Origin of the sequence: Salinigranum salinum (genome assembly GCF_009176545.1) — an archaeon.
GTDB classification, from domain to species: Archaea; Halobacteriota; Halobacteria; order Halobacteriales; family Haloferacaceae; genus Salinigranum; species Salinigranum salinum.
Genome location: NZ_VTOJ01000001.1, coordinates 450,366 through 506,288 on the forward strand (window position 1 = coordinate 450,366; position 55,923 = coordinate 506,288).

A 55,923-nucleotide genomic window follows, 5' to 3' on the forward strand; every position below is an offset into this window, starting at 1 on the left:
AGTCGCCGTCCGCCGTGGAGAGAGAACTATCTTGCCTTCTGTTCGCCCGGCCGCCCCGTCGCCGGTGGAGCCTTGCGTTCCGGGGACGTAGACGGGATCGGAGGTTCCGAGATTCCGAGATGATGCCACCCCTGCTCCGCCGTTGCCCCGAGTGCGGCCACGTCGGGCTCGCTCGCCGCTTTTCGGGTGTCGACGGAGAGTACGTCGCCTGCCCCGTCTGCGGCTTCCGGTTCGAGCCGGTCGACAAGCCGTGGCTCGCCTGAGCGTCGTGCGGCTACGTATGGTGCCGTTCGGACGAGAACGAAGTGTCGGGCGCGTTGCTACCGCCTCGAAAGCCCCCGCCGTCTCGGCTCCCGGGACTCGCTGCGCTCCTCGGCCTCCGGCCTGCGGTGCTTGCGTCGTCCGGGTTCGCCGAGACGGCGGCCCCTTCCAGTCCCACCCGAACTCCGTCGGGGCGGCGGTCGTCGTCTCCCCGGACCCGACCTCGCGGCCCCCGGCGTTTTTGCGTCCTCCCACCGAACACCGAACATGAACCTCACCGGGGCCTGGGACCGTGCCGGGGTCGACGACTTCCTGACGACGGCGATTCCGGTTCGGCTCTCGTGTCGCACCCCCGCGGGGCACCTCTGGATGCTCTCGCTGTGGTTCCTCTGGGAGGACGGCTCGCTGTGGTGTGCGACCGGTGCCGACGCCGACGTCGTGCGCTACCTCCGCGCCGACGACGAGGTGGCGTTCGAGGTGTCGACGAACGACCCCCCCTACCGCGGGGTGCGCGGGCGGGGCCACGCGACGATCGAACCCGACGACGAGAAGACGATGCTCCGCCGCCTCCTCACGCGCTACCTCGGCGGAACCGACTCCCCACTTGCGGAGCGCCTGCTCGACCCCGCCCGCGACGAGGTCCGGATCCAGGTCGACCCCGTGCGCCTCCACAGCTGGGACTACTCGAGGCGGATGAGCGACGCCTGAGACCGGGGACGAAACGCGGCACGACGCGACACGACGCGACACGACGCGACACGACGCGACACGATTCGGAGCACGACCGCACGATTCGGCTCACGGCGTGCCGTCGGCTCGGGTCACTGCTCGAGGCGGTTCCGGCGCGTCACCGACTCCGGAAGGAGTGCCAGCGCCGTCTCGGCCCAGTCGTCGTGGGCGAGTGTGAACTCCCCGTCGGGGTTCGCCTCGACGAGGCGCGCGACGCCGCGGGCGGCCATCTCCTGTGCCGACCTGTCCACCCGCTCGGGCGTCTCGGCAGTGAACGGGTAGGCGTCCGACAGTTCTCTGGGGAACGGGCCGAAGGGGGGGAGGACCCGCCAGACGTGGTCGTACGCGTCGGAGCCACCCTTCCCCTCGGTGAGGAGCACGCTCCCCTCGACGGGGAGCCGGTCCAGCCGGTCGTGGTGCCTGACGACTTCGGGCCGGCGGGCGCTCTCACTGGAGAGCGAGAAGAACGCGTCCTTCGAGACGTGGTCCGCTCGCTCCAGCTGGTCGGCGTGGTCCAGGAGAGTGCGGTAGCCGTCGACCATCGCCGGGTGGCCGCGGGCGCGCGCATCGACGAGTTCGAGGAGGTTGCCCCGTCTGATGGCCTGTTTCACCCGCCGGAGTTCGCCGTAGGAGACGTGGAGGTTGTGCTCGGCCAGGAGCCGCTCGCGCTTGGCGTCGTCGGTTTCACGCAGTTCCCCGGGTGCGTGGCTCGTACAGACCGGACACTCACACGGGAAGTAGTCCAGATCCGCGAGGTGTTCCGTGCCGCGGACGGTGAGGTAGCGGTCGTCGCGCGCGTACAGCGCGTACGCGGCGGAGTCGAACAGGTCACACCCCATCGCCGCCACGAGCGCGAACATCATCGGGTGGCCCGCTCCGAAGAGGTGGACCGGTGCGTCGGCCCCGAGCCCGCGCTTGGCGGCGGCGACGACGTCGATCATCTCGGCGTATCTGTACGCGTTCATCAGCGGGACGACCGCCCCGATCGGAAAGACGTCGAGATCGGTCCCGTACGCCGTCCGGGCCGCCCGCTCGCGGAGGTCGGAGTACGTCGACCCCTGGACGGGTGCGTTGAGGAGCATCTCGCCCGTGTCGACCGCCTCGGCGTCGGTGAGCGCCTTCTCGGTCGTGGCCAGGTCGCGCTCTGCCTGCTCGCGCGAGACGTCCGGCGGCGTCGGGATGTCGACGGGGGTGCCGACGTCCGAGCCGATGTCGCGCTGGAACGCGACGATTTCGGGGGTGGTGACGTCGATCTCGCCGTACTCGGCGAGCTGGAACGACCCCGAGTCGGTGACGATCGCGCCCGAGAAGTCGAGCATCGCGTGGAGGCCCTCGTCGAGGGCGCGCTCGCGGAGGGCAGGGGTGGAGCGGATGATGTACGAGTTGGTGATGAGCACCTGCGCGCCGAACTCCCGTTCGAGACGAGCGGGGGAGACCGTCTCGATGTTGGGGTTGATGACCGGCATGAGCGCCGGCGTCTCGACCGTGACGCCCGCCCTCGGGATCTCAAGCTCGCCGATCCGACCGGCGGCGTCGACGTGTCGGAGCTCGAAGTGGTCGCGCATCTGGTCTCTATGTCGGGTCCGACGGTGGTGGGCGTAAGGGTTGTGTTTAGCCGATTCCGTGGTGGCCGTGACGGGGCTGTCGAACACGGACCGTGCCCGTCCCGACGCCCGCGCGTCGGGTGTCGAACGTCCTGTCGGAGCGTCGTACGGCGGTGTTCTGGTCTCCCTTCGTGTGCAGTCCGACACCCGCCGTCGTGGGTCGTGACGGTCTGTCCGCTCTCGTTCTCGTCTCCTCTCGTTGCCGTCGTTCCGGCTCGTCGTCGATCTGGCTGGGTGACTGTGGAGCCAGCTGACGACTGTGGTGTCGACGGCTGACCGCGGTGCCGGTGGCCGCCCGACGTGTCCGCCGGCTGCTGTCCCCGCGGGAACCGGTGCGCAGCGCGTGGCCTCACCCTCCCCACCCGTTCGCTCGTTTCACTCGCTCACGTTCGCGCGCCGACCGCCGTCGTCGTGGCACCGCCCCCCCGCCGGTGTCGGACCGTCTGCGCGAGGGCCGAGGGTCGAGGCGTGAAAGAACGACCACGGGGGACCAGGCATCGTACTCGACCGAGAGGGTGTGGCGACGCCCCGCGTTCGGCCCGTGACGACGCCACGCGACGCTTCCTCACGTCGGCGGCTGCATTCCTCCGAAGCGGATCGCGACGTACAGCAGAGTGAAGAGCGTCGCGTTGTACGCGCCGTGGACGAGAGAGGGAACGACGAGGTTCTCCGTGTACTCGTACACCGCGCCGAACACCAGACTCGGGAAGAAGAGGATGACGATGGAGACGAGTCGGGCCCCCGTCCCGCCGGAGAGTGCGACGAAGTGGACGGCGGCGAAGATGGCGCTGGCGATGGCGATGCCGGGGACCGGCGAGAACGTCTCGCGCAGGCGGTTCTGGACGACCCCGCGGAAGAGCAGTTCCTCGCCGGGACCGATGATGAGGAACGACGCCGGGATCAGGAGCAAGAGAACCTCGGGGTTCTCCGCGCCGAGTTCGGCGGCCTGGTTCGAGCCGGCCTGCACCCCCGACAGGGAGACGGCGATCGCGCCGGAGATGGCGACGCCGATGGCGACGACGTAGGCGACGACCACCGCGCCGACGTCCTGGATCGAGGGGACGCGCACGCCGAGGTACGACGTCGGGAGGCCGCGGTAGCGCAGGTAGCCGAGCGCGACACCCCCGAAAGCGACGCCCTGCAACAGGACGAGCGAGGCGACGACGAACCCCAGTGGCGTGATCTGGATGCCGCTGGCCTGGACCGCGGTCAGCGACCCGAGCACGAGCCCGGTTCCGGTGGCGATTCCGAGGACTGCCACGACGACCGCGACGACGACGGAACGCAGCGGGGACGAGGACGACGGCGTCCGTTCGAGGGGCGCGGACATACCCCCAGTCGGGACCCCGGGGACAAAACGAAAACGGTTGCGGGTGGCCGCCGACCCGAGTGCGAAACAGTCATCAGGGCGAACTCGAATGCGCAGACGAGACGGACAGTCGTATGTCACGTCCGGTTCCCGCCCGCCGTCCGCCTCTCGCTCTCTCCGGTAGCCACGCCCGACTCCGCCACGGGGAATCGCTCGTCGGCGACGTCGGACCGGACGGTGTCGGCAGTGATGCCCGTGTCGGTGTCGGCCGTCACATCGGACGCCCATCACAGGGGGTCGCGATGCCGTGACCGGAACGTCGTCCCCCTTCGCAGTCGTTGCGTGTCTGCTCGTCGTCCTCGCCGGTGTCGGCGGCGTCGTCGGTGGTGCGAGCGACACGAGCGGCGGCCAGCCCGCGCGCGAGAACACGACGACGGTGACTGCGACGCCGACGCCGACGCCGACCGCCGGACCGACCGCGACGCCGACGGCAACCGCGACAGCGACTCCGGATTCGAAGCCGACACCGACGCCAACTCCGACATCGACACCAACGCCAACACCGACACCAGCGCCAACACCGACACCAGCGCCAACACCGACACCAGCGCCAACACCGACACCGACACCGACGCCAACGCCGACAGCCAGTCCCTCCCCGAAGCCCACCCCGTCGCCGACACCGGAGGCGACCCCGACCGGGACGCCATCGCCGACGGCGACTCCATCCGCCACACCATCGCCGACGCCGACACGCACGCCGACTGCCACGCCGACATCCACCCCGTCTTCCGGGACGACCGTCTCCGCGGACGGCGTCGTCACCACGGACGGGGAGGTTTCGCTCGCTCGCAACCGGACGAACGTCGACGCGCCGGGGCTCGCCATCCGCGGGGCGACCGTCACCGTCGACGGCGACGGGCGGCGGGTCAGGGGGTCGTGGACGGCCGTCGGGACGGGTGTCGTGGCGACGAACGGCTCGGTGGAGACGCTCGCCGTCCGGCGGCTCACGCTCGAGCAGTGGGCGACGGGGGTCGCGGTCGCGGACGCGGCCACGGTACGGCTGTCGGACAGCGACGTCGGCGCGACGGACCGGGGGCTGGTCACCCGGAACGTCTCGACCGCGACAGTCGTGGACACGCGGCTGGTCGGGGCGACCGCGGGGAGGTTCCACGGGGCCGACACGATCCGCCTCCGGAACGTCACGACCGGACGGCGGGGCGGACGGCTCGTGTTCGACCGGGGGAGCCGTGTCGAGGCGTCGAACGTCACCCTCGACGGACGGACACCGATCGGCTTCGCCGGGCGGAACGTCACTGTCGAGGGACGGACCGACCTCCCGCCGCTCCCCGCGGATCGGACGCGCGTCGGGCCGGCGGTGCGAGTGCGGTCCGCCGGCGAGAACGCCAGCCTGACCGTCACCCTCCCGACCGACACTCCGCCGGAGACGCCCGCCTCGACCGTCTCCGTCTGGCGGTACGACGGCAACTGGTCGGCGGTGCCGACGATCCGGACCGACGGGGACGAGGTCCGGGCGACGCTCCCGACGAACGCCACGTCGTCGACCGTCACGGTCCTCGGGACGGCCGACCCACGGCTCGTGACACCCCCGACGAAGGAGCCGATCACAGCCGCCGTCGGCAACGCGACGACGGTCCGCGTCGGCGTCCGCAACGTCGGCACCGAACCGTTCGCGGTCGCGAACGTCTCCGTCAAGGGTACGAACGCGAGCGCTTTCTCGGTCGTCGCCGACCCGCAGTCGCCCGGGAACGCGACGCGGGAGCCGAAAGGGAACGCGACACGGGAGCCGAAAGGGAACGCGACCAGCACGGCGACCGCCTCCCCCGGGGCAGCCACCACCGAAGAACCGGCCGAGACGACCGGAACGGCTGGAGCGAACGGGACAGCCGAGACGACCGGAACGGCCGACGCGACCGGACCGACCGAGACGGCATCGCCGACGGAGGGCGTCTCGGCCGCGTCGGTCGCCCCGGCGCCGACCTCCTCGAACGGGACGACGATTCCCCCGGGTTCGTCGCACGTCGTCAGCGTCACGTTCGATCCCGACTCGCCCGGACCCAAGCGTGCGAGGCTGGCGTTCGAGCGGGTCGAGACCGACGAGTGGGTCACCGTTCCGCTCGTCGGACGGGCGGCGAACGGGAGCGACCGGGACGGGTCGAACCACGGGAGTGTCGCCGACGTGGACGACGACGATTCGGACGCACCCGAGACCGACTGCGAAATCGACGACGGCGATCGTATCATCGAGCAGGAGAACGGTCGGCGTCTGTTCGACGACGGCGGCAACATCCGCTGCGTACTGAACCCCCGGCGGACGTCCGACCCGCGCTCGCCGACGTATCCGAAGGAGGGCGTGGTCGATTCGCCGTCGCCGTCGCCGTCGCCGTCGCCGTCACCGTCGCCGACGATGCCGACGACGACGTCCACGAACGGGAGCGAGACACCCTCGCCCACGACGGCGACGACGACCGCCGGAACGATCACGATCGGTCGCCCCGGGACCGGACCACCCCCCGACGGTAGTCCGGACGACGAACCTTCCGATGAACCGGTTCCGACACGGCTGACCGCCTCCGCGACAGCGCCGACCACGGACGGTCAGTCGGTCACAACGGGGAGGAAAACGGCTCCGACGACCGGTGGCTCCTCTATCACTACCCCGGGGTTCGGCGTCTTCACCGTCGTCGTCGCGTTCGCGGGCGTTGGGTTGGCGCTGCGCCGCCTGCGTCGGTGAGGGTCGGCCCGTCCTGGTTGTCGCTCGCCACTCGTCGCTCAGTTCCCGCGCAGTTCGTATCCGAACACGCCCAGGAGCGTCCGCCCGTCGCGGATCCGTCCGCCGAGCGCGTCGCCGAGGAGTGTCTCGTACGGCGTGGTCGAGACGCGGATGCTCTCGTTGAAGTCCAGTTCCTGTTCGCCGGTCGGCGTGCAGTCGCGAGCGACGAAGTAGTGGTGGACGGCGTTGGCGACGCCGTTGATCGGTTCGGCGCTGAACAGCGGCTCCACCGCCCCAGCCTCGTACCCCGTCTCCTCGGTGAGTTCTCGTCGCGCTGCGGCCGCGAGGTCGCCATCTTCGTCCTCGGTGGTGCCGGCGGGGAGTCCGCGACTCACCCGGCCGACCGCCTGTCGCCACTCCTCGATGACGACGACCTCGTCCGCGTTCCCGGTCGCGTCGCCTTCGATTCCGTCCTCTTCGGCCGCGGTTCTCTCGGCGAAGGGGAGGACGACCACCGCGGGCGGTTCGTCGACGTAGTGGTAGTCGGACTCGGTGCCGTCGGGGAGACGGACGTCGTCGCGGCGGACGTCGAAGCCGGGGCAGGAGTAGTCGATCGCCGACCCCAGCAACTCCCACGCGAGGTCGTCGGTGTCGTCCGTCTGGTCCATGTCCACACCGGGGCGCGACCGAGCAAAGGGCTGTTCATCTACGGGTGGCCGTCACACGGGGACCGGATCGCCCCGGACGGTCGACTTCCTCCTTCCACCGTCGGAGTCAGCCTGTCCGCCTCGCCACGACGAGTTCGCGGAGATAGACACCGCCGCCGGCGAGGCCGAGGACGACGGCGAGGAGCGTCGTGCCGACGTGGAGCTCCGACACCCAGAACGGGATCGGGAGGCTGGTCCGGACGAGCTGGAGCACGAACGACAGCACCGGGACCTCCCTCGCCTCGGACGTGTCGCCGGGGGAGCCGTACAGCGTCGCGCCGACGGTCTCCCCGGCGGGCAGACGCTCGGCTTCGTAGGGGATGAGCGGCGTCCGGTAGCTCCACACCGTCTCGCCGGACTCGTTCACCTCGACGATCCGCTGGTTCGCGGAGTCGGTGACGAGCGTGTTCCCGTTGGCGAGGCGGTCGGCGTCGCGGGGCCACGAGAAGGCGACGCCCTCGGCCCGGGTGAGTACCCACGCCTCCTCCCACCCCCCGTCGTCGGTCCGGTGGAGTTCGACGATCCGGTTGTTCTCCGAGTCGGCCACCAGGACCGCGCCGTCGCCGAGCCACTGGGGGTTGTGTTGGTGGTCCAGCAGGTCGGGGTCGCCGCAGCGGACGTCGCCGTCGCCGTCGGTGTCGGCGAGCTGGTCGAACTGCGTGCAGTCGCTGTCGTCGGAGGCGTCGGTGTCCTCGTTGATCACCTCGACGACGCCCGCCCCGCGTTCGATCACGAGGAGCTGGTTCGCGTTCCTGACGGAGACGAGGAAACGGTCCTCGCCGAGGTAGTCGACGTCGTTGATGTGGAGCCAGTCGACCCTCGTGGGGTCGTCGGGCGCGTCGTAGAAGCCGCTCGCGCGCCACTCCCAGGTCGTCTCGCCGTTCTCGTCGATCGTGTAGATCCGCTCGGCGTCCATGTCCGTGAGCACCAGCTCGCCCGAGGGGAGGGGCTCGACGTCGTGGACCTCGCTGTTCTTGCGGGTCCGGACGGGGAACGAGTGCTCGGAGACGACCTCGGGGTCGTCACCGGCGGGGTCGATGACGCGGTAGCCCGTGCGAGTGCAGGGCGACTCGTAGGGGCCACAGTCGGTGTAGCCGGAGTGCATGAACCCCGCGAGGACGCGATCGTCGTCGGTCATGGTGACGTCGAAGTACGAGTCCGCCGATCCCTCCTGCCACACCATCTCGGAGCCCGAGAGCAGGTAGACGCTCCCGTCCGCGTGGAGGCCCGTCCCGCCGCCCTGGGAGCCGACGAGCGTCTGTCGTGGTCCTTCGGTCTCGTCCCCGGTGTCGGCCGCGCCGATCGTCGGCGCGGTGACGGCGCTGACGGCGAACGGAACCACGAGGACGACCAGTGCCGCGAGGAGGAGGCGGTTCGCAGTCCGAGTCGAGCGGCTCATCTCGTACGACGCCGTCGCCGTATCCGGTTGTAAGCCTTCTCATCCCGGCCGACGGTCCCGCCGTGAGCCGTCTCCCAGTCGGACGTTCCAGATCATTCCCGATCCGGTCAGTTCGGGCCACTCCCTGATCCGGTTCGTCCGGATCACTCCCCGATCCGGTCAGTTCGGGCCGACGCTCGATCACCCTCGTCCGAATCGACGTGGGCCCGCACTCGAACACGTTTCAACTTGTGATAATCGGGCACCAACAGTATTGTGGGTGGTGAGTGTAGCGGTCGCATGGACGCGAGTCAGGACGACGAGAACCTCCTGCTGCGGTGGTACCGACAGTACATCGGGCCGCCGGAGGCGGAACGAACCGTGTACGGGGGGTTCGGGCTCTTCTTCGGCGGGATCGGGCTGGCACTCATCGGGATCGTGGTCTTCCTCGGGAGCGCCACGGTTCCGCCCGACGACCTCTTCCGGTACACGCTGCGCGAGATCGCCGGTGTCGCTGGCGCCGTCGGTCTCCCGGCGCTCCTCCTCGGTGCCACGGTACTCCTGCCGGTCGACCGACGCGCGGTGTACGCCGCCGCGGTCGGCGCGGTGGTCTGTCTGATCGGCGTCGGCCTCTTCTCGGCGGCGTACCCCTTCGTCTGGAACGTCACCGGCTCCGACCGGAGCGCGCAGGTGGTCGCCGTCTACGCCGTCGGCATCGTCACCGTCATCGGGGCGACCGGCGCCGCACTGGTCGGCCACCACATCGACCGCGCCTCGACGACCGAGCGGATCGTCGAACGCGAGGTCGTCTCGGGCGGTGCCGACGGCGAGACCGTGACGGACGAACAGGTCCGCCGGGACATCGACAGGGAGATGGCCGACTCGGACCTATCGTGGGGGGGCGTCTCGAAGATGAAGACGAAGCGGCTCCAGCTCAACACCGCCGACTTCGACGACATCGAGTCGAACGTCGCGGACGTCGAGGCGAAGACCGTCCGCAGCGAGGGCAAGAACGTCGACGACGCCGTCAGCGCGATGCAGGGAATGCGTGGCGGCGAGACGAAACAAGAGCGCAGCACACAGACCACCGACGACCAGACCGCCGCGCTCCAGGCGCTCAGGGAGAAACAGGCCGCCGGGGAGTTCACGACCGACGACGACGGCGTCGTCGACCGTCTGCGGAACATCTTCTCCTGAACGCGATCGGCACCGTGCCGCTACGCCTTCGACCGTCCCCGAGACGTTCCTCGACGGTGGACTACCATCCGACACACGGTGATTCGACGGTGACCTCCTTTATGACTACCTTTTATGCCCGTTATACACGGTACATGTGCTAGTGTTTTCATCACTGATACTCGGGCAGAACGATTTATCACCGATAATCGAATCGGTTGGAGCATGGCAAAGGGCCTCGACGTCGGCACGATGAACATCATCTCGGGTCAGCAGGACGACTCCGAGACCGTCTTCGTTCAGCAGCGGAACTCCTTCGTGGAGATCGAGTACAGTGACATGGCGGATCAGATGCTCTCGCGGAGCGACGTGCTCCACATCCGCAAGGGCGACCAGGTGTACGTCGTCGGTGACGACGCACTGAACTTCGCGAACATCTTCAACCGCGAGACGCGACGACCGATGAGCCAGGGCATCCTCTCGTCGGACGAGTCGTCGGCGATCCCGATGATCAAGCTCATCACCGAACAGGTCGTCGGCGAGCCGTCGCGGCCGGGAGAGCGGCTGTTCTTCTCGTCGCCCGCGGACCCCATCGACTCGAAGCTCAACACGCTGTACCACGAGAAGACGCTCGAGTCGATGCTCGGCGACATCGGCTACGACCCCGAACCGATCAACGAGGGGATGGCGGTCATCTACTCGGAACTCGCGGATCACAACTTCACCGGCCTCGGCGTCTCGTTCGGCGCGGGCATGACGAACGTCTGCCTGGCGTACTACGCGGTGCCCGTCATGAAGTTCTCCATCGCCCGCGGCGGCGACTGGATCGACGAACAGGCGGCCAACGCGACCGGCACGCCCGTCGACAAGGTCACGTCGATCAAGGAGGACGGCTTCGAGCTGGACTTCACGACCGACGTCGGCGGCGTCGAGGGCGCCCTCGCGATCTACTACGAGAACCTGCTGGACTACGTCATCCAGAACATCACGCGGGAGGTCGACGAGGAGGACGTCGAGGAGGGACTCGACGTCCCCGTCGTCGTCACCGGCGGCACCTCGTCCCCGGATGGGTTCGAGAAGCTGTTCGAGGACCACCTCGACGACGCACCGATCCCGTTCTCGATCAGCGACGTCCGGACGCCCGCGGAGCCGCTCTACAGCGTCGCCCGCGGCTCGCTCGTCGCCGCACGCTCCGAGGAAGAACAGGAACAGGAAGCGGTCGTCGCCGAAGACTGAGCGACGGTTCCCGATCGATTCTTTTCCCGTGTCCACGCGCCAGCCCCGAGCCGAGCGGCCGCGCTACGCCGATCCGTCGGAGCCGTCGCTCGCTCCTCCGGTCTCCGACGGCGGTTCCTCGTAGAACCGCCGGAGCGCGTCCGCCCACGATTCGGCACGCAGCCGCGAGGAACTGTCGGCTCGTTCACTCGAGTACACCGGGATCGTCAGCGTCTCGTCCCCGTCCGTCGTCCCGTAGAACCGTCGGAGCGCGTCCGACCACGACTCGACGCGTTCTCGTTTCCCCCGGTGTTCGGCCTCGATCCCGACGTGTCCGCACTCTTCACAGACGGGCGCCTCCCGGTCGCCGAGACGGTACGTCACGAGCGGCGATCCACATTCGGGGCAGTCCATGCCACCCGTTGGACGCACGACCACATATACTGTCGGCCCCGGTGTCCCGATCGCATCCGCGCCGTCGTCCCGCACCGTCCGACGGTCGACCGGCCGTCACTCCTCAAGGAACTGGAGCGCCTGTCGGAGGTGGTACCGAACTTCGGGATCTTCGGTCTCTCTGAGCGCGCGCTCGACGTGGCTGCCGATCGTGTCGGCCCGTCCGTTCGATTCGGCCGTCATCTCGCCGTAACGTTATGAGTGCAGTAACATAACGATGGCTGTCGGCACGGCCACCTGCCAAACGACTATGGTGTGTGTTTTCGTACCACGAATATGTCCGTCGCACGACACGGCACGGGGGTCGCTCCGGTCCTGGCCGCGCTGTCCTCACAGGTTCACCCCGTCTTCATGCTGCCGCCGCTGGCCGCCTCGGCGTTTGGGGCGGTGCTCGCCCAGCGCGTCACGAGCACCCTCGTCGCGGTCCACCTGTTCGTCGTCTTCTGTGCGCTGTACACGGCCCACGTGAAAGACGGCTACGTCGACTTTCACCGGCGGGGCGAGGACGACGACCATCCGCTCACCGCGCGCGGCTGTCGCCTCGCGCTCGGTCTCGCGACGGCCGGATTCGCCGTCGGCACGGTCGCGCTCGGCGTCCTCGTCGACGGCGTCGCGGCGCTGCTCTGTCTCCCCGGATGGCTCGTCGGCTATCTCCACGCGCCACAGCTCGACACCAATCCGGTGACGGCGACCGTCGGCTACCCGCTCGGGATCGGCTTCGCGCTCCTCGGCGGCCACTACGTCCAGGCGGAGACGTTCTCGGTGACCGTCATCGCGTTCGCCGCCGTCTTCGTCGTCATCCTCGCCGGCATCAAGATCGTCGACGACGCGACCGACTACGCGTACGACCGGACCATCGACAAGCGCACCGTCGCGGTCGTCCTCGGCCGGCGTCGTGCGCGTCGGACGGCGTACGGGGTGATGGCCGTCGGTCTCGCGGGCGTCGTCGCCCTCGTGGCCGGCGGCGTCTTTCCCCCGTCGTCGGTCGGTGCGGTCGTGGCGTTCGGCGTGATCGCTGCCGTCGCGCGCCGGACCGGCGAGGACGACCGCCTCGCCACGATGCTCCTGATCAGGGCGTCGTACGTCTTCCTGGCACTGCTCGTGATCGCCGTCTGGTTCCGCCCCCTCTCGTGATCCCGCTCATGATACCGCCCGTGACTGCGCTCTCGGGGACGATCCCGATCGCCGTGCCCGACATCGGCGTCCTCGGCCCGTACACGTATCTGGCGACCGAACTCCTCTGGGGAACCGTCGCACTCGTGTTGCTCTGGTACGCCGACGCGTTCCGCGCGGCCGCCCGGACGACGCTCGTCCTCTACCCCTTCGCGTACCTGTGGGACTGGTACACCCTGGAGGTCGGCGTGTTCGCCATCCCGCTCCGCACGGGTGTCGATCTGCTGGGTATCCCGATCGAGGAGCACCTGTTCATGCTCGTGGTGCCGGCGATGGTCGTCGGCACCCACGAGTCGCTCCGGCGGCTGGCTGGAGACGACGGCGAGGAGCCGTCGTGACGACGTGACCGGGACCGCGACCCAGTGGTCGGGCGTGCGAGCTTTCGGTCCGTACCGACAGCCCGGACGGTGATGCTTTCCTTCCACGGATCGCTACCTGTCGTATGGACCGGACAGCCGCAGTCAGGACCGTCGCTCGTGCCGAGCGGTTCGTCGACCCGCTCTCGCGCGTCGGCCTCGGCGTCGTCATCCTCCTCGCCGGCCTCCACAAACTGGTCGCGCCCGAGGCGTGGGCGGTGTACGTCGTTCCCCCGCTCGACCGCCTGCTCCCGATGACGCCCGTGGCGTTCATGCTGCTCAACGGGGTGCTGGAACCGCCGGTCGCCCTCGCGCTCCTCGTGGACCGATACACGACCGTCGCCGCCGCGTTCGTGACTGTCTCGCTGGTCGCAACCGTCTGCTACCTCGCGGTCGCCGCCGTGCTCACCGGCGGCGCGTTCGTCGACGTGCTCGTCCGGGACGTCGGTCTCGTCGCGCTCGCCGCGAGCGTCACGATCCGGGCGGCGGGGGTCGACGGGGAGTGATCCGCGTCTCCACGACCGACCCGCGACTCCCGGCGGAACCACACGGATTACAGTACGCCTGAACCTGCACGAAACTCAGCTCTCCGGACTTTCGCTGTCGTCCATCATGGACGAGACGATGAGTCGCTTGATTCCGCGCCGAAGGAGACCACTGGCTGCAGGTTGAGAGATATCCAGCTCGGCGGCGACCTCGCTGAGGGTCGCGTTCCGTGGTTCCTCGAAGTATCCCGCTTCGAACGCGACGAGGAGCGCTTCTCGTTGGCTCTCGGTCAGGCCAGCGTCCGTCTCTCCCAGACTAGCGTACTCGTTCACGCGCAGTAACTCGATCTCGATGTCGTTCTGTTCTGCGTAGTCCCAGAGATGAACCAGATCCGCTCGCTCGGACATCCACACCGTTATGATCCACGTGTCTCCTTCGTTTTCCATATCGAGTATAACACCGTTCGCGGTCGAAATGACTGGAGAGAGGATCTTCGCTTCGTCCGTATACTCGAAGCTGTAGATCGCCTTCCCGTCTCCAGTCTCGGTCACTCGTTCGAATTCGCCGATCGTGTGGTCGGTTCGTAACCCGCCTTCGAACCGGCGGAAGTCGGACGACTCTATATGGTAGAAGAACTTCCCCGATGTCGGATCGGTTCCTGCCTCTGACACCGACCTGACCCTCGAACTCCGGTCGTGAGCGACCGTCTTCGTGAGCACTATATCGGGATGCTCGATTCGGACGACCGCTTTGATATCGGCCATTGTGCTGTCGTGGCGTCGGTTTCAGTGTGTCAGATCTACGACCAACTGTCCGTGAGATGCGTTCTGAGAGTCTCCACTGTACTGCTTGCCTTCGGATGTAGCGGTGGCCGTGTGGTAGCTTAACTGGGTCGGTTGGAGACGATTTCTGGACGGGAAGAGACTGTCCAGATACGTACTGCTCCGGTGCGCCGCGCCCGGAAGCTCCGACCAGGGAGTAAGACGTTCTACCTCAGAGTAGACCGATTCGACGGGTTCGTTTGCAGCTATCTCGGCGTCTCGACGCCGTGGCTGAACAGCGCCGCCCAGAGGCGCTTCAACCGGCTGGCTGCGAACGACGGGTTGGCCGCGGCGGGGTGGTAGAACTTCGATTCGGTCGCGCTGACTCGGTCGTTGGCACGGGTTCGTGGCATACACACGAAGAGAGGGACCGTGACCCCATTGGCGTCTTGCTTAACGGTATAATCCATTTATATCGTGTCCCGAAGCGTTCGGATCCCTGCCGTCTTCCGCACGCCGCTCGGGGGGACGCAATGAGAGCAACGATGTGGGGGGACGCAATGAGAGCGACGATGTGGGGGGACGCGATGAGAGACACGGGACGGCTCTCGTCGCGGGGAACGTCGCGAGAGATCTCTGATGCCGATCCGTCCTCGTTCCGCGCCGGTGTCTCACTGTAGTCGCGTTCGAAGAGGATCCGCTCACACGCCCGCCGAGACGTGCTGTGGACCCGCTGGGACGGTCAGAACGACGCAACCGGACACGGAGGGTTTCGAACCCTCCTCTCGCCTCCGACGGGCCGCTCTGTTCTCGCTATCCTCTACAGCCACCGTACTACTGAGTTACCGCGCAGCGACCGCCTGCTGAACGCACCCGCCGAATCCAGCAGACCAGTGGCGTCGGATGATCCGAGTTTCGAGCGACCGGACTGACGGAGCCACGGGCTCGGGTGGCGGTGGTCGTCGAAAAAAATCGGTGAGTCGGTCGGTCGAACCTGCTCAGTCGTCGGCGGGCGTGCCGGCACCGCTGCCGGAGGAGACGCCGGTGCCGGGACCGACGTCGATGCCGAGGTCGTCGAGTTTCTCGTCGGGCACGACGCCGTCGACCCAGCCGCGGTGGGCGTAGTACTCCTCTTTCATCTCCTCGAGTTCACAGAACTCGCCCTCGCTCGCGCCCTGGCCGGCGATCCCCTCGTCGCCCGGCAGGAAGCGGGCGGGCAGGGAGTCGTCGGCGCCGTCGAAGCCGGCGAGGTTGTTGAAGTAGCGCTCGAGGTTGTAGACGCGCTCGCCGGCCTCCATCAGCTCGTCCTCGGTGACGTCGAGGCCGGTCATGCCGTTGTACTGCAGGACGTACTCCTCGATGCCCTCGGCGAAGGCGTTGAACTTGCAGATGTCGAACGAGTCGGAGATGGCGTGGAGGTCCTGGAACGTCGCGGTCAGCTCACCCTTGCCCTCCCACTCGTAGGGGTCGACCTTCTCGGGAATCCCGAGGATCTCGGCGGCGGGCGTGTAGCCGCGCAGGTGGCAGGCGCCCCGGTTGGACGTGGCGTAGGCGATGCCCATGCCCTTCATGCAGCGGGGGTCGTACGCCGGGATGGTCTCGTTCTTGACGTCGAGCCGGCAGTCGTGGGCGTCGAACTCGTCGGCGGCACCGGCGGCACCCTCCGCGAGCGCGTCGGCCAGCGGGCCGTCACGGTCGCCGATACGCCGGAGCATCGAGATCATCTCGTCGGCGTCGCCCCAGTCGATGCCCTCGCCGATCTCGTCGAGGTAGCCCTTCTCGGTCATCTCCATGCCCATCGCGAGCATGTTCCCCGCCTCGATCGTGTCGATACCGACGTCGTTGCAGACGTCGATCATGATCGCGATCTTGTCGCGGTCGTCGTTGGCGGAGTTCGTCCCCAGCGCCCAGGCGGACTCGTACTCGAACGACTCCATCCGGACGTTCATCTCCTCGCCCTTGACCGTCGCAGTCACCTCGACCTCCTTCTTGCAGGCCACCGGGCAGGAGTGACACGTCGGCTCGTCGACGAGGATGTTCTCGCGGACGTTCTCCCCACTGATCTTCTCGGCGTCGAGATCCGTCCCCTCCGCGTCGTTCATCGAGTGCGAGGAGGTGTACCGGCCGTTCTTCGTCGGGTGGCCGTCCATCTCCTCCGTGATGTTCATGAGGACGTTCGTCCCGTACACCGAGAGGCCGCCCTCGTTCGGGGCGGTGACGTCGGACTCTCGGATCGCCGACATCGCCTGCTGGAACCCCTTCTTGAACGTCTCGGGGTCTTTGGGTTTGGGCATCTTGGTGCCGGACTTGACGACGACCGCCTTGAGATTCTTCGAGCCCATGACACAGCCGGTGCCACCGCGGCCCGAGGCGCGGTCGTCCTCGTTGACGATACAGGCGTACTTCACCTCGTTCTCGCCGCCCTGCCCGATCGTCATGATCGAGAGGTTCTTGCCGTAGTCGCCCTCGATCTCGTCGTTGATGATCTCCCTCGTCTCGTGGACGCCCTTGCCCCAGACGTGGGAGGCGTCGCGGAGTTCGACCTCCCCATCCTCGACGTAGGCGTAGACGGGGCTGTCGGCTTTCCCCTCGAAGAGGAGGCCGTCGAAGCCCGACCACTTGAGCCGAGCCCCCGACCAGCCGCCGTGGTGGGAGTCCGTCACGGTGCCCGTCAGCGGCGACTTCGTGCAGACGGCGATCCGTCCGCTCATCGTCACTTGCGTGCCCGTGAGCGGCCCGTTCATGAACGCCAGCAGGTTCTCCGGACTCATCGGGTCGACGTCCGGCCCCTGGTCGAAGACGTACTTGACGCCCAGCCCACGCGCCCCGATGTACTTCTTCGCGTCCTCGTCGTCGATACTCTCGTAGTTCACGTCGCCCGACGACAGGTCGACGCGAGCCACACGGTCCTGAAAGCCACCCAGTTCTGTCATAATTTAATGTCCATCATTATGTTAGAACGCAGTTCGGTTATGTGTTACCGATGGCACGTAATTGAATCTGGTTACGCGCTGGTCGTCGACTCGCATCTCCATGCATCACTCCCGTCCCAGTTCGATACGTGATCGCTCGACCGGCGTCCCCGGACACCCGCGCGGACGGCCCGGTACGGGTCGGTGCGGGAGGGACGCGTCGGTCCGTCGTTCGAAGTGTTTGCGTCTGCCGGCTCGGTCCCCGTGTTCGGCTCCCCCGCTCCCGGCGTCTCCGTCCGACAGAGCTACGCCCCGCTCGACAGGTATCCGATCGCGGCGTCGACGACGACCTCGCCGGCCACGAGCGCGTCCTCCCAGACGAGCGTCTCGTCGGGGAAGTGTGCCTGGTCGATCGTCCCCGGGCCGAAGACGACCGTGGGGATCCCGGCGGCGACGTAGTGGCGGTTGTCCGCGCCGTACGTCTCGCCGAGCGGATCGGTCGCGTCGAGGCCGTGCGCCCGCATCGCCGACTGCACCGCGCCGACCACCGCCGCGTCCGGATCGGTCTCGGCCGGTTCGAACTGGATCGAGAACCGCTCGAACCGCGGCGGGTGGGCCGACAGCCACTCGTCGGCCTCGACGACCTCCCGGAGGGCGGCCTCGTACTCGGCTTCGACCGCGTCGACCGACTCGCCCGGCGCGACGCCGAACCGGCACTCCGCGATCAGGGCGGCCGGAACGGTCGACGCCCACGACCCCGCCTCGACGACGCCGATCGTGAGCGGCAGGGGGACGTCGAACCGCTCGTAGCGGGGGTGATCGAGCCGCTCGCCACGTTCGGTTTCGAGCGCGAGGAAACGGTCGCGGATCGTCTCGAACAGGTCGAGGACGTCGACACCGCGCCACCGTCTCGCCGCGTGTGCCGACCGGCCGGTCAGTTCGAGCCGCTTCATCAGACAGCCCTCGGTGGCGATCACGGGCGCGAGTTCGGTCGGTTCGGCGACGATCGCGGCGTCGCGCTCGAAGGGGTACGGTGAGTCGAGGGCGGCCGCGGCGGCACCGATCCCCCCCTCCTCCTCGCCGGCGACGCACTCGACGACGAGTCGGCCGTCCACAGCCGTCTCGCTCTCCGCGACCGCGTCGGTGACCGCGAGCGCGGCGAAGACGCAGACGCCGACCCCGGTCTTCATGTCGACCGCGCCACGGGCGGTGAGTTCTGCTCCCGACTCGCTCCAGGTCGGCTCGAACGGGTCGGCGCTCCACACGCCCTCGTCGGCGGGGACGACGTCGGCGTGGCCGTTCAGGACGAGCGTCGGTCCGGCGTCGGGGTCGCCGAACTCCAGCACGCCCGCGACGCTCGGCCGGTCCGTCGTCTCGATCTCTGCGGGGTCGTCGGGGAAGGAGGGGTGGGTGGCGAGGCGCTCGGCGTCGGCCTCCCAGCGGTAGGTCTCGAAGCCCAGGTCGGCGAGGCGTGACTGGAACCACTCCTGGGCCGCGGCCTCGTTCCCGCCCGTGGTGTCGAACCGGATGAACTCCTCCGTGAACCGTCTGAGGTCGTCGTCGTACGCGCGGAAGGCCATTGGTCGTGGTGCGAGGATGGGCTACAAAGCGTTGTCGTCACCGGTGTGGTGCATCGGTCGGCCGGGCCGCGCCGCGTCGTCCGTTCGCTCCGCCCGACCGACACCGGCACCCGACACGCTTTTGCTACACGTTTCCAACCTCCGGTAGACAGATGTCGACGCCTTCACCCGAGCTCCTCGCGGCGCTCGACCTGCGTGACGACCAGTACTCGACGACCGAGGCCGACCGTGACGACCACTCGCGGGACTGGGCCACGGCTCCCCGCGAGGCGGTCGCACCGGACGTCGTCGTCTGGCCCGAGTCGACGGGCGACGTCTCGGCGGTCCTCGCGGCGGCGACCGAACACGGCGTGCCCGTCACGCCGTTCGCCGCCGCGACGGGTCTCGAGGGCAACGCGGTTCCCGTCCACGGCGGCGTCAGCCTCGACATGACGCGGATGGACTCGGTCCTCGAGATCCGGCCCGAGGACCGCCAGATCGACGTCGAGCCTGGACTGCTCGGGAGCGAGATCAACGAGGCGCTGGAGCGGTACGGGCTGTTCTTCCCGCCGCTCCCCACCTCGGGCGACATCGCCACGATCGGGGGAATGCTCGCGACGAACGCCTCGGGGAAACAGACGGTGAAGTACGGCAAGGTGGGCGACTGGGTGATGGAGTTAGAGGTGGTCCTCGCCGACGGCTCCGTCGTCGAGGTCGGGACGCGCGCGACGAAGACCTCCTCCGGCTACAACCTCCGCGACCTGATCGTCGGGAGCGAGGGGACGCTCGCCGTGGTGACGCGCGCCACGCTGGCGCTCGCGGGACGACCCGAACAGCAGCGCGCCGGTCGGGTCGTCTTCGACTCGTTCGAGACCGCGGCGACGGCGGCCGCCGACATCGTCCGTTCGGGCGTCGACGTGGCCGCGCTCGAACTCATCGACTCCCTCGCCGCCGCGATGGCCAACGCCTACCTCGACGGCACGCTCCCGGAGAAGCCGATGGCGTTCCTCGAGTTCCACGCCAACCACGGCGTCGACGAGGAGATCGACTTCTGTCGAACGATCCTCGACCGGTACGACCCCCTCGACGTCGAGTTCGGCGACGGCTCCGCACAGGACGACCTCTGGGAGGCCCGCCGCGAACTCGCCGACGCGACGCGGGCGTACTACTCCGATCGGGAATCCACCGCCCCCGGCGATCTCGCGGTCCCCCTCTCCCGGTACCCCGACCTCGTCGAGTACATCCACGCCCTCTCCGACGAGCGCGACCTCCCCATCCCCTGCTTCGGACACGCCGGCGACGGCAACATCCACTTCGACGTCTTCGCCGACCCCGCCGACGAGGAGGAGTGGGCCCGCGGCGTCGAGACGTACGAGACGATCGTCCGCGAGGCGGTTCGGATGGGCGGCACCGCCACCGGCGAACACGGCGTCGGTCGCGGCAAGCGCAAGTTCATGCTGGACGAACACGGCGAGAGCGGCGTCCGTGCGATGCGGGCGATCAAAGACGCACTCGACCCCGACGGGATCCTGAATCCCGGCAAGATTCTCCCGGACGTGGCCGACGGTCGGTGACGATCATTGCACATCAGTGTACAGTATTGTCTCCTATTGCTCGCTATTCGTGTTAATATGGTATTTATTTTCACTCCATCGAGGAGAGATAACAGATATCACTAAATACCCGGAGTCCAAGCCCCCGCTATGGCACGGAAGCGATCGTTCGGACGACGAGAAGTGCTGAAGACCACGGGTGCCGCGCTGGCCGCCGGCACGGTCGCCGGCTGTCTCGGCGGAGGCGGCGGGGGCGGCGGTGGCAGCGACGACCGGGTGCCGATGGACATCACCGAGTGGCCCCCCGAGGACTACTCCTCGAACCTCAACATGATGAACTGGTACGACTCGTGGGCCGAGTGGGCCATGGAGGAGTTCGGCAACGAGTACGACGTCGAGGTGACGAACGAGGGCTACTCCTCGCCCGACCAGTGGTACTCGCGACTGCAGGCCGGCAACACCGATATCGACAACATCGCCGCGACCACCAACTGGGTCGAACGCTCGATCAACAACGATTTCCTCCACGAACTGCCCGTCGACATCATGCCCGCGTGGGAGAACGTCACGGAGAACATCAAACAGGCCTCCTCCTACCAGCAGGACGGCGCGACGTACGCCGTCCCCGAGAGCCTCGTGCTCTACCCCCTGACGTACAACACGGACCACTTCGACTCTGCACCCGACTCGTGGGGCGTCCTCTGGGACGAGTCGCTGGAGGGTGAGATCATGATGTGGGACAACTCGACGGTCTCGTGTCAGATCGCGGCGATGTACACCGGGCAGGACCCCATCGAGCCCTCCGACTACGACGAGATCGAGGAGGTGCTCAAACAGCAGAAACCCCTCCTGCGGACCTACTGGGGCGACTACGAGCAGGGGATGCAGCTGTTCGTCAACGAGGACGTCGTCGCCGGCCCGCTCACGATGGGACGGACCTACACGGCCCGGTTCAGCGAGGGCGCACCGGTGAACTACACGGCCCCGGAGGAAGGGGCGATGTTCACCTCCGACCTGTTCGTCATCCCGAAGGGGGCACCGAACCCGATCACGAGCCTGCTGTTCACCAACTGGGCCTCGGAGAAGCCGAACGCCGCACAGCTGTTCGAGACGATGGGGTACAAGCCCGGCGTCGACATCCAGAGCGAACTCTCCGAGCAGGACCGCGAGTTCACGACGTGGCCCTCGGAGTGGAACCTCGTCTTCTCCGAGACGCTCTCGGACGACGTCCGCTCGACGTACGACGAGATCTGGACCGCCGTCAAGGCGGCGTAGGCCCATGTCACTCCTCAGCGTTCGCAGCCTCACGAAGCGGTTCGGGGATCTCACGGCGGTCGACGACGCGGCGTTCGACGTCGAGGACGGCGAGTTCGTCTCCATCCTCGGCCCCTCGGGGAGCGGCAAGTCGACCATCCTCCGCATGGTCGCGGGGTTCGAGACGCCGACCGAGGGCGAGATCGTCCTCGCCGGCGAGGACATCGTCGGGACGCCCCCGTTCGAGCGCGACATCAACATGGTGTTCCAGAACCTCGCGCTCTTCCCCCACCTGAGCGTCGCGGACAACATCGAGTACGGCCTCAAACAGCGCGGGGTTCCGAAAGACGAGCGCGAGCGCCGTACCGAGGAGATGCTGGAGATGGTTCGGCTCCCGGGGTACGGCCCGCGCGACCCGTCGGAGCTCTCGGGCGGGGAGCAACAGCGCGTCGCCCTCGCCCGGGCGCTGGTGAACGAGCCCGCGCTCGTGCTGTTCGACGAGCCGCTGTCGAGTCTGGACCGCAAACTGCGCCAGCACATGCAGACCGAACTCCAGCGCATCCAGGCGGAGACGGGGATCACGTTCCTCTACGTCACCCACGACCAGGAGGTCGCGCTCTCCGTCTCCGACAGGCTGGTCGTCCTCAACGACGGCCTCGTCGAACAGGTCGGCTCCGTCGAATCCCTCTACGAGGAGCCCGAGTCGCAGTTCGTCGCGGACTTCATCGGCGACGTCAACACGCTGGAGGCGCAGGTCGTCTCCACCGACGACGACACGCTCACCGTCGAGACCGGCGGGCTCGAGTGTGCGCTCCCCGGACGCAACGGTTTCGACACCGGCGACCGGATCCACGTCTGCGTCCGGCCACACGACGTCGATCTGGACGCCACTCCCGACCCCGACGCCGGCGGGACGTTCACCGCGTCGGGCACCGTCCGAACGCGGAGTTACCAGGGGTCGGACACGGTGTACACCGTGGCGACCGACCGCTGGGGCGACGTCGTCGCCGACGTCCGTGGCTCGACGTTCGACGTCGGCGACGCGGTGTCGGTCGCGTGGGACGGCTCCGACGTCTACCTGTTCGCCGCTGGCGACGAGACCAAGACCGAGACCGAACGCCCCCCGGAGGCGACGTGAGATGGGCACCGAGACCGAGACCCGAACCCCGAGCGGGGCGTCGACCCGCCTGACGGATCTGGTCGACTTCTTCCGCGAGCGCCCACGGCTGAAGAAGCTCGCTATCGCCGGCCCGCCGTACGGCGTGTTGATCGCCTTCTTCACGCTCCCGCTCCTGGCGATGTTCGTCATCTCCTTCCAGGAGGGGCAGATCGGTGGCGCGTGGACGCTGTCGAACTACACGGACTTCCTCGGGTCGCAGACGTACCTGACGGTGGTGTGGCGGACGTTCGTCGTGACGGTCCAGGTGACGGTGCTCGTGACCGTCGTCGGCTACACGCTCGCGTACAGCATCGTCCGCTTCTCCCGGCGGACCACCCTGCTCCTCCTCTTGGTGATCCTCCCCTTCTGGACCTCGTACATCATCCGGATGTACGCGTGGATCAACATCCTCCAGAGCGGGGGCGTGCTCGACTCGACGCTCCAGCTGTTCAGCCTCCCGCAGGTTGGACTACTCTACACCCAGCCGGCGGTCATGATCGGCTTCACGTACGTGTGGCTCCCCCTCGCGGTGTTACCCTTCTACGCCTCGCTCACGAACATGGACGCCGACCTCATCGAGGCCGCGAAGGACCTCGGCGCGGGACCGATCAAGACGTTCTTCACGGTGACGCTGCCGATGACGAAGAACGGCGTCGTCACCGGCGTGATCCTCGTCTTCATCCCGACGTTCGGCTCGTTCATCACGCCGCGACTGCTCGGCGGGACGAACAACATCATGATCGGGATGGTGATCGAGAACCAGTTCAAGTCGGCGTTCAACTGGCCGTTCGGTGCCGCCATCGGCATCGTCATCTCCGTCGTCGTCGTCGTCCTGCTCGTCCTCGGGGCGCGCGGCGGCGGCAACCTCTTCGGCGGACGGGAGGGTGAACGCTCGTGAGCTCTCCCACCGCCTCCGACTCGCTGTCGTCGTCGGGTCCCGTCGCAGCCGTCGAACGTCTCGTCCAGAACCACGGCGGGTCGCTCGCCCGTCTCGCGATGGTCGCAGTCTTCGGGTTCCTCTGGGTGCCCATCGCCGTGCTGGTCTTCATGTCGTTCGCCGAGGGCGGGGTGCTGTCGTTCCCCCCGAAGGAGCTCACCCTCCGGTGGTACAGCGTGTTCCTCGGCAACGACACCGCCATCGACGCCATCGTCACCACGCTCCAGGTGTCGATCCCCACGACGTTCATCACCGTGGTGCTGGCGACGCTCATCGCCTACGCCGTCGACCGCTACGTCTTCCCTGGGCGGACCACGCTCCAGCTCCTGGCGACGCTCCCCATCGTCGTCCCGCTGGTCGTCACCGGCATCGCGCTGGTGCTGTTCTTCGGGTTGATCCGGCCGCTCATCGTCATCAGCGGCTACCCCGCCGTGGTCCTCGCCCACGTCGTCCGCACGATCCCCTTCGCGACGCTCGTCATCATCCCGACGTTCCTCACCTTCGACCGCCAACTGGAAGAGGCCTCGAAGGATCTGGGGGCGGACGAACTCCAGACGTTCCGGCAGGTGACGCTCCCCAACGTCTTCCCCGGCATCGTCGCCGGTGGCCTCCTCGCCTTCACGCTCTCGTTCAACGAGTTCGTCTTCACCTACTTCGTGAAGGACTCCGCGACGACCACCCTGCCAGTGTACATCTGGAACCAGATCCGCTACAACGTCACCCCCGAGGTGAACGTCATCTCGGTCGTGTTCCTCGTCGTCGCCGTCACGCTCGTCCTCGTGGCCGTCTCGCTCACGCGCGTCGACCTGCTCGCGCGGAAGTAGCCGGTCGCGAGGGGACGTCCCGTCGACGAGCGATCCTCGTTCGGTGACTCGTCACCCCTCGGACGTCGCGTCACCCTCTCGCCGTCGGCCCTCGTGTGCCAGCTCTTCGCCCGGAGCCGATCGAACCGCCGTCCGCCCTGACTATTTGAACTGCATGATAGTTCATGGTCTGGTTTCGTAACGTCGACGATCGTACGGGCCTGTGGAATGTCCACACAAAACACGCTCCACGCCGAGATCCTCGGCCGCGACTTCGCGTTCGACTACTCGGAGAGCTGGGTCGGCTACTCCCTGTTCTTCATGCGGGTGACGATGGGCTGGGTGTTGTTCCAGGGCGGTGTCACGAAGCTGGTAACGTATCTGGACGCGGATCCCGGCAACAACTGGACTGCGGCGGGGTATCTGGCCAACGCGATCCCCGCGGGCAACCCACTGGCGGGCGTGTTCGCCGCCATGGCCGGGAACCCTCTCATCGACATCCTGAACATGTGGGGGCTCACCCTCACCGGACTGGCACTCATCCTCGGGGCGTTCGTCCGCTGGAGCGCGTTCTGGGGGGCGGTCATGATGCTGTTCTACTGGCTCGCGGCGCTGCAGGGCGGCCTCTTCGCGGGGCTTCCGCTCGAACACGGCTGGGTCGTCGACGACCACCTCGTCTACGCGTTCTTGCTGTTCGGCCTCGGCGCGTTCGGTGCGGGCCGTATCCTCGGCCTCGACGCCCGGCTGGAGAAGCTCTCGATCGTCGAGAACAACCGCTGGCTCCGGCTGTTGCTCGGGTGAGACGGGCGACGGAGTCAGTGTATCCGGTGGACGGCCGGCGGTGACCGGCCGTCCGGTCGAGACGGCCCACGAGTCGGACCGGTCTCCGGACGGTCCCGCGGCCGCACCCCGTGGGCGTCCTGCGAGGCGTTGGACCGACTCACCCGTCGAGCAGCACGTACCGCACCGGATCGGCCTCCATCGCCCAGTCGAACGCCCGTACGCGCCCCGCCGCGACGTCGATTCGGACCGCGGTCTCGCCGGACCGCTGTGGCACTGGAACGGTGAGCAGCACCGACGGTGGCACCCGGTATCGGTAGTCGAGTACCGTTCCGTCGGCGACACGGATTCGGACGCGCTCCTCGCGGTCGCCGGGGTTGTAGACTCTCAGTTCGGAGCCGGCACGCCGTCCACGGGGATCGAACCCGCCGTCGGGGTAGCCGCTCGACGTTCCCCGGACGGCGAGCGCACAGTCGGGGTCGCACAGCGCGGGCCGCGAGAACCCGACGCCGGTGTTCACCCGCACGCGGAGCGTCGAGAGCGACGGCGTCACGGTCCAGTCGAACTGGTCGCGGATGCCCGACGCGGTCTCGACCACGACCCGGTAGTCGCCGGTCGGGATCCGACCGTCGAGTTCGACCGCCGTCCCCTGACGGACGGTCCGGCTCTCGACGAGGAGCGTGTCGTCCCCGTCGTCGACCGCCACCGTCACGTACCGGTCGGTGGCGGCGTCGTTCACCACGGTCAGGGTGCCGCTCCGGCGATCCGACGAGGTTCCTCGCTCGTCAGTGCGCTCCGTCGCGTCGCCTCCGGCGGTCCTGCCGGTCGTCGTCGCCGCACCGTCGGGGCCCGCCGCCGGCTGACGCGTCGTGGCCGACGCGGTCGTCGCGGGCTCGTCCGAACGGGATCCACATCCGGTGAGCAAGAGGAGGACGACGGTACCGAGGACGGTGCGACGGTGGAGCGACACAGTCGCGGTTGGGGTGCGAACGTCAAACGCGCGTCGGTCTGTGCGTCGCCAGATCACACCGCCTCCCGCTTCGGTCCCGTCGTCAGCGGGAGAGCACCTGTCGCCGTCTGAACTCCACGATGACGAACACCGCGACGGCGAGCGGCACCAGCAACAGTTCGGGGGTGAGTTCCGGCGAGGCGTAGTAGCGGACGACCCGCACCCAGGGCGCGACGTCGTCGTTCACGTACTCCCGTGCCGGGACGACGGGCCACAGCAGGAACCCGAGTTCCCCGAACCGGCCGGTGACGATCGGGCCGATCGCGTCGCCGACGATGTGCGAGACGTGGCCGAAGCCGAACGCGACCGCGAGATGCGAACGGCGGGAGCGGCGCGCAACGTACCAGAGCACGGCGAGCAGCCCCACCGTGAACACCAGCGAGTGGGCGAGGGAGCGGCCGCTGACCAGGACCCCGGCGAACGCGAGCGGTTTGTCGACGAGGTCGGGGAACTGCGTTCCCAGGAGGAGGGCACCGAGCCTCACCCCGTGTGGATAGCGGCCCGGGATCGCCCGGGCGAACACGACGTAGAGGAGGTAGCCGAGCAGCGCGTGACCGAGCGGGAACACTGTGGTCGGTATTTCGTTCCGCCGTTCGTAAACGCTCCGGTTCGGGGTATCGACCCGACGACGGCCGCTCAGCGCCCCGGCCGCCCGAACGCCACGCCGCCCGTCCCGTCGACGGTGACGGTCACCGGCCCCTGCGGCGGGCAGGACCACCACGTCCGCGTCTCCTCGGCTCCTCCGTCGACGCGCAGACGGACGACGTACCGTCCCGAGTCGGACACCGGGACGACCTCTCGGCGTTCGCCCGGATCGAGGGCGTAGCGCCCGGCGAACCGTTCGACGCCGTTCCGTTCGACGCCGACGTCGACGACGTGCGTCGCGTCGTCGCGGTTCTCGACACGCATCGCCGTGTTCGCCGGGCCGCAGCCGACGTCGAGCGTCGAGACATCGACCACCTGCGAGGGCTCTTCGGGGACGTGCCAGTCGTCGTCGACGCGCCCGTCCGGCGTCTCGACCACGACGCGGTACGTCCCGCTCCGGTACGTGAGCGGGACGACGATCTGCGTCTCCCGCTCGATCCGGTAGCGGACGTCGAGGAGGGTTCGACCGAACAGCGAGACCGCCAGTGTCGCTTCCGTCGGCGGCCCCGGGTTCGTGAGCACGACCTGGGCCGGCGCGTACCACCGACCGGTGCCGTCGCCGACGAGCGGGGCGTCGAGGCGGTCGCCGCCCGCCTCGACCGCACAGTCGACGCCGGGCTCACATCGGACCGTCCGCACGACGTCGATCCCGTCGGCGAGCGTCACCGCGAGTCCGTCGAGTTCCGCGATCACGTCCCAGCGGTACGTCGTCCGGTCACCGTCGGCGGTTTCGACGACCACGTCGTACGTCCCGCCCGTCGCGAGGACGTCCTCGAGCGTGTGTCGCTCGCCGGAGACGAGCTCTCGGCTCTCGACGAAGACGGTCTCGCCCGCGAACTCGACCGCGACGGTGACGAACTCGGTCGTCGCGTGGGTGTTGCCGATCGAGATAGACTGTGGCGACACCGGCGGACCCGTCGGCGTCGCGGGGGCGTTCGTCCGCCGTGTGGTCGTCCGGCGGGCGACCTGGTTGCCGTCTCCGTCGGGTTCACCCTCACCCCCACCCCCACCCGCGAACCCGCCACACCCCGCCAGTCCGGTCGCGACGAGCGCGAGGAGTCCACGGCGTGGAAGAGCCATGACATCCATCAGGCGGCGGCAGGCAAGAGAGTGTTCCTCCGCCGTGCCCGTCCGCCCCGCGGTCCGTCGAGACGAAGCCGTTTTCCCCGGCGACCGGATACGGAACCCAATGAGCAAGCCGACGCCCGAGGTGTACGAACGGGGTCGCGGCATGGACGCGCACAATCAGGTGATGCGCGACATCCGCTCGGAAAAAGACGAGACGTACGACCCCCACGAGCCGACGCGGGTGTGGCTCGACGAGGACAACACGCCCGACGGCGTCCGTCGATCGCTCACGATCATCCTCAACACCGGTGGCTGTCGCTGGGCGCGCGCCGGCGGCTGTACGATGTGCGGCTACGTCGCCGAGTCGGTCGAGGGCGGCACCGTCCCCCACGAGGCACTGATGGACCAGGTACGGGTGTGTCTCGACCACGAGGCTGAGCACGCGGACGACCCCGCCCCGCTGATCAAGATCTACACCTCGGGGTCGTTCCTCGACGAGCGCGAGGTGCCCGCCGAGACGCGCGCGGCCGTCGCCGAGACGTTCGCCGACCGCGAACGGATCGTCGTCGAGTCGCTCCCCGACTTCGTCGCCCGCGAGAAGCTCGCGGACTTCACGGATCACGGTCTGGAAACGGACGTCGCTATCGGACTGGAGACCGCCACGGACCGGATCCGACACGACTGCGTGAACAAGTACTTCGACTTCGACGAGTTCGTCGCCGCGAGCGCCGAGGCCGACGCGGCGGGCGCGGGAATCAAGGCGTACCTGCTGATGAAACCGCCGTTCCTCACAGAGCACGAGGCGCTCGAGGACATGGTCGCCTCGGTCCGGCGGTGTGCGGAGTACGCTCACACCGTCTCGATGAACCCGTGTAACGTCCAGCGGTACACGATGGTCGACGAACTCTTCTTCCGGGGTGGCTACCGTCCGCCGTGGCTCTGGTCGGTCGCCGCGGTGCTCGAACGAACCGCAGAGACGGACGCCATCGTCGTCTCCGATCCCGTCGGTCACGGCTCCGACCGCGGCCCGCACAACTGCGGCGAGTGCGACGACCGCGTCCAGCGCGCGATCAAGGACTTCGACCTCCGACAGGACCCGTCGGTGTTCGAGCAGGTCTCCTGCGAGTGCGAGGCGACGTGGCGCGCCGTCCTCGACGAGGAGACGGCCTACGCGATGCCGCTGACGCGATAACCCCGATTAAACGACCGATTTAGCCCGCTCTCACCGTCGTTCGCCGCAGGGGTTCGCGAACCGCCGACTCGGATGTGGTGGTCGGGGACGCCCTAACCGCTGGTTTCGACGTGTAGGCTCTGCTTTCCGAGGCGGAAAGCGGCGTGTACCAAAGTCACTGGAGATCGTCCCTCCTCGTGATAGCACCCGGCGCTATTCCACACCCATGTCGGAACACGACTTCAAATCGGTCCACTACAAGGACGGCTGGCTCGAGATCCGCGAAGACGGCAACCCCGAGGGGTGGATCGCCACGGACACCCCTACCTGGATCGAACTCTAGACGAAGCCCCGGAGAATACCCTGCCCGTCGGTCCGACCGAGGTCCGGCAGCGTCGCCCGCTCCGGGTGGGGCATCAGCACCGCCACGGTGTCGCGCTCGCCGACGATCCCCGCCACGTTGCCCACGGAGCCGTTGGGGTTCGCCGCCTCGGTGACGGCCCCCTCGGCGTCGCAGTAACGGAACAACACTCTGTCCTCGGCCTCGAGTCGTTCGTACCGCTCCTCGCTACTCTCGAACCGCCCCTCGCCGTGGGCGATGGGGAGTTCGACGACGTCCCCCTCGTCGTACGCCCGGGTCCACGGCGTGTCGTCCCGTTCGACCCGGAGGAAGACGTGTTCACACTGGAAGCGCGCGCTCCGGTTCGTGGTGAAGGCACCGGCCGTGAGCCCCGACTCGCAGCCGATCTGTGCCCCGTTGCAGATGCCGAGCACGGGGACGCCCGCGTCGGCGTGTTCGCGGACCTCGGACATCACGGGCGCACGGGCGGCCATCGCCCCCGCACGGAGGTAGTCGCCGTAGGAGAACCCGCCGGGGATCACGATCCCCGTCGTGTCGGCGGGGAGACCGTCCTCGTGCCAGACCCGGCGGGCGTCGATCCCGAGGTACGAGAGCGCCTGGACCGCGTCGCGGTCGCAGTTCGACCCGCCGAACTGGACGACAGCGACGGTCACCGGCGGCACCTCCGGGTGCCGCGACTGAACGTCGGTGTCGGAGACGAGAGGGTCACCGGCGGCACCTCCGGGTGCCGCGACTGAACGTCGGTGTCGGAGACGAGAGGGTCACCGACGGCACCTCCGTGTGCCGTGCCCGAGCGTCGGTGTCGGAGAGAGGGCGGTCATTCCGCCTCCGAGACCGCCACCTCGTAGTCGTGGATGGTCGGGTTCGCGAGGAGCCGTTCGGCCATCTCGTCGGCCCGCTCTTCGGCGGCGTCGACGGAGTCGGCGTCGAGATCGATCTCGAACCGATCCGCCGATCGGAGCGCGTCGAGCTCGAACCCCAGCCGCTCCAGCGCGCGCTTCGTCGTCTCCGCTTCGGGGTCGAGCACGCCGCGTTTGAGGCGGACGGTGACCGTCGCGGTGTACGCTGTCATCGCGTGAGCGTGCGTGGTGATGCGCAAAAGCCGTTTTGGAACGTGAGTGATGTACACGAACGCGCATACTGGCCGGCCTCACGCTCCGGCGCGTGTCTCTCGGGGCGCGTCACCCGTCTTCACCGCTCTAGTGTGACACGCCGTGTGATCGAGTACCCTGTTACTCGGTGACGAAGTAACTCTTCGCGAAAACGGAAGCGGTTTACGCGCCCGCTCGCTCCGAACGAGTATGTTCGGCCTCGAACAGCCGGAGGTGACGGTATGACACGCGAATACACCGAAGTCACGGTCGTCGGAGACGACAAGACGGGAATCGTCGCGCGCTTCACCACCTTGCTGTTCGAGCGCGGAGTCAACATCGAGGACATCGATCAGGCGGTCCGCGACGGCGTCTTCCGGATGACGCTCCACGCCGACACGTCGGGGATGGTCTGCACCGAGGCGACGCTCCGGGACGCGCTCACCGCGCTCGCCGACGAGATGGACGTGGACGTGCAGGCACGCTTCCCTGCAGACCGCGAGACGAAGCGCATCGCGGTCCTCGCGACGAAGGAGTCACACTGCCTCGCGGCGCTGCTCGACGCGTGGGCCGCGGACGACCTCGACGCCGAGGTCGGCGTCGTCGTCGCCAACCACGACGACCTCCGACCGCTGGCGGAACGCCACGGCGTCCCGTTCCACGACATCGGCGACGAGAAGGGATCGCCCGACGAGACGGAACTGCTCCGTCTGCTCGACGAGTACGACGCCGATCTGGTCGTCCTCGCACGCTACATGCGCATCCTCTCGCCGAACGTCGTGTTCCGCTACGAGGACCGCATCATCAACGTCCACCCTTCGCTGCTGCCGTCGTTCCCGGGCGCCGCCTCCTACCGGCAGGCGAAGGAGGCGGGGGTCCGCATCGCCGGCGTCACGGCCCACTACGTCACGACCGACCTCGACCAGGGCCCGATCATCACCCAGCGGGCGTTCGACGTGCCCGACGACGCCTCCGTCGAGGAGTTGCGGGCCCGCGGGCAACCGCTGGAAGCCGAGGCGCTCCTCGAGGCGGTGCGGCTCCACCTCGACGACGCCGTCACCGTCCACCGCGGCCGCACCAGTCTGCGCGACGGGGTCGACCCCGACGACTACCGTCTCGGTCTCGGCGACGTCGACACCCCCGACCGCCCCGTCGACGACCTCGCCGGGGCAGTGGCGGCCGCGCCCGGAGACGACGGGACCGACTCCGAGGAAGCCGAGACGGAACCCGAGGCGACTCCGACCGACTGAGTCGACTCCGCCCGACTCTCCCGAGCGCGCGCTCCGGTCTCACGCTCCGGGCACGAGCGGGCGATTGATACGTCTGTCACGCGACGACACCGCCATGAGCCGTGACGTCGACGTCGAGATCACGTACGAGGTCCCCGAGGGCGGCCTCGACGACGTCGTTCGGCTCCTCCGCTCGACGGGGTGGGCCGCCGACCGCGACCGCGAGGGCGTCCGCCGGATGCTCGCTCACACCGACGTCGTGGTCTGTCTCGTCCGCGAGGTTGCCAGCGGCCGCGACCGCGAGGTGGTCGCGTTCGCACGCGCGCTCACCGACTACGAGTACCGTGCGTTCGTCGAGGACGTCGTCGTCGGGGTCCCCTACCGCCGGCGGGGGCTCGGGACGACCCTGGTCGACGCGCTCTGCGCCCACCCCGACCTGACCGGCGTCGAACAGGTCGTGCTCGAATGTCGGCGCGACCTCGTCGGCTTCTACGAACGGCTCGGATTCGAGTCCGTCCCCAGCGAGGCGACGCTGATGAAGCGTGAGCGGCGGCCGGGCGACGGCGGGCGGTGAGCGGACCCGCTCGCGTCCACCAGCGCTAAGCCGGCGTAGGCCGACGAGAGGGTATGAGCGAGAACCGATCGCTCGACGACTTCCTCGGGGTCGACGACACCGACGACCACGGCGACCACGGCGACACCGACGCCGAGGGAGACGACGCGGACGACGGGGACGTCGCCGCGAGCGACCGCTCGACCGAGACGCGCGCCGAGCGGACGGTCGAAGTGGCCGCAGAGGACACAGCAGACGAGACCGCCGAGGAGTCGACCGACAGTGGCGACGTCGTCACGAGTGTCGACACCGCCACGGACACTACTCCCGACTCTACCGACGCCACCTCCGACTCTACCGACGCCACCTCCGACTCTACCGACGCCACCTCCGACTCTACCGACGCCACCTCCGACTCTACCGACGCCACTTCGGACACGGCCGCGGAACGGCCACGAGCGACGTACCGGTGGTCACCCGTCGGCGACGACTGTCCCGCCTGCGGCACGACCGTCCAGCGCCGCTGGCGCGAGGGCGACCGGTTCGTCTGCGCCGACTGCAAGGAGTGGTGAGCGACCGACCGTCGACGGTCGGTCCCGTTCTCGGTGTCGCTCGGCCGGGCTTGTCGGTGCCGCCGGTCTTTGTCGGCGTCCCTCACCTCGGCCAGGTCGGTCGTGAACGCTTCCTGCCTGCCGAGCCGCTCTTCACCCCCGTCGGAGCGCGCCGATGCGCTGGATTCCGGTCCTCAGCCGAGTCGTGTGTTCCCGCGTTCGAACCCCCGCACCAGCGTCGCCTCGTCGATGGAGAGGACGGTCGGCCGACCGTGTGGGCAGGCGTACGGCTGTTCGCAGGCACCCAGTCGGTCGAGCAGCGCCCGCGCCTCGTCGGTCGACAGCGCGTCGCCGGCCTTCAGCGAGGGGTGACACGCCACGTCCTTCAGGAGCTCGTCGCGGACGTCGTCGACCCCCCGCGCTCCTTCACGGTCGAGCGTCGCGAGGACGTCCCGGAGCGACGCCGGCGTGGCCGTCCGCCCGAGCGGTGCGGGGACGGCGCTGACGCGCACCGTCCCGTCGCCGACCGTCGCGGCGTCGTACCCCATCGCCCGCAGTTCGTCCCCGAGCGAGTCGACGAGCGCCGCCTCCGGTGCGGAGACACGGAGCGTCGCCGGCGGTTCCACGGCCTGAGACGGGAGGTCTCCGACGGTGGCCCGGAGCCGCTCGTAGTTGACCCGCTCGTGGGCGGCGTGCTGGTCGACGATCAGCAGGTCGTCGTCGGCCGCACAGAGCAGGTAGAGGTCGCGGAACTGACCGATGACCGATACTTTCGAGAGGGGTGACTCGCCGTCGAGCGGCCTCAGGCCCGCGTCGAGGTCCATCGACACCTCGCCGCTCCGGCGGAGGTCCGTCGTGGTCAGGGCGTCGCCGACGGCACGCTCGACCGCGTCGACCACGCCCGCGACGCGAAACGCGACCTCGGCCTTCGCCGGGTGGACGTTGTGGTCGACCGCCTCCGGGGGGACGCCGACGCGGACGACGGCGATCGGTGACCTGTCCGCAGGGAGGAGCGATCCGTAGCCCGCGACGACGGCACCCCGGAGCGTCCCGTCCGTCAGGGGGCGACCGTTCACTGCGACGTGGACGTGGTCGCGCGTGGCGCGGGTGATCGAGGGGTAACAGAGGACGCCCTCGACGCGGATCTCGGTGTCGTGTCCGGCCCCGGAGTCGCTGTCGACGCTCGCGGTGTCGTCGGTCACGAAGGAGAACGTGGTGCTCTGTCCGGCGACCGTCCGGTCGTAGACGCCGAGGAGCGCGTCGGTGTCGCCGGTCCCCGGCGTCGAGAACGTCTCGCGGCCGTCGTGGGCCAGCGAGAACCGGACCGTCGGGTGACAGAGCGCGTACCGCGAGAGGAGCTTCGAGACGCGCGCGAACTCGGCGTTCGCCGACGCGAGCTGTTTCCGGCGCGCCGGCAGGCTGTGGAACAGATCGCGGACCTCGACGGTCGTTCCCTGCGCGCGTCCGGCGGGTTCGGTCGTCACCTCGTCGTCGCCGACACGGACGGTGGTTCCCCGTGGTCCGCCGTCGTTCGTCGTCAGCGTCAGCCGCGAGACGGCGGCGATGCTCGGGAGCGCCTCGCCGCGAAACCCGAGAGTCGAGACGCGCTCGATCCCGTCCGGCGCGGAGAGCTTCGACGTGGTGTGGCGCTCGACCGCGAGCGCGGCCCCCTCACGACTCATCCCGTGGCCGTCGTCGCGGACCCGGATCGCCTCGGTGCCGTCGCCGTCGATCTCGACCGCGATCCTCGACGCTTCGGCGTCGAGGCTGTTCTCGACGAGCTCTCTCACGACCGCGGCGGGGCGGGTGACCACCTCGCCAGCGGCGATCTTACGTCTGGTTTCGGGGTCGAGTCTCCTGATTCGCGTCATCGAGTCTCCGCTGGAGTTCGTGGAGGAGGGCGAGCGCGTCCATCGGCGTCGTCCGCGCGACGTCGACGGTGCGGATGTCGCGGAGGACGTCGTCGGCGACGTGGTTCTCGTCACCGCGCGCCTCCCGCGACGGGTCGGGCAGTGGCGCTGACTTCGCGCGGCCACCGCCTCCTTGGGTCCCCCCCGAGAAGGTCTTTTCGCCTGGCTCGGCGGTCTCGTGGACCGCCGGATCACGCTCCTGCCCGTTCTCGCGACCGTTCGTCGCGGGCGTCCCGACCCGTGCAGGCGATCGGGCCGGTGTCGCGTCGTCCGACCGTGATCGGTCGTCGGCCTCCTCGGCGGGCGACGCTGTCCCCGTCTCGGCGTCGACCAGGGTACGGGCGCGATCGACGACCCTGTCGGGGACGCCCGCGAGCCGTGCCACCTCGACGCCGTACGATGACGACGAGGGGCCGTCGGCGACGCGGTGGAGGAAGGTGACGTCGTCGCCGTCGCGCTCGGCCGTGAAGTGGAGGCAGAAGACCCCGGGGTAGTCGTCGGCGAGGTCGGTGAGCTCGTGGTAGTGCGTGGCGAACAGCGTCGTCGCGCCGACCTCGTCGTGGAGGAACTCGGTCGTGGCACGGGCGATGGCGAGGCCGTCGGTCGTCGACGTTCCCCTCCCGACCTCGTCGAGGAGGACGAGCGACGCCTCGGTCGCGCCGTGGAGCACCTCGGTGAGTTCGGCCATCTCGCGCATGAACGTCGACTGCCCACCGGCGATGTCGTCGGAGGCTCCCACGCGGGTGAACACGCGGTCGACCACCCGGAGGTCGGCGTGCGACGCCGGGACGAAACTGCCCGCCTGCGCCATGACGCACGTCAGCGCGATCTGCCGCATGTACGTCGACTTGCCCGACATGTTCGGGCCGGTGACGAGCGCGATCTCTCCCCGAGAGAAGTCGACGCCGTTCGGGACGAACTCGGTGGTTCGCTCGACGACGGGGTGTCGGCCCTCTTCGATCGCGATGGCGTCGGCCCCGAACGCCGGGCGGGTGTAGTCGTTCTCGACGGCGGTCGCGGCAAACGTCGCCAGCACGTCGAGCTCCGCCAGCGCGTCCGCCAGCGCTTGGACCCGCTCGGTCTCGTCGGCGACGGACGAGCGCACCTCGCGGAACACCTCGTACTCCAGCGCGTCGGCACGCTCCGACGCCGAGATGATCTCGTCCTCTCGGCGCTTCAGTTCGGGCGTGTAGAACCGCTCGGCGTTCTTCAGCGTCTGCCGCCGCGTGTACTCGTCGGGGACGCGGTCGAGGTTCGGGTTCGTCACCTCGATGTAGTAGCCGTGGACCTGCGTGTAGCCCACCTCGAGCGAGTCGATCCCCGTCCGTTCGCGTTCTTTCGCCTCCAGCTGTGACACCCACTCGCGCCCCTCGCGCTCGGTCGCCCGCACCTCGTCGAGGTCGGCGTCGAACCCCTCGCGGATCACGCCGCCCTCGGTGATCTCCTGTGGCGGGTCGGTGACGATCGCCCGTTCGACGAGCGATCGGACGTCGGCGCAGTCGTCGAGCCGATCCAGCAGGGCCGCGAGGCGGTCGGCGGCGTGGTCGTCGACGACGCCGGCGAGCGCGTCCCGGACGGCGGGGACGACCCCGAGCGTCGTCGCCAGCGACCGGAGGTCGCGCGCGTTCGCCCGCCCGCGAGAGACGCGCCCCACGAGCCGTTCGAGGTCGTACACCTCGCGCAGCGTCTCCCGGAGCGTCTCGCGGGCGACCCCCTCTCGCGTGAGTGCCTCGACCGCGTCGAGCCGCGCCTCGGCCTCCCCGCGATCGATGGTCGGCCGCCGGAACCACGCCTCCAGCCGTCGCCGTCCGAGCGCACACGACGTCTCGTCGAGCGCGCCGATCAGCGTCCGTCCCGACCGCGACCGCGACTCGAACAGCTCCAGACTCCGGAGCGCCGTGGCGTCCAGCCGCATGTACGCTCGGGGGTCGAACCGCGTTACGCGCGAGACGTAGTCGAGGTGGTCGCCCCCCTGGGTGTACTCGGCGTACGCGAGCACGGCACCGGCCGCGCGGATCTCCGCGTCGGACGCGAGCACTCGCTCGGGCCGGGCGTACGCGCCGACCCGCTCCCGCGCGGCGTCGAGCGCGAACGCCCCCTCGTCGAACGACGAGCGCATCGCCTCGGTCGTGAGCGCCGGTTCGAGGTCGACCGCCGGCCCGGTGAGGAGCTCCGCCGGGGCGAGCCGTTCGATCTCCTCGACGACCGTCGGCCGGTCGCCGCTCGTCACCAGACACTCGCCGGTCGAGACGTCGACGACCGCGAAGCCGTACCGGGGTCGCTCGTCGCCCGGGTCGGCGCTTGCCGACGACTCGCCGGCCTCGCGGACGATCGCCCCGAGGTAGTTGGCCGTGCTCCCCTCGAGGAGTTCGTCGTCGACGATCGTCCCCGGCGTCACCAGCTGTGTGACCGCGCGGTCGACCAGTCCCGACGCCTCCTCGGCGGGCTCGACTTGGTCGGCGAGCGCGACGCGATATCCCGCATCGAGCAGCCGCTCGACGTACGAGGCGGCGTTGTCGATCGGGACGCCCGCCATCGGGTACTGCCCCGTGGAGTCCTCGCGCTTCGTGAGCGTCACCTCGCAGACGCGGGCGACGGTCTCCGCGGCGGCACAGAACGCCTCGTAGAAGTCGCCCACCTGGAAGAGGACGAGCGCGTCGTCGTGGGCCTCGCAGAGGTCGGTGTACTGCGCCATCATCGGCGTCAGCTCCTCGCGGACGGCGAGCATCTCCGCCGGGGCACCGAGCGCCGGATCCGTCTCCTCCTCGGGTCCGCCGGAGCGCCCTCCGACCTCGTGCTCACCGCCTCGCCCGTCGTCGGCCCCGTCCCTCGCGTCCTCGTCCGCGGCGCTCCCCGTCCCGTCTGTCGCGTCCTCGGTCACCCCGCCGGCTGCCGCGTCGCGGTCGGCGTCCCCGCCTCCGTTCATGTGCGGATAGCCGGCGACGGAGCGATAAAAAGCGTCGGGTCCGCGCGCTCGGCCGGGACGGGTCCACCAGTAGCACCACTCGGCGCTCCCGTGGCACGCTCCGACGATGGGCAGTGCGTGGAGCAGAACGGCGGCCCGACCGCGCTCACGCCCTCAGCGACGGTTTGGAGAACCTGCCGGGAGGGGAAACGACAAGCCGCTGGGCCCGACCCGTCCACCACGGAACGGACACAGAACACGGTGGGCGGACCCGACAGGGGGAGCGACACACGCCCCGGAGACGGACTCCACGGTACCGACGCTCCCGCCGTCGGCGAGGAACGAACCGACGTCGAGCCCGTCGGCGTGCAGCCGGACGAGACGGTCCCGTTCCGCGAGGCGATCCGGGCGTGGGTCGCCGTCGCGGCGGCGAGCTTCGGCGGCCCGGCCGGTCAGATCGCGGTCATGCACCAGCAGGTCGTCGAGCGACGAGCGTGGGTCGACGACGACCGGTTCCTCAACGCGCTGAACTACACCATGTTGCTCCCGGGGCCGGAGGCACACCAGCTCGCGGTGTACCTCGGCTGGCTGCTCCACGGGACGCTCGGAGGTGTCGTCGCCGGGACGCTGTTCGTGCTCCCCGGCTTCGTCGCTATGCTCCTCTTCGGGACGATCTACGTGCTCTTCCGGTCGGCGCCGGTGGTTCCGGCACTCTTCTTCGGACTCAAGGCCGCGGTCATCGCCGTCGTCTTCCTGGCGGTCGTCCGGCTGGGGCGACGGACCCTGTCGAACGCGCTGCTGGTCGCCGTCGCCGTCGCAGCCTTCGTCGCGATGTACGCGTACGCCGTGCCGTTCCCGGCCGTGGTGCTGGGCGCTGGTGTGGTCGGCTGGGTGGGGTACCGACTCCGTTCGACGACTCCCGCGGCGCCCGCTCCGCCGGCGGCCCACACCGTCGACGGCGAGGGAGTGGACGACGACCGTGACGCCGACGCTGCGGACACGACCACCGGCCGAACCGTCCGCGGCGCGAGTTCGACCGCCGGTCCCGGACACGCGCCCGGCGTCACCGCCGGTCTCGCTCGCCGCCCCACGTGGCGAGGGACGGCTCGGACCGCGGTCGTCTGGACCGCGGTGTGGCTGGCACCGCTCGTCCCGCTGGTGGTCGTCTTCGGGCTCGGGAGCGTGCTGGTCACGGAGGCGGTGTTCTTCGCCGGCGTCGCGGCGGTCTCGTTCGGTGGTGCGTACGCCGCGCTGGCGTTCGTCGCCTTCCTCGGCGCCTTCCGCAACCCCGGCGGGCTCGATCCGCTCGTCGCCGGCCTCCTCGGAGCGACCGTGGCCGGCTGGTTCACGTACCTGCCGAGCTACCTGTGGATCTTCGTCGGCGCGCCGTACGTGGAGGCACTGCGCGAGAACGAGGCACTGTCGGCGGCGCTGTCGGCCGTGACCGCGGCGGTCGTCGGCGTCATCGCCAACCTCGGCGCGTGGTTCGGCGTCCAGGTGCTGTTCGCCGAGCGGCTGACGTGGACCGGGGTCGGCGCGCGCGTCGTCCTCCCGGTCGCGGCGACGGTCGACCCGGCTGCCGTCGTGATCGCTGTCGGCGCTGGAGTGGCGATCGGGTACCTAGGCCAGTCGATCCCACGGACGATCGGCGCCGCTGCGTTCCTCGGGATCGGACTACAGATGGGCGTCGGGTGACCACCGGCCCCGTCACACCCGCAGCCCCCCGGACGACGGTCGTCTCGGCCGCTCTCTGCCCACGAACCGCCACGTCTCGGCTGTTCGACGGATCTCCACCGGTCGGGAATGGCAGTTGACCACACCCAGCAAAGTTAGGTGACTCCGGCAAGAACCACCTAGTAACCGTGAGGATCAAGAGGAACCTGAGGCCGCCCTGCCCGTCGTCGTCGCTCCCCCGTGCGCCGACACGACCGACGCGCCGGTCGAACCACGGCTCTCCGGCGTCTCCGCGAGCCGGAACGCGACTCGCCCACCGCACGCGGACGGAGGCCGACGCGTGACCGACGCGGGAACGTCGGACGCGGACGTGGACGTGGAGACCGACGCGTCGTCGGAGGCCACCCCGGACTCCGCGCCGTCGGCCGACCAGTACGAACCGCTCTCCATCGACGCTGCCGCCGAACTCGTCGACCGGATCACGGAAAACGTCGAGCGGGTCATCGTCGGCCAGCACGACGCCATCGAACACATCATCGTCGCCTTCCTCGCCCGGGGACACCTCCTCCTCGAAGACGTTCCGGGCGTCGGCAAGACGATGCTCGCGCGGTCGATCGCCACCTCGATCGACTGCTCGTTCAAGCGCGTCCAGTTCACCCCCGACCTCCTGCCCTCGGACGTCACCGGCGTCAACGTCTTCAACCAGAAGACGCGCGAGTTCGAGTTCCAGCCCGGGCCCGTGTTCGCCAACGTCGTCCTGGGCGACGAGATCAACCGCGCCCCCCCGAAGACGCAGGCGGCGCTGCTGGAGGCGATGGAGGAAGAACAGGTGACCGTCGACGGCGACACGCACCGACTGCCGTCGCCCTTCACCGTCATCGCGACGCAGAACGACGTCGAACCCAACCGCACCTACGAACTCCCGATGGCCGAGATCGACCGCTTCATGAAGAAGCTGCGACTGGGCTACCCGACCGAGGCCGACGAGACCGAACTCCTCGGGCGGGTCGCCGGCGACCACCCGATCGAGTCGCTCGACCCCGTCGCCTCGGTCCCCGAGGTCCAGCGCGCCCGACGGACGGTCATCACCGTCGACGTCCGCGAGCCGGTTCGCTCGTACGTCACCCGGCTGGCGTCCTTCACTAGGGACCACGCACAGCTCGGCGTCTCGCCGCGCGGCGGCATCGCGCTCGTCCGGGCGGCCCAGGCCAGGGCGGTGCTCGAGGGGCGCGACTACGTCGTCCCCGACGACATCCAGACCGAGATCGTCACCGTCTGGAGCCACCGCATCCGCCCCGGGGGTGGCGACGATGACGGCACCTCGGTCGTCGAGCGAGCGCTCGACACCGTCCCGGTCGAATGAGACTGACGCGACGCGGCTGGGCGGTCGTCGTCGTCGGCGTCTTCGGGACCGCGATGGCCGCGCTGTTCGGTGCCCGGTCGCTCAACGCCGTCGTCTTCCCCTGTGTCGTCGCGCTCGTCGCCGCGCTCGTCCAGGTCCGCGGGGTCGAACCCCCGACGGTCGAGCGCGCGCTCCCCGCCGACGGCTTCCCCGGTGACGCCGGGACGGTCACCCTCCGGTTCGAGACGGACGCGCCGTTCACCGCGACAGTCCACGACGCGCTGCCTCCGAGCGTCGAGGGCGACGCCCGGAGCCGGACGACCGTCGGTAACGAGGCCGTCTCCTACGAGGTGACGTACCGCAGTCGCGGGCTGCACACGATCGGTCCGGTGTCGTTCGTCGCCAGCGACGTGCTCGGGCTGGCGACCCGGCGCTTCTCGGTCGGCGTCACGGACGACGTCCTCGTCTACCCGTCGGTGCACGACCTCACGGGCCGTGCCCGACGCGACCTCGTCGCGCTCCAGCACACGGCGGAGAGCCCCGACCGCGACGAGTTCGACCGGCTCCGCGAGTACGTCCGCGGCGACTCGCTCCGCGACGTCCACTGGAAGTCCTCGGCCAAGCGCGAGGACCTCATCGTCAAGGAGTTCTCGGCCGACGACCGGAGTCAGACGCTCACCGTGGCGCTCTCGGCCGACCGGGGTCGCGCCGACGAGATGGCCGAGGCCGGGGGGACCATCGCGCTCGCCCTCCTGCATGCGGGCATCCCCGTGACGCTCCTCACGCCCGGCGGGACGGTGTCGGCGGCCCCCGGCGACCGCGAGCGGCTGCTGGAACACCTCGCGCGCGTCGGCCACGGACGGGCGGAGACCGAAGAGGAGCCCCCGATCGAGGTGCGCGCCACGCGCGGTGGGACGCGGGTCCGCCTCGGCGGCACCGAACTCCCCTTCGACCGACTGGTCGCCCGCCGAGCCGACGCCGAGAGCCGCTCCGACCGGGGGCGTCCGGCGACCGGTGACGACCGTCGCGACCGACCCACCGACCGTCGTCGCCGTGGCCGGGGGGTGGCGGCGTGAGCACGCGGCGTCTCTCGCTCGCGACCGGGTCGCTACGCGACCGGACCGATTTCCGCGGCCCGGCGCTCGTCGGCGTCGGCGTCCTCACGCTCTCGTACGTCAGCGTCCTCTTCCACGTCACGAACGTCGTCGGGGGGAACCGCGTGTTCGTCCTCCTCGTCGCGGGGACGTTCCTCCTGGCGACGGCGCTGGGACGGTTCCTCCGCATCCGCACTGCGGTGTTTCTGACGGCCGTGTTGCTCAGTGCCGGAACGGTCACGTACTTCCTCGCGATCCCCGCGAGCCAGCTGTCGCTCCTGTCACCCGAGCGTATCTTCTCGGACACGGTCGCCCTCCTCACCGGCCTCTCCGTGCTCCGGCTGACCGCCGCCGACGTGTGGGCGCTCGCCATCGTCCCCGGTCCCGTCTTCCTCTCGTGGTATCTCGCGATGCGCGAGCGGTACGTCTGGAGCGTCACGGTCGGTGGCGCCGCGCTCGGCCTGTTCGTCCTGACGAGCGACGCCGGGACGGCGACGACACTCGTGGGCGTCGGCGGGGCGGGCACCGCCATCGGCTTCGGCACGCTCGACCGCTACGGCGGGACGGTCGCCCAGCTCGACACGCTCGTCGCGGTGCTGGCGGCGATGATCGTCCTCGCGGCGACGTTGTCGGTCGTTCCCGGCGGGGCGGCACAGCCACTCCTGCCCGACCGCGGCTCGCCGACCGTCGAGGCGAGCCTCGTCAACTCCCAGGAGCGCATCGAGGTGCTCGGCTCGATCCGGCTCTCTCCGAAGGTGCGGTACACGATCGAGGCGGGCGAACGGCAGTACTGGCAGACGGCGTCGTACGACCGCTACACCGGCCGCGGCTGGGTGCGGACGGGCGACACCGAACCCTACCAGGGACGGCTCCGTGGCCCGCCCGGTGCCGCCCGCCGGCTCACACAGACCGTGACCCCGGAGTCGACGGTCTCCGCGATGCCCGCCGCGTGGAAGCCCGTCGAGGTCTCCGAGGGCGTCGCCGGCCGCACTCAGGTCACCCAGCAGGGCTTCTTCGTCCCGGCTACGAGCCTCGGCTCGGGCGAGAGCTACACGGTCGAGAGCCGCGTCCCGCAGTACACCTCCGAACAGCTCCGCCGCTCCGGCACCGACTACCCCGCGGCGATCCGCGAGTCGTACCTCCAGCTCCCCGAGAGCACCTCGACGCGGGTTCGCGAGCGCGCGGCGGAGATCGCCGGCGGCCAGGACAACCCCTACGACAAGGCCGTAGTCATCGAGCAGTGGCTGGAAGAGAACAAGCGCTACTCGCTCACGGTCGAGCGTCCCGAGGGTGACATCGCCGAGGCGTTCCTCTTCGAGATGGACGCGGGCTACTGCACCTACTACGCGACGACCATGGTGACGCTGCTGCGCGCGCAGGGCGTCCCCGCACGGCTCGCGGTCGGCTACACGCCCGGCGAGCAGGTCTCCGACGGGGAGTACGTCGTCCGCGGGCTCGACTCGCACGCGTGGGTCGAGGTCTACTTCGCCGACGTCGGCTGGGTTCGCTTCGATCCGACGCCGGCGTCTCCCCGAGAGACGGCCGAGCGCACCCGACTCACGGAGGCGCGACAGAGCGGCGAGGCGGGCGTCGATACGAACGCCACGGAGCCCGACCTGAGCGGGCCGTCCGACGCCACACAGTTCGGGGCCACCAACGCCTCCTCGCTCTTGAACAACTCCACCCGCAACGAGTCGCTGCGGAGCAACCTCGAGGGGAGCGATCCCGGCACGAACTCGACGCCGGACTCGACCGCACTCGACACCGGGAGCGACGGCGACGATGGGAGCGGCGGCTTCAGCGTGCCGGAGCTGCCCTCGCGTGAGACGCTCGGTCTCGGCCTCGTCGCCTTCGTCGGGTTCGTCGCCGGTGCGCGGCGGATCGGCCTCACTGCGTGGGCGTACCGCCGGCTGTGGCTCCGGTACCAGCGGGGGACCGGCAACCCCGAGCGAGACGTCGAACGGGCGTTCGACCGGCTCGAACACCTGCTCGAACGGCGCTATCGGCCGCGTCGCCCGACCGAGACACAGCGGGCGTATCTCGCTGCCCTCGCGCGGGGACACGGGCTCGACAGCCGCGTCCAGCGAGTCGCCGACATCCACGAGCGCGCCCGCTACCGTGGTGGTGTCTCGCGCGCCGAAGCGGCGACCGCCATCGACCTCGTCGACGAACTGGTGTGGGAGGCGACGCCCGTGGTCGGCGACCTCGTCGCCCGTCGCGACGACCGCCACCCCCCGACCGAGGCGACCGCCTGACGGCCCGGCTCGTGTGGTCCCGACACACGACCGGTGGGGGCCCGCAGGTCACATCGTGCACGACGCGCCGGACCGGTCGCGTGGTGTGGACGCCCTGCCGGTCGTCTTCGGGAGGACGAGGTCGATCGGGGCTCGTCACGGCTGTTCGAGCGGTGCGCCCTCCCGATACTGTTTTGTATCTCGCTCTCAGAATTCAGAGTGGAATGTCAGAGGTATGCTCGACGTGTGGACTGCCTGATGAACTCTGCGTCTGTGAAGACGTCGCGCGTGAGTCCCAGGAGATCAATATCCACATCGACGAGCGACGCTACGGCAAAGAGGTAACGGTCATCGAGGGGTTCGATCCGAGAGACGTCGACATGGACAGTCTGTCGTCCGATCTGAAGTCGAAGTTCGCCTGCGGTGGCACGGTCGAGGACGGCTCCATCGAACTCCAGGGTAACCACACCGGCCGCGTGGAGGACTTCCTCCGCGACAAGGGCTTCAACGTCGCGTGACCCTCTGACCGCAGTCGCACGTCGAGTCGCGCCGCCTTCGAACGTCCTGTTTTTCACGCCGCGAGCGGTCGCCTCGTTCGACTCGAACTCAGAAGGGCGTCTCGGGGTCGGGTTCGGTGTCGCGTTCGTCTTCGGTCTCCAGCGGGCCGTCCCAGTCGTCGAGTCCGCCGGCCATGCTCTCGACGCGGGCGTCGGCCGTCCCCTCGTACGACGTGATGAGCCGGGCGGCCTGGACGCTCGCCTTGCCGTGCGGACAGACGGTGACGATGTGGTCGGCACCGGCGAACGACTCGATCCGTTCGGGCAGTTCGCCGAACGGGACGTTCTCGCTCCCGGGGATGTGTCCACGGGCGAACGCCGCGGGCGACCGGATGTCGACGACGCGTGGCGGCTCGTCGGAGTCCAGCAGTGAAGCGACCTCGTCGGTGGAGATCTCGCCGTCCATACGCGACAAGAGCGGGCACGGGTGGATAAGTCCCTCGGCGTGTCGGTCACCGAGGCGGCCCGCAACGGGGCGTTCACCCACCGAGTCCGTCGGCTCGGCTCAGACGAGCCCTTCCTCGCGGGCGAGCAACAGCCCTTCGAGCGTCGCGTCGTTGGTCGGCCGGCCGCGGACCACGTCGAGCACGTCGTCGACCGGCACCGCGCGCACAGAGAGGAACTCGTTGTCGTCGAGTTCCTGACTCACGGGCGCGAGGCCCTCGGCGAAGACGAACCCCCGGCGGTGTCGGAGCAGCCCGGTCGTACACCACACGTCCTGGAGGAGGCTCGTCGACGACGCCTCGAACCCCGTCTCCTCCCGGAGTTCGCGCTCGGCGGCGTGGGTGAAGGACTCGCCCGCCTCCACGATGCCGGCCGGGAGCTCCAGCTGCGTCTTCCGGATCGTCGGCCGGTACTGTTCGACCATGGCGACCGCGCCGTCGGTGACGGCGACGACGACGACGGCCGACGCCAGCTCGGCCCAGTAGTACCGTTTCGTGCTCCCGTCCGGCTGTTCGACGAGGTCGTACCCGCCGACGTACCAGCCCGTCTCGTACTCGACTTCGGTCTCGAGGACGGGCCACTCCGGCTCACCGAGCGACTCGTGTCGACGGCCGTCGTCCGGATGGTTCATCGCTGCCCCCCGGTCTCGCTCCCGTCTGTCGGCTCGTTCCCTCTGCCGCCCCCGGCCGCCGATTCGTCCGCGGCTTCGCTCCCGCGCTGGACCGCTTCGTCGGTTGTCTCCGCTTCGTCGGCTGTCTCCGCTCCGCCGCCCGTCTCCGCCCCGTCGACGACGTCCGTGACCGCCGCGCCTTCCATCCCCTCGAGCTCGACGCGGTAGATCCGCCCGAGCGCCTGCCTCCGGAGGATCTCGACGGCAGCGTCGCGCTCGTTCTGGTACGTGGCCGCGACCGCCGTCCGGGCGAAGGGCGCGGCGTGCCAGACGACGCGTTCGACGTTCGGACTGCCGACCTCGATCACCTCGTACTCCTCGTGGTCGTCGCACCAGGTGTCGAACTCCGCCCGCCTCCCGGCGTGGACGCGGAGCCGCGACGCGAACAGGACGTCCCGGGCCGTCGAGACGACGTCGCTCGTGACGCGCTCGCGGTACTCCTCGGGGTCGAACGCCATCGCCCGCGCCGTCTCGCGGACGACGGTCTGAGCGATCGGACCGACGGCCTCGAACGCCTCGCGCGCCTCCTCGTGCGTCTCGGGTGCCAGCGTCCCCTGCGATTCCATTGCTGTCGACTCTGGTGGGGGCGACCGTATACTTCTACCGCTCTCCAACCGCTGTCCCGCTCTCCAACCGCTGTCCCGCTCCCCAACCGGCTCCCACACAGTCCAGGCGGGCCGGCGTTCGCGTCAGCCGTCGGACTCGTCCACGTCGGCGCTAGTCTCGTCCGCCGTGTCGTCCCCATCGGTCCGGGTCGTGGATTCGTCTCCGTCACCTTCCGTCTCTGCCTCGTCCGCGCCAGTGTCCGTTGCGGTCAGCATCTCCCGCGTCAGCTCTCGTGCGTTCTGGACGATCTCGCGTGCTTCCGGGTCGAGGTCCGCAGCCCCGCTCTCGACGCCGGTCGTGCCCCGTCCGGGACCGTGGCTCTGCGCTCGTGGGGGCTCCGACCCGTGCCCGTGGTGTGGCTCGCCCTGCAGGTCGGGATCGTACACCTCACCCTCGTGGTCGTGGTCGTGACCGGTGGTGTCCTCGAACGCCACCTCGTACTCGGTCTCGGCCGCGAGGTCGGCGACGCGCGGGGCGAGTTCGTCCGTCCCGCCGGCCGCCCAGTCGGGAACGTGCTCGTCGAGCCACGACTCGTGGTCGTCGCCGTGCGTCAACGCCTGGAACGCGAGGTGGTCGGCGAGGTGGTCGGCGTCGAGCTGCGGCTCCGCACAGACCGGGCAGGCGTAGCCCATACCGGGACGGAGCCGGCCCACGGCAATCAAGCTGCGGGTTATCGGTCGTCCTCGTCGGCCACGAGGTCGGGTCGCCCGGCGTCGGTGTCAGCCCCCAGCTCGGCGTTGGCGTCGGTCGCAGCGGTGGCGACACCCCGGCCGGCCGTCCACTCCGCGAGGTCGAGCACCATCACGTAGGCGTCCTCGCCGTCGTCGTAGTAGCGGGGGATGCGGCGGAGCGGCTCGAACCCTTCGTCCCGGTAGAGCGACAGCGCGGCGTCGTTGGTCGCGCGGACCTCCAGTTTGACCAGCGCTGCACCCTCCGCCGCGAGCGCCGCGAGCGCACGGTGGAGCAGCGTGCGCCCGAGACCCTGCCCCCGCGCGTCGGGATGAACCGCGAGGTCCTTCACGTGGCCGATGTCGCGCCCGTAGTTCGGAGTCGTGTCGCTCACGGTGTAGCCGACGACGGTCGGCGGCGTTCCGACGGTCGCCACGAGAAAGCCTCGTTCCCCGAGGAACGACTCGAACGCCGAGTACGGCCACGGCTGTGGAAAGGTGACCCGTTCGATACGGAACACGTCGAGCAGGTCGGCCTGTTCGGCCTGCCGGATCACGACAGCGTCGTCGTCGAGGCTGTCGGGAACGTCGTCCGGGCTCGGCGCGGGGGACACGAATCGCGATACGAGCGCCTCCCGCAAAAGTACGACGGCCCACGCGTCGCTGTCGACGGGAAAAAACGGAGAACGTGGGTTGGTGGTTCGGCTCAGTCGTCGGCGGGCGCCGCGTCGCCGCCGTCCTCGTACTGCTGCTTCGTGAGGCGGAGCTTGCCACCGGCGGCGAGGATGCGGCGTTCGCGCTCGGAGGCTTTGAGGGTGGTCGTCGCCTCCCAGTCGTCGTTGACGCGGACGGTGAACTCCTCTTCGCCCGCCTCGACGGCTTCTGCGACGTCGGTGACGACCTCGACGTCGTCGCCCTGTTCGATCTTCGCGTACGTCTCGGAGTCGATCGTCAGCGGCAGGATGCCGAAGTTGAACAGGTTGGCGCGGTGGATGCGCGCGAACGACTCGGCGAGGACGGCCTCGATGCCCAGGTAGAGCGGGCACATCGCGGCGTGCTCGCGCGAGGAGCCCTGGCCGTAGTTCTCGCCAGCGACGAGGACGCCGCCGTCGGCGTCCATGGCGCGCTGGGCGAACGTCTCGTCCACCCGCGAGAGCGTGAACTCCGAGAGCTTCTCGATGTTCGAGCGGTACATGAGGATGTCCGACGTCGCGGGGATGATGTGGTCCGTCGTGATGTTGTCCTCCATCTTCAGGAGCACTTCACCCGCGATGTCGGCCTCGAGGGGTTCGCCGATCGGCGCGTTGCCGATGTTCGGCCCCTTGATCAGGGAGTCGTCGACGGCCTCGTCGGGCGCGATGATGTCGGTCTTCGAGCCGTCGTACGCGTCGGGCAGCTCGAAGCCGGGATCCTCGAGGTCGCCGAGCTCGTCGGCGAGGTCGCGCGGGTCGACGATCTCGCCCTTGATCGCTGCGGCGGTCGCCACTTCGGGCGAGCAGAGGTAGACGTTGTCGTCCTCGATGCCGGAGCGTCCCTCGAAGTTGCGGTTGAACGTCCGCAGCGACACCGACTCCGACGCCGGCACGTGACCGATGCCGATGCAGGCTCCGCAGGTAGCCTCGGAGAAGTTGACGCCGGCGGCCATCAGCTCCGCAGTCCACCCCTCGCGGGCGAGGATCTCCGACGCCTGCTTCGAGCCGGGCGCGATGATCATCTCCGTCTTGCGGTTGATCTGCCGCCCCTCGAGCATCTTCGCGGCGGGGAGGATGTCCTCGTAGCCGCCGTTCGTACAGGAGCCGATGATGACCTGGTCGACGCTCGTCCCGGCGACCTCGCGGACGGGTACGACGTTGTCCGGCATCGACGGCTTGGCGATGAGCGGCTCGAGGTCGGAGAGGTCGATGGTGAGTTCGTCGGCGTACTCGGCGTCCTCGTCGGGCGCGAGCTCGACGTACTCCTCTTCGCGACCCTGCCGGGCGAGGTACTCCCGGGTGTGTTCGTCCGTCGGGAAGATCGAGGAGGTCGCGCCGAGCTCGGTCCCCATGTTCGTGATGGTGGTCCGCTCGGGCACCGAGAGCGACTCCACGCCGGGGCCGGTGTACTCGAACACTTTGCCGACGCCACCTTTGACCGAGAGCCGTCGGAGCATCTCGAGGATGACGTCCTTCGCGGTTGCCCACTCGGGCAGTTCACCCTCGAGGCGCACGTTCACGACCTCTGGCATCTCGACGTAGTACGCGCCACCGCCCATCGCGACGGAGATGTCGAGGCCGCCGGCACCGATGGCGAGCTGTCCCAGCCCGCCGGGCGTCGGCGTGTGGCTGTCGGAGCCGAGGAGCGTCTTGCCGGGTGCGGCGAAGTTCTCCTTGTGGACGTTGTGGCAGATACCGTTCCCCGGACGGGAGAAGTACGCGCCGTACGTCCCTGCGGCCGACCGCAGGAAGCGGTGGTCGTCCGTGTTCTTGAAGTCGAACTGGTACGTCTGGTGGTCGCAGTACTGCGCCGCCAGTTCGGTCTGGACCTCGTCGAGGTCGAGCGCCTCGAACTGCAGCCAGACCATCGTCCCCGTCGTGTCCTGTGTGAGCACCTGGTCGATCTCGATCCCGATCTCCTCGCCGGGTTCGAGTTCCCCCTCGACGAGATGGTCGTCGAGGATCTTCTCTGTCAACGTCAGTCCCATAACGTTTGCCCGTGGATGGTGAACAGATATAAATCCTCCCTGTCGTGCGTGACAGTCCAGATGGACGACCCCGCAGTCCGGCAATTTTCGCGGGATCCTCGTTATTATTTGAGATTCGAGTAACTTTTCACCCGGCTGTCGGCCGTCGTACCGAAACGGTTTTCATCGTCCGCTCTGCCGGAGCGCCATGTTCAGAAGCGGCGCGTTCGTCGCCGAGCACGTCACGCCCGTCGACGACTCGCAGGTCCAGCCGAACGGCGTCGATCTGACGCTCGCAGCGGTTCACGAACAGGCCACGCGGGGACGCATCGGTCGCGACGGCAAGCGGATCGGCGAGCGCGAGGAGGTCTCGTTCGAGTCGGTCGAAGGCGGCGAGTGGGCGTACCTCGGCCGTGGTGGATACGTCCTCCAGTACGCCGAGACGGTCTCGATCCCCGAGGGACACGTCGGGTTCATCTACCCCCGGTCGTCGCTCATGCGCAACTCCTGCATGCTCAACACGGCCGTGTGGGACGCGGGCTACGAGGGGAAGGGAGAGGGGCTGTTACAGGTCCACCACTTCGTGGAACTCGAACGCGGCGCGCGGGTCGCACAGCTCGTGCTCGCCGAGGCGAACCACGAGGGGACGTACGAGGGGAGCTATCAGGGTGAGCGAACCGACTGACACCGCGTGTAACCGTTTCGTCCGTCCCAGCCGCCTTCGGCGTACCCGACCTGTCTCCAGTGTCCGTCGACGCTGCCGAAGTGACGCCTGTCTGTCCGGGTCCGTCGTTGCGGCGCGCGCGGACGACGCGCTCCCACGGGGTGTCGCGACGACAGCCGAGACCATCGCGGTACACGCCGACGGACAAGTCGACGTGACCTCGAGGTCGCGGCCGATACGATTGCGGTCCGGGTTACGTCGTCGCCGGGTGATCGTGACAGCCTCACCGAAGACGACCCTTTCGCGGATCTCCGTCGACATTTCGATCGAGACGGTGGCTCCGTCGCGACGACCGAACGCGGCGTAGTTACCGTCCTGGCGAGCCTGAACACGTCGCGTACGGTGGTAGCACTCTCGTGGCTGCGTCGCTCGCCACCGTCTGATCGACGCCTCCGCGGATCGGTCGAGTCCGCTCGCTGTCGCTCGCGGCTGCAACTCTTCGACTTCAAGCCCTCGGGCGTTTTCACTGTTCACTCCGTTCGCAGGAACACGGGCCGGGAGGGACTTGAACCACAGTCGTTCCGTTCACTGGCGCTCACTCCACTCCCTGATTCAACTCCCTGGGGCCGCTTCGCTCCTCACGTTCGTTCGTCGCAGAAGCGGGCCGGGAGGGACTTGAACCCCCGACCGTCTGGTTAAAAGCCAGACGCTCTGCCGAACTGAGCTACCGGCCCGCACGTCTCCGTAGTTGTGGTGTCCTGATAAGCGTTTACTGTCGGTACGATCGCGGAGGTTCAAATCCGATGCCGAGGCGACCCCGTTGCGTGCTGTGAGCTCCACCACGGGGCGCGTCGCGGGTGTGCGGCACGGCGTCTCGTGGTCGTCCCCGTGTCGCCTGTTCGCCCCCTGGCCTCACCTCCGCCGTGATCACCCGTCGAAGTACGCCACGAGTGCCTCGGCGAGCACGTCCTCCGGCGCGACGTTCTCCAGCGAGGCACGCCGTCGGAGTTCGAGGTAGAGCTCCGGTGGCAGACGAACGGTGAGTTCGCCGAGCCTGACGCCGTGTTCTGCCAGCGCGTCCACTGCGGGCGTGCCGTCGTTGATCGCACTGGCGATCCGTCTGACCTCTCGCACGGTGAGGTCGCTGTCGAGCGCCGCCCACGCGAGGGCGAACCTGGCGTCGCCCGAAACCCGGGCGATGTGCTTCGCGGCCGTCGGGGCGATGTCACCGCGAGCCACGTGACGGCGGATCGCCTGCGGGAGGTCGTGCACGCGGGCCCACTTGCGGATGAACGAGACGGAGACGTCGCCACCGGCGCGCTCGGCGGCACGCTTGTACGACCCGACACCCCGGACCAACGCGGCGCAGGCGGCCGCTCCACGGAGCATGTAGACGTTGTCCTCCGCTCCGACCGTGTTCTCCGAGAACGCCCGCACCGTCTCGGCCGCGAGCTGGACGCTCTCCGGATCGTCGGGGTCGAAGCCGACCGCCTCGCGAGCGCGCTCGCCGGTCACGGACGGATCGGCACGGACGACGGGCTCCCCCACCGGCTCCTCTCGGTCGGCCGGATGTGTCCACTCCCTGTCGCCGTCTCGATCGCTCATCTCGTTCGTGGGTCGGGCCTCTGCAACAAAAGCGTCCTGTTGCCGTGCGGTGCCACCGGCAGGGCGTCGCGATCAGTCGGACTCGGCGTGTTCACGACGTTCGGAGAGGTGTTCCCAGATCTCGGCACAACCCGCACCCGGCTCCAGATCGTGGAGATGCCTCCGTTCGTCCGCAGCGTCTGCCATCTCGTCTCCACTCACGCCCGTGGCTGGCTCTTCCCGCTCGCTCTCACCCTCGCTCATCGGTCGTCCTCCTCGGCGTCGTACAGCTCCGGTGCGACGTCGGCCGACGCGTGCTGTCGTGTTCGATACCGCCGATCGGTGTCCATCGATTCCAGCCACGAGCCGAGGCCGAATAAGGCCGCCTCAGGCAGTAATCGATGCCAGCACTCCCGGATACCGGAGACAGCTGCCTCCATCTTTGACGGCTATCCGGCAGGAAAAATACGATCCGTCACGCGGTTCACGGTGAAACCGACGTCACCAGATTCGTCAGGGATTGCGTGGGCCGAGGCGTACTCCCGTCCTTCTCCCCAAGCGACGGTATGAGCGTCGCCCTTCGCATCCTCGACGACGGTGCATGGATCTCCGTCGACGACCAACGGCGCGTGAGCGTGAGCGAACTCTGGCGGTTTCACGACCCCGAATTCTGTGCTTGCGCGCTCCCGGATTTCGTCGTCGAGAACTTCCAGGCGGTCGGTGTCGACGGCCGCACCGTGGAGACGCGCGTCTACGGCCAGTGCATCGCCTGTGGGACGAAAGGGGAGACGTCGTGGCTCCCGGTCGGCCGGGTCGTCGACGGCGCGTACCGCGATATCGACCGCGAGAGCGTCCTCAGTCCGACTCGTGCGCCACGCCCGCACGGGTCCACGACGAAGCAGCAATAATCACTGGTTGCCCGAAGCACCGGGAAGGGTTGACGGCATACGGGTGGGCTTACGTGTGGGCACGGTAGGGTGGGTACGAATGCCGACGGACGTCGAGAACTGGAAGTCGGAGGTGTACGGCAACGAAATACGAGAACACCTCTTCCGCTTCGCGGAGGAGGGGTGGGACGCCATCCCCGAGGACGAACACGACGCGTGGTTCGAGCGCTTCAAATGGTGGGGGCTGTACCACCAGCGCAACGGTCAGGAGTCGTTCTTCATGATGCGGATCGGGACGCCAAACGGCGTCCTGAAGCCGGGGCAGACCGAGGTCGTCGCCGAGGTCGCCGACGAGTACGCCGAGGGGCCCGCTGAGAACCCGATCTTCGGCAACGGCTGGGTCGACTGGACGACGCGGCAGTCCATCCAGCTGCACTGGATCAAGCTCGAAGACGTCCCGGCGATCTTCGAGAGACTCGAATCCGTGGGACTGTCGACGCAACAGGCCTGCGGCGACTCCTGGCGGAACATCGTCGGCTGTCCCGTCGCCGGTAAGGACAAACACGAACACGTCGACGCCCTCCCGGTGGCGGAGGGACTCCACGAGACGTACAAGGGCCACGACGACCACTCGAACCTCCCACGGAAGTGGAAGGTCGCCGTCACCGGCTGCCGCGAGGGATGCGGCCAGGGCGACATCAACGACCTCGCGTTCGAGCCCGCAACGAAAGAGATCGACGGCGACGAGGTCGAAGGGTTCAACGTCAACGTCGGCGGTGGCCTCGCCCGCAACGAACCCCGTCTGGCGCGCGAACTCGACGTCTTCGTCACGCCCGAGGAGGCCGTCGAGGTCGGCGGTGCGGTCTCCGCGCTCTTCCGCGACTACGGCGACCGCGAGGATCGCTACAGCGCACGGATGAAGTTCCTCGTCGACGAGATGGGGGTCGAGGAGATCCGCGAGGTACTCCAAGACGAGTACGTCGACTTCGAGCTCCGCACCGCGGGCGAGGACCTCCGCGAGAGCTACTCGTACAACTCGAGCCGCGCCACCGGCGGCCACGCCGACCACGTCGGCGTCCACGAGCAGAACGACGGCACCTACTACGTCGGCCTGAACGTGCTCGTCGGCCGGATGGCGACCGAGGACACGAAGGAACTCGCCCGGCTCGCCGACGAGTACGGCTCTGGTGAGGTTCGCGTCACCCAGCGGCAGAACGTCATCGTCACCGACGTGCCCGAGTCCGAACTCGACGCGCTCCTCGACGAACCGCTTCTGGAGACGTACTCGCCCGACCCGAACCCGTTCATGCGTGGCTCCGTCGCCTGCACGGGAACGGAGTTCTGTTCGCTCTCCATCGTCGAGACGAAGAACCGCCAGGTGCGGTACGCCCGCTGGCTGAAGGAGAACGTCGAGCTCCCCGAGGACGTCGAGGACTTCCACGTCCACCTCTCGGGCTGTACCGCGTCGTGTGCCCAGCCACAGATCGCCGACGTCTCGCTCCGGGGAATGAAGACCCGGAAGGACGGCGAGCCGGTCGAGGCGCTCGATATCGGGCTCGGCGGCGGTCTCGGTGAGAATCCTCGGTTCACCCAGTGGGTCGAACAGCGGGTCCCCGTCGACGAGGTACCCGGCGCGATCCGGAACCTGCTCGCGAACTTCGAAGACACTCGAGACGATGGAGAGACGTTCCGCGAGTTCGTCGAGCGCCACGAGGACGACGAGGAGTTCCTCGCCTCGCTGGTCGACCCCGAGGAGACGGACTACGACGACCCGATGATGCACAACACCAAGATGACGTGGTACCCCTACGCCGACGAGGACGACCTGGCGGCGTCGCCGGCCCCGACTGATCGCGACGGCCAGCCGCTCCCGGCCGACGACTGACTCCGGTCGACGACGGAGCCACTGGTCCACCCGCGACCCATCCACTGTGATCTCCCGACGTTTCTGTGCGTCACCCGCGTCTCGTCGGTACGTCGACGCTCTCTCGCGTCGTCTCTCGTACGATGACGTTCGTTCTCACTCGGGAAGCCGTCGCCGCCTCGCGCTCACGGGCGAGCGTGCGGTGGATCAGACCGACCGAACCGACCGGCGTCGACGTGATCGGCGGGCACTGATCAGTGAGGACTCCCTCGCGAGCGCAACCGACGGGAGCCGACACGACACGCCTTTGCCGACGCGGAGTTCAGCTTCGCCCATGCCCGATCGAATCCTGAAGATCAACGCCTACACCACCTTCGACATGCTCGACGGGACGGCACAGGGCCACGGCTTCGAAGAGGAGGCGTTCGCCGTGCTCAACGTCACGGCCCCGCGCGAGAACCCCGACCACGTGACGCTCGAACTCGAACTGGACAACACGCAGCTCGAGACGCTGCCGGCGCACGCCGATCGGGTGACGCTCTCCGCGGCGCAGGCACGCGAACTCGCCGCCGAACTGGAGACGTACGCGGATCGGGTCGAGGCCGCAGAGGAGTGACTCGTCGTTCGTCCCGGTCGCTGTCGGCCCCCCTGTCGCCGGCCCGTCGTTCGTCCCGGTCGCTGTCGGCTCCCCTGTCGCCGGCCCGTCGCTCGTCCCGGTGTGCGTCCCGCACGCCCTCCGCCTCGCGCGAGCGCCAGTGCGGCTCGTATCGTACAACGTTCGTCGAGGGGGCGGTGTCGCCGGTCAGTCCTGCGCTCGCTCGCGCCACGCCTGCTGTTGCATGCGCTCCGCGACGTGCGACCGCCCGCCCGCGAGGTCGGCACGGACGGCCGCATCGAACGCGGTGACGTCCGCGAGGAAGCCCTGCTCGAACCCCTCGACCAGTTCGTACGACCAGTGGTCGTCGATGACGCCCGCTGGGAGGTGACAGTCGCGGATGGCGTCGGCGTGTTCCTCGTGGCCGGCCTCTCTGAGCTGCGGCTCGGCCGCCGCGAAGTGGTCCATCGACCGCCCGATGGCGTGGTGGAAGGCCAGCAGATGCCCGTACGCCCGGTGGACACCTTCGACGCCGAGCTGGAGTTCGTGCAGCGCCGTCCGCTCGCTGTCGGTCAGGTCGGGAGACACG

54 protein-coding genes and 1 tRNA gene (1 of these 55 cut by a window edge) are annotated in these 55,923 nt (G+C 68.8%); 27 read left to right on the forward strand and 28 right to left on the reverse strand.

Annotated features, from left to right (window positions below; genetic code table 11):
* Positions 1-119 precede the first annotated feature (119 nt).
* On the forward strand, positions 120-263 hold the full coding sequence (locus FZP69_RS22285; RefSeq protein WP_192918428.1) for a hypothetical protein: 144 nt from the start codon (positions 120-122) through the stop codon (positions 261-263).
* A 265-nt stretch (positions 264-528) separates the two neighbouring features.
* The gene (locus tag FZP69_RS02150) at positions 529-969 is read left to right on the forward strand and encodes a pyridoxamine 5'-phosphate oxidase family protein (protein WP_152039747.1); all 441 of its coding nucleotides are present in this window, start codon (positions 529-531) and stop codon (positions 967-969) included.
* A 113-nt stretch (positions 970-1,082) separates the two neighbouring features.
* Here the strand turns inward: FZP69_RS02150 and tgtA are convergent, their stop codons facing one another.
* From tgtA to FZP69_RS22290, 3 genes are all read right to left on the reverse strand, one after another.
* Complete coding sequence (gene tgtA / locus FZP69_RS02155; protein WP_152039748.1) at positions 1,083-2,555, reverse strand: tRNA guanosine(15) transglycosylase TgtA; 1,473 nt, start codon at positions 2,553-2,555, stop codon at positions 1,083-1,085.
* 604 nt (positions 2,556-3,159) lie between these two features.
* The gene (locus FZP69_RS02160) at positions 3,160-3,924 is read right to left on the reverse strand and encodes a CPBP family intramembrane glutamic endopeptidase (protein ID WP_152039749.1); all 765 of its coding nucleotides are present in this window, start codon (positions 3,922-3,924) and stop codon (positions 3,160-3,162) included.
* A gap of 116 nt (positions 3,925-4,040) precedes the next feature.
* The gene (locus tag FZP69_RS22290) at positions 4,041-4,178 is read right to left on the reverse strand and encodes a hypothetical protein (protein WP_192918429.1); all 138 of its coding nucleotides are present in this window, start codon (positions 4,176-4,178) and stop codon (positions 4,041-4,043) included.
* Positions 4,179-4,210: 32 nt separating this feature from the next.
* On the opposite strand from FZP69_RS22290, the gene FZP69_RS22295 reads away from it, so the two are divergent.
* On the forward strand, positions 4,211-6,658 hold the full coding sequence (locus FZP69_RS22295) for a hypothetical protein (protein WP_192918430.1): 2,448 nt from the start codon (positions 4,211-4,213) through the stop codon (positions 6,656-6,658).
* A 38-nt stretch (positions 6,659-6,696) separates the two neighbouring features.
* Here the strand turns inward: FZP69_RS22295 and FZP69_RS02170 are convergent, their stop codons facing one another.
* Together FZP69_RS02170 and FZP69_RS02175 are read right to left on the reverse strand one after the other, a co-directional pair.
* Positions 6,697-7,305: an NUDIX hydrolase gene (locus FZP69_RS02170; protein ID WP_152039750.1), complete on the reverse strand. Its 609-nt coding sequence runs from the start codon at positions 7,303-7,305 to the stop codon at positions 6,697-6,699.
* A gap of 106 nt (positions 7,306-7,411) precedes the next feature.
* Positions 7,412-8,743 (reverse strand): aryl-sulfate sulfotransferase, encoded by a 1,332-nt coding sequence (locus FZP69_RS02175; protein WP_152039751.1) that lies wholly within the window; start codon positions 8,741-8,743, stop codon positions 7,412-7,414.
* A gap of 279 nt (positions 8,744-9,022) precedes the next feature.
* On the opposite strand from FZP69_RS02175, the gene FZP69_RS02180 reads away from it, so the two are divergent.
* Together FZP69_RS02180 and FZP69_RS02185 are read left to right on the forward strand one after the other, a co-directional pair.
* Complete coding sequence (locus FZP69_RS02180; protein WP_152039752.1) at positions 9,023-9,919, forward strand: DUF7139 domain-containing protein; 897 nt, start codon at positions 9,023-9,025, stop codon at positions 9,917-9,919.
* A gap of 204 nt (positions 9,920-10,123) precedes the next feature.
* A complete protein-coding gene (locus tag FZP69_RS02185) occupies positions 10,124-11,134 on the forward strand; it encodes a hypothetical protein (protein ID WP_152039753.1) in 1,011 nt (336 codons plus the stop codon).
* Positions 11,135-11,197: 63 nt separating this feature from the next.
* Here FZP69_RS02185 and FZP69_RS02190 read toward each other — a convergent pair whose 3' ends face one another.
* Together FZP69_RS02190 and FZP69_RS23185 are read right to left on the reverse strand one after the other, a co-directional pair.
* Positions 11,198-11,527 carry a TFIIB-type zinc ribbon-containing protein gene (locus tag FZP69_RS02190; RefSeq protein WP_152039754.1) on the reverse strand — a complete coding sequence of 110 codons (330 nt, stop codon included), beginning with the start codon at positions 11,525-11,527 and terminating at the stop codon, positions 11,198-11,200.
* A gap of 96 nt (positions 11,528-11,623) precedes the next feature.
* Complete coding sequence (locus FZP69_RS23185; protein ID WP_275689333.1) at positions 11,624-11,749, reverse strand: hypothetical protein; 126 nt, start codon at positions 11,747-11,749, stop codon at positions 11,624-11,626.
* Positions 11,750-11,842: 93 nt separating this feature from the next.
* On the opposite strand from FZP69_RS23185, the gene FZP69_RS02195 reads away from it, so the two are divergent.
* From FZP69_RS02195 to FZP69_RS02205, 3 genes are all read left to right on the forward strand, one after another.
* Entirely contained in the window at positions 11,843-12,700 is an 858-nt protein-coding gene (locus tag FZP69_RS02195; RefSeq protein ID WP_152039755.1) for a UbiA family prenyltransferase, read from the forward strand.
* Between the two features lie 20 nt (positions 12,701-12,720).
* Positions 12,721-13,077, forward strand: a complete 357-nt coding sequence (locus FZP69_RS23325) for a lycopene cyclase domain-containing protein (RefSeq protein ID WP_321168759.1) — start codon at positions 12,721-12,723, stop codon at positions 13,075-13,077.
* A 104-nt stretch (positions 13,078-13,181) separates the two neighbouring features.
* Positions 13,182-13,601 (forward strand): DoxX family membrane protein, encoded by a 420-nt coding sequence (locus FZP69_RS02205; RefSeq protein ID WP_152039757.1) that lies wholly within the window; start codon positions 13,182-13,184, stop codon positions 13,599-13,601.
* A gap of 75 nt (positions 13,602-13,676) precedes the next feature.
* Here FZP69_RS02205 and FZP69_RS02210 read toward each other — a convergent pair whose 3' ends face one another.
* From FZP69_RS02210 to FZP69_RS02220, 4 genes are all read right to left on the reverse strand, one after another.
* Entirely contained in the window at positions 13,677-14,345 is a 669-nt protein-coding gene (locus FZP69_RS02210) for a helix-turn-helix domain-containing protein (protein ID WP_152039758.1), read from the reverse strand.
* 263 nt (positions 14,346-14,608) lie between these two features.
* Entirely contained in the window at positions 14,609-14,755 is a 147-nt protein-coding gene (locus FZP69_RS22300) for a hypothetical protein (RefSeq protein ID WP_192918431.1), read from the reverse strand.
* A 585-nt stretch (positions 14,756-15,340) separates the two neighbouring features.
* Positions 15,341-17,275 (reverse strand): aldehyde ferredoxin oxidoreductase family protein, encoded by a 1,935-nt coding sequence (locus FZP69_RS02215; RefSeq protein ID WP_152039759.1) that lies wholly within the window; start codon positions 17,273-17,275, stop codon positions 15,341-15,343.
* Between the two features lie 284 nt (positions 17,276-17,559).
* Positions 17,560-18,834, reverse strand: coding sequence for a M20/M25/M40 family metallo-hydrolase (locus FZP69_RS02220; protein ID WP_152039760.1), 1,275 nt, complete (start codon positions 18,832-18,834; stop codon positions 17,560-17,562).
* A 152-nt stretch (positions 18,835-18,986) separates the two neighbouring features.
* Here FZP69_RS02220 and FZP69_RS02225 point away from each other — a divergent pair, with 152 nt between their 5' ends.
* The 6 genes from FZP69_RS02225 (at position 18,987) to FZP69_RS02250 (ending at position 25,320) form a co-directional block, all read left to right on the forward strand.
* The gene (locus FZP69_RS02225; protein ID WP_152039761.1) at positions 18,987-20,387 is read left to right on the forward strand and encodes an FAD-binding oxidoreductase; all 1,401 of its coding nucleotides are present in this window, start codon (positions 18,987-18,989) and stop codon (positions 20,385-20,387) included.
* Positions 20,388-20,516: 129 nt separating this feature from the next.
* Positions 20,517-21,641, forward strand: a complete 1,125-nt coding sequence (locus FZP69_RS02230) for an ABC transporter substrate-binding protein (RefSeq protein ID WP_152039762.1) — start codon at positions 20,517-20,519, stop codon at positions 21,639-21,641.
* A gap of 4 nt (positions 21,642-21,645) precedes the next feature.
* On the forward strand, positions 21,646-22,758 hold the full coding sequence (locus FZP69_RS02235) for an ABC transporter ATP-binding protein (RefSeq protein WP_152039763.1): 1,113 nt from the start codon (positions 21,646-21,648) through the stop codon (positions 22,756-22,758).
* A gap of 1 nt (position 22,759) precedes the next feature.
* Complete coding sequence (locus FZP69_RS02240; protein ID WP_152039764.1) at positions 22,760-23,677, forward strand: ABC transporter permease; 918 nt, start codon at positions 22,760-22,762, stop codon at positions 23,675-23,677.
* Positions 23,674-24,540 carry an ABC transporter permease gene (locus FZP69_RS02245; protein ID WP_240137427.1) on the forward strand — a complete coding sequence of 289 codons (867 nt, stop codon included), beginning with the start codon at positions 23,674-23,676 and terminating at the stop codon, positions 24,538-24,540. The genes FZP69_RS02240 and FZP69_RS02245 overlap by 4 nt, the downstream gene beginning before the upstream one ends.
* Before the next feature lie 207 nt (positions 24,541-24,747).
* Positions 24,748-25,320, forward strand: coding sequence for a DoxX family protein (locus tag FZP69_RS02250; protein WP_152039765.1), 573 nt, complete (start codon positions 24,748-24,750; stop codon positions 25,318-25,320).
* 139 nt (positions 25,321-25,459) lie between these two features.
* Here the strand turns inward: FZP69_RS02250 and FZP69_RS02255 are convergent, their stop codons facing one another.
* From FZP69_RS02255 to FZP69_RS02265, 3 genes are all read right to left on the reverse strand, one after another.
* On the reverse strand, positions 25,460-26,269 hold the full coding sequence (locus FZP69_RS02255; protein ID WP_152039766.1) for a hypothetical protein: 810 nt from the start codon (positions 26,267-26,269) through the stop codon (positions 25,460-25,462).
* Between the two features lie 82 nt (positions 26,270-26,351).
* Positions 26,352-26,876 (reverse strand): metal-dependent hydrolase, encoded by a 525-nt coding sequence (locus FZP69_RS02260; protein ID WP_240137429.1) that lies wholly within the window; start codon positions 26,874-26,876, stop codon positions 26,352-26,354.
* 68 nt (positions 26,877-26,944) lie between these two features.
* Positions 26,945-28,033, reverse strand: coding sequence for a hypothetical protein (locus FZP69_RS02265; RefSeq protein ID WP_152039767.1), 1,089 nt, complete (start codon positions 28,031-28,033; stop codon positions 26,945-26,947).
* A gap of 109 nt (positions 28,034-28,142) precedes the next feature.
* Here FZP69_RS02265 and FZP69_RS02270 point away from each other — a divergent pair, with 109 nt between their 5' ends.
* Positions 28,143-29,213 carry an archaeosine biosynthesis radical SAM protein RaSEA gene (locus tag FZP69_RS02270; protein WP_152039768.1) on the forward strand — a complete coding sequence of 357 codons (1,071 nt, stop codon included), beginning with the start codon at positions 28,143-28,145 and terminating at the stop codon, positions 29,211-29,213.
* 318 nt (positions 29,214-29,531) lie between these two features.
* Here the strand turns inward: FZP69_RS02270 and purQ are convergent, their stop codons facing one another.
* Positions 29,532-30,206, reverse strand: coding sequence for a phosphoribosylformylglycinamidine synthase I (purQ, locus tag FZP69_RS02275; RefSeq protein WP_152039769.1), 675 nt, complete (start codon positions 30,204-30,206; stop codon positions 29,532-29,534).
* Between the two features lie 164 nt (positions 30,207-30,370).
* A complete protein-coding gene (gene purS / locus FZP69_RS02280; RefSeq protein WP_152039770.1) occupies positions 30,371-30,625 on the reverse strand; it encodes a phosphoribosylformylglycinamidine synthase subunit PurS in 255 nt (84 codons plus the stop codon).
* 261 nt (positions 30,626-30,886) lie between these two features.
* Here purS and FZP69_RS02285 point away from each other — a divergent pair, with 261 nt between their 5' ends.
* The 3 genes from FZP69_RS02285 (at position 30,887) to FZP69_RS02295 (ending at position 32,998) form a co-directional block, all read left to right on the forward strand.
* Positions 30,887-31,894 (forward strand): formyltetrahydrofolate deformylase, encoded by a 1,008-nt coding sequence (locus FZP69_RS02285; protein WP_152039771.1) that lies wholly within the window; start codon positions 30,887-30,889, stop codon positions 31,892-31,894.
* A gap of 94 nt (positions 31,895-31,988) precedes the next feature.
* Complete coding sequence (locus FZP69_RS02290; RefSeq protein ID WP_152039772.1) at positions 31,989-32,447, forward strand: GNAT family N-acetyltransferase; 459 nt, start codon at positions 31,989-31,991, stop codon at positions 32,445-32,447.
* A gap of 53 nt (positions 32,448-32,500) precedes the next feature.
* The gene (locus tag FZP69_RS02295; RefSeq protein WP_152039773.1) at positions 32,501-32,998 is read left to right on the forward strand and encodes a zinc ribbon domain-containing protein; all 498 of its coding nucleotides are present in this window, start codon (positions 32,501-32,503) and stop codon (positions 32,996-32,998) included.
* A gap of 173 nt (positions 32,999-33,171) precedes the next feature.
* On the opposite strand, the gene mutL is transcribed toward FZP69_RS02295, so the two are convergent.
* Both mutL and mutS read right to left on the reverse strand, forming a co-directional pair.
* A complete protein-coding gene (gene mutL, locus FZP69_RS02300) occupies positions 33,172-34,848 on the reverse strand; it encodes a DNA mismatch repair endonuclease MutL (protein WP_152039774.1) in 1,677 nt (558 codons plus the stop codon).
* Entirely contained in the window at positions 34,808-37,615 is a 2,808-nt protein-coding gene (gene mutS, locus FZP69_RS02305) for a DNA mismatch repair protein MutS (protein ID WP_152039775.1), read from the reverse strand. Before mutS ends, mutL begins: the two co-directional genes overlap by 41 nt.
* Positions 37,616-38,053: 438 nt before the next feature.
* Here mutS and FZP69_RS02315 point away from each other — a divergent pair, with 438 nt between their 5' ends.
* The 5 genes from FZP69_RS02315 to yciH all read left to right on the forward strand — a co-directional run bounded on the left by FZP69_RS02315 (position 38,054) and on the right by yciH (position 44,654).
* The gene (locus FZP69_RS02315; protein WP_204959889.1) at positions 38,054-39,487 is read left to right on the forward strand and encodes a chromate transporter; all 1,434 of its coding nucleotides are present in this window, start codon (positions 38,054-38,056) and stop codon (positions 39,485-39,487) included.
* 355 nt (positions 39,488-39,842) lie between these two features.
* A complete protein-coding gene (locus FZP69_RS02320) occupies positions 39,843-40,829 on the forward strand; it encodes an AAA family ATPase (RefSeq protein ID WP_152041484.1) in 987 nt (328 codons plus the stop codon).
* A complete protein-coding gene (locus FZP69_RS02325) occupies positions 40,826-41,884 on the forward strand; it encodes a DUF58 domain-containing protein (RefSeq protein ID WP_152039776.1) in 1,059 nt (352 codons plus the stop codon). Before FZP69_RS02320 ends, FZP69_RS02325 begins: the two co-directional genes overlap by 4 nt.
* Positions 41,881-44,157 (forward strand): transglutaminase TgpA family protein, encoded by a 2,277-nt coding sequence (locus FZP69_RS02330; protein ID WP_152039777.1) that lies wholly within the window; start codon positions 41,881-41,883, stop codon positions 44,155-44,157. Before FZP69_RS02325 ends, FZP69_RS02330 begins: the two co-directional genes overlap by 4 nt.
* Before the next feature lie 203 nt (positions 44,158-44,360).
* Positions 44,361-44,654 (forward strand): stress response translation initiation inhibitor YciH, encoded by a 294-nt coding sequence (gene yciH / locus FZP69_RS02335; protein WP_152039778.1) that lies wholly within the window; start codon positions 44,361-44,363, stop codon positions 44,652-44,654.
* A gap of 88 nt (positions 44,655-44,742) precedes the next feature.
* On the opposite strand, the gene FZP69_RS02340 is transcribed toward yciH, so the two are convergent.
* From FZP69_RS02340 to FZP69_RS02365, 6 genes are all read right to left on the reverse strand, one after another.
* Positions 44,743-45,099: a rhodanese-like domain-containing protein gene (locus tag FZP69_RS02340; protein ID WP_152039779.1), complete on the reverse strand. Its 357-nt coding sequence runs from the start codon at positions 45,097-45,099 to the stop codon at positions 44,743-44,745.
* Positions 45,100-45,198: 99 nt separating this feature from the next.
* On the reverse strand, positions 45,199-45,768 hold the full coding sequence (locus FZP69_RS02345) for an NUDIX hydrolase (RefSeq protein WP_152039780.1): 570 nt from the start codon (positions 45,766-45,768) through the stop codon (positions 45,199-45,201).
* Positions 45,765-46,373, reverse strand: coding sequence for a DUF5809 family protein (locus tag FZP69_RS02350; protein ID WP_240137431.1), 609 nt, complete (start codon positions 46,371-46,373; stop codon positions 45,765-45,767). Before FZP69_RS02350 ends, FZP69_RS02345 begins: the two co-directional genes overlap by 4 nt.
* Before the next feature lie 123 nt (positions 46,374-46,496).
* Positions 46,497-47,045, reverse strand: coding sequence for a DUF5810 domain-containing protein (locus FZP69_RS02355; protein ID WP_152039781.1), 549 nt, complete (start codon positions 47,043-47,045; stop codon positions 46,497-46,499).
* Between the two features lie 38 nt (positions 47,046-47,083).
* On the reverse strand, positions 47,084-47,695 hold the full coding sequence (gene rimI / locus FZP69_RS02360; RefSeq protein ID WP_152039782.1) for a ribosomal protein S18-alanine N-acetyltransferase: 612 nt from the start codon (positions 47,693-47,695) through the stop codon (positions 47,084-47,086).
* A 92-nt stretch (positions 47,696-47,787) separates the two neighbouring features.
* Positions 47,788-49,761, reverse strand: coding sequence for an aconitate hydratase (locus FZP69_RS02365; RefSeq protein ID WP_152039783.1), 1,974 nt, complete (start codon positions 49,759-49,761; stop codon positions 47,788-47,790).
* Positions 49,762-49,948: 187 nt separating this feature from the next.
* On the opposite strand from FZP69_RS02365, the gene FZP69_RS02370 reads away from it, so the two are divergent.
* On the forward strand, positions 49,949-50,425 hold the full coding sequence (locus FZP69_RS02370; RefSeq protein ID WP_152039784.1) for a deoxyuridine 5'-triphosphate nucleotidohydrolase: 477 nt from the start codon (positions 49,949-49,951) through the stop codon (positions 50,423-50,425).
* A 639-nt stretch (positions 50,426-51,064) separates the two neighbouring features.
* Here FZP69_RS02370 and FZP69_RS02375 read toward each other — a convergent pair.
* From FZP69_RS02375 to FZP69_RS22305, 3 genes are all read right to left on the reverse strand, one after another.
* Positions 51,065-51,138, reverse strand: a tRNA-Lys gene (locus FZP69_RS02375).
* 193 nt (positions 51,139-51,331) lie between these two features.
* On the reverse strand, positions 51,332-52,009 hold the full coding sequence (locus FZP69_RS02380) for a DUF7119 family protein (RefSeq protein ID WP_152039785.1): 678 nt from the start codon (positions 52,007-52,009) through the stop codon (positions 51,332-51,334).
* 72 nt (positions 52,010-52,081) lie between these two features.
* A complete protein-coding gene (locus FZP69_RS22305) occupies positions 52,082-52,252 on the reverse strand; it encodes a hypothetical protein (RefSeq protein WP_192918562.1) in 171 nt (56 codons plus the stop codon).
* Between the two features lie 302 nt (positions 52,253-52,554).
* On the opposite strand from FZP69_RS22305, the gene FZP69_RS02385 reads away from it, so the two are divergent.
* From FZP69_RS02385 to FZP69_RS02395, 3 genes are all read left to right on the forward strand, one after another.
* Positions 52,555-52,896, forward strand: coding sequence for a hypothetical protein (locus FZP69_RS02385; protein ID WP_152039786.1), 342 nt, complete (start codon positions 52,555-52,557; stop codon positions 52,894-52,896).
* Positions 52,897-52,975: 79 nt separating this feature from the next.
* Positions 52,976-54,760, forward strand: a complete 1,785-nt coding sequence (locus tag FZP69_RS02390; RefSeq protein ID WP_152039787.1) for a nitrite/sulfite reductase — start codon at positions 52,976-52,978, stop codon at positions 54,758-54,760.
* Positions 54,761-55,073: 313 nt separating this feature from the next.
* Positions 55,074-55,355 (forward strand): DUF6360 family protein, encoded by a 282-nt coding sequence (locus tag FZP69_RS02395; RefSeq protein WP_152039788.1) that lies wholly within the window; start codon positions 55,074-55,076, stop codon positions 55,353-55,355.
* A 186-nt stretch (positions 55,356-55,541) separates the two neighbouring features.
* Here the strand turns inward: FZP69_RS02395 and FZP69_RS02400 are convergent, their stop codons facing one another.
* A protein-coding gene (locus FZP69_RS02400) for a hypothetical protein (RefSeq protein WP_152039789.1) crosses the window boundary here: on the reverse strand, positions 55,542-55,923 show its 3' portion. 8 nt of this gene lie beyond the right edge of the window; the window shows 382 of its 390 coding nt (coding positions 9-390); its start codon lies beyond the right edge, outside the window; it ends in the stop codon at positions 55,542-55,544.

Bases quoted from the DNA above. Each gene is read 5' to 3' on its own strand.
- FZP69_RS02215 (WP_152039759.1), bottom strand. From the start codon at position 17,275: ATGACAGAACTGGGTGGCTTTCAGGACCGTGTGGCTCGCGTCGACCTG.
- FZP69_RS02220 (WP_152039760.1), bottom strand. From the start codon at position 18,834: ATGGCCTTCCGCGCGTACGACGACGACCTCAGACGGTTCACGGAGGAG.
- FZP69_RS02325 (WP_152039776.1), top strand. From the start codon at position 40,826: ATGAGACTGACGCGACGCGGCTGGGCGGTCGTCGTCGTCGGCGTCTTC.
- mutL (WP_152039774.1), bottom strand. From the start codon at position 34,848: ATGACGCGAATCAGGAGACTCGACCCCGAAACCAGACGTAAGATCGCC.
- FZP69_RS02290 (WP_152039772.1), top strand. From the start codon at position 31,989: ATGAGCCGTGACGTCGACGTCGAGATCACGTACGAGGTCCCCGAGGGC.
- FZP69_RS22300 (WP_192918431.1), bottom strand. From the start codon at position 14,755: ATGCCACGAACCCGTGCCAACGACCGAGTCAGCGCGACCGAATCGAAG.
- FZP69_RS02285 (WP_152039771.1), top strand. From the start codon at position 30,887: ATGACACGCGAATACACCGAAGTCACGGTCGTCGGAGACGACAAGACG.
- FZP69_RS02205 (WP_152039757.1), top strand. From the start codon at position 13,182: ATGGACCGGACAGCCGCAGTCAGGACCGTCGCTCGTGCCGAGCGGTTC.
- FZP69_RS02175 (WP_152039751.1), bottom strand. From the start codon at position 8,743: ATGAGCCGCTCGACTCGGACTGCGAACCGCCTCCTCCTCGCGGCACTG.
- FZP69_RS02395 (WP_152039788.1), top strand. From the start codon at position 55,074: ATGCCCGATCGAATCCTGAAGATCAACGCCTACACCACCTTCGACATG.
- FZP69_RS02240 (WP_152039764.1), top strand. From the start codon at position 22,760: ATGGGCACCGAGACCGAGACCCGAACCCCGAGCGGGGCGTCGACCCGC.
- FZP69_RS02160 (WP_152039749.1), bottom strand. From the start codon at position 3,924: ATGTCCGCGCCCCTCGAACGGACGCCGTCGTCCTCGTCCCCGCTGCGT.
- FZP69_RS22305 (WP_192918562.1), bottom strand. From the start codon at position 52,252: ATGAGCGAGGGTGAGAGCGAGCGGGAAGAGCCAGCCACGGGCGTGAGT.
- FZP69_RS02390 (WP_152039787.1), top strand. From the start codon at position 52,976: ATGCCGACGGACGTCGAGAACTGGAAGTCGGAGGTGTACGGCAACGAA.
- FZP69_RS02365 (WP_152039783.1), bottom strand. From the start codon at position 49,761: ATGGGACTGACGTTGACAGAGAAGATCCTCGACGACCATCTCGTCGAG.
- FZP69_RS02235 (WP_152039763.1), top strand. From the start codon at position 21,646: ATGTCACTCCTCAGCGTTCGCAGCCTCACGAAGCGGTTCGGGGATCTC.
- FZP69_RS23185 (WP_275689333.1), bottom strand. From the start codon at position 11,749: ATGACGGCCGAATCGAACGGACGGGCCGACACGATCGGCAGCCACGTC.
- tgtA (WP_152039748.1), bottom strand. From the start codon at position 2,555: ATGCGCGACCACTTCGAGCTCCGACACGTCGACGCCGCCGGTCGGATC.
- FZP69_RS02265 (WP_152039767.1), bottom strand. From the start codon at position 28,033: ATGGCTCTTCCACGCCGTGGACTCCTCGCGCTCGTCGCGACCGGACTG.
- FZP69_RS02370 (WP_152039784.1), top strand. From the start codon at position 49,949: ATGTTCAGAAGCGGCGCGTTCGTCGCCGAGCACGTCACGCCCGTCGAC.
- FZP69_RS02210 (WP_152039758.1), bottom strand. From the start codon at position 14,345: ATGGCCGATATCAAAGCGGTCGTCCGAATCGAGCATCCCGATATAGTG.
- FZP69_RS02350 (WP_240137431.1), bottom strand. From the start codon at position 46,373: ATGGAATCGCAGGGGACGCTGGCACCCGAGACGCACGAGGAGGCGCGC.
- FZP69_RS02345 (WP_152039780.1), bottom strand. From the start codon at position 45,768: ATGAACCATCCGGACGACGGCCGTCGACACGAGTCGCTCGGTGAGCCG.
- FZP69_RS02295 (WP_152039773.1), top strand. From the start codon at position 32,501: ATGAGCGAGAACCGATCGCTCGACGACTTCCTCGGGGTCGACGACACC.
- FZP69_RS02230 (WP_152039762.1), top strand. From the start codon at position 20,517: ATGGCACGGAAGCGATCGTTCGGACGACGAGAAGTGCTGAAGACCACG.
- FZP69_RS02180 (WP_152039752.1), top strand. From the start codon at position 9,023: ATGGACGCGAGTCAGGACGACGAGAACCTCCTGCTGCGGTGGTACCGA.
- FZP69_RS02190 (WP_152039754.1), bottom strand. From the start codon at position 11,527: ATGGACTGCCCCGAATGTGGATCGCCGCTCGTGACGTACCGTCTCGGC.
- FZP69_RS02270 (WP_152039768.1), top strand. From the start codon at position 28,143: ATGAGCAAGCCGACGCCCGAGGTGTACGAACGGGGTCGCGGCATGGAC.
- FZP69_RS02195 (WP_152039755.1), top strand. From the start codon at position 11,843: ATGTCCGTCGCACGACACGGCACGGGGGTCGCTCCGGTCCTGGCCGCG.
- FZP69_RS02355 (WP_152039781.1), bottom strand. From the start codon at position 47,045: ATGGGCTACGCCTGCCCGGTCTGTGCGGAGCCGCAGCTCGACGCCGAC.
- FZP69_RS22285 (WP_192918428.1), top strand. From the start codon at position 120: ATGATGCCACCCCTGCTCCGCCGTTGCCCCGAGTGCGGCCACGTCGGG.
- FZP69_RS02170 (WP_152039750.1), bottom strand. From the start codon at position 7,305: ATGGACCAGACGGACGACACCGACGACCTCGCGTGGGAGTTGCTGGGG.
- yciH (WP_152039778.1), top strand. From the start codon at position 44,361: ATGTCAGAGGTATGCTCGACGTGTGGACTGCCTGATGAACTCTGCGTC.
- FZP69_RS02225 (WP_152039761.1), top strand. From the start codon at position 18,987: ATGTCGACGCCTTCACCCGAGCTCCTCGCGGCGCTCGACCTGCGTGAC.
- FZP69_RS02340 (WP_152039779.1), bottom strand. From the start codon at position 45,099: ATGGACGGCGAGATCTCCACCGACGAGGTCGCTTCACTGCTGGACTCC.
- FZP69_RS02185 (WP_152039753.1), top strand. From the start codon at position 10,124: ATGGCAAAGGGCCTCGACGTCGGCACGATGAACATCATCTCGGGTCAG.
- FZP69_RS02150 (WP_152039747.1), top strand. From the start codon at position 529: ATGAACCTCACCGGGGCCTGGGACCGTGCCGGGGTCGACGACTTCCTG.
- mutS (WP_152039775.1), bottom strand. From the start codon at position 37,615: ATGCTCGCCGTCCGCGAGGAGCTGACGCCGATGATGGCGCAGTACACC.
- FZP69_RS02380 (WP_152039785.1), bottom strand. From the start codon at position 52,009: ATGAGCGATCGAGACGGCGACAGGGAGTGGACACATCCGGCCGACCGA.
- FZP69_RS02250 (WP_152039765.1), top strand. From the start codon at position 24,748: ATGTCCACACAAAACACGCTCCACGCCGAGATCCTCGGCCGCGACTTC.
- purS (WP_152039770.1), bottom strand. From the start codon at position 30,625: ATGACAGCGTACACCGCGACGGTCACCGTCCGCCTCAAACGCGGCGTG.
- FZP69_RS02385 (WP_152039786.1), top strand. From the start codon at position 52,555: ATGAGCGTCGCCCTTCGCATCCTCGACGACGGTGCATGGATCTCCGTC.